Raw genomic sequence first — 57,671 nt, 5'->3', positions numbered from 1 at the left:
AGCCCTGGGTTGGGCGCTCCTCTATTTTTGGTTTTTTTCCAGTTTACTCCAGGTCATTATTTGTTTAACCGGTTATAGCGGAACTAATGGGTTACGCGACTCGTTACTATTCAGTTCGCTGTGGTTGATCCCGGTATTCTTATTTCCAAACCGTATCCGCGCGATCGCTGCCATTATTGGCGTCATGCTATGGGCGGCCTCGCTGGCGGCTCTGAGCTATTACGTCATTTACGGACAAGAGTTTTCGCAAAGCGTTCTGTACGTAATGTTTGAAACCAATGCGAACGAAGCCAGCGAATATCTGAGCCAATATTTCAGCCTGAAAATTGTCCTTATCGCTCTGGCCTATACGGCTGTGGCTATTCTGCTGTGGACGCGTTTGCGCCCTGTGCATATTCCATCGCCCTGGCGTTATCTGGTGTCTTTCGCGCTGTTATACGGTTTGATTCTGCACCCAATGGCGGTTAATACGTTCATCAAACATAAACCGTTTGAAAAAACGTTAGATGGTCTCGCCTCACGTATGGAGCCTGCGGCCCCGTGGCAGATCATCTCTGGTTATTATCAATATCGTCAGCAGTTGACCTCGTTGAATAGCCTGCTGAATGAGAACAATGCCCTGCCGCCGCTGGCCAACTTCAAAGATAACTCCGGCGATGCTCCACGTACGCTGGTGCTGGTGATTGGGGAGTCAACGCAGCGTGGCCGCATGAGCCTGTATGGCTACCCGCGCGAAACGACGCCAGAACTGGATGCGTTGCATAAATCCGATCCTAACTTCACCGTGTTCAATAATGTCGTGACCTCACGTCCGTACACCATTGAAATCCTGCAGCAGGCGCTGACTTTCGCCAACGAGAAGAACCCGGACCTGTATCTGACTCAGCCGTCCCTGATGAACATGATGAAACAGGCCGGTTATAAAACCTTCTGGATAACCAACCAGCAGACGATGACTGCCCGCAACACCATGTTGACCGTGTTCTCGAAGCAGACGGATAAGCAGTTCTATATGAACCAGCAGCGTACGCAAAGCGCGCGCGAATATGACAGCAACGTGCTGGCGCCATTTAAAGAAGTACTGGCTGACCCGGCACCGAAAAAGTTCATCATCGTGCACCTGCTGGGAACGCATATTAAGTACAAATTCCGCTATCCGGATGGCCAGGGTAAATTCGATAACAATATCGACAATGTTCCCGCTGGCCTGAGTAATGATGAGCTGGAAGCTTACAACGATTACGACAGCGCGAATGCCTACAATGACCATATCATCGCCAGTCTGATCAAAGACTATAAAGCGACCGATCCGAACGGCTTCCTGCTGTACTTCTCCGATCACGGGGAAGAGGTATACGATACGCCTCCGCATAAAACGCAGGGTCGTAATGAAGACAACCCGACGCGCCATATGTATACGGTACCGTTCCTGCTGTGGACCTCTGAAAAATGGCAGGCCGCACACCCCCGCGACTTCTCACAGGATGTGGATCGTAAGTACAGCAGCTCTGAGCTTATCCACACCTGGTCTGATTTAGCGGGATTCACCTACGATGGTTTTGATCCAACTCGCGCCATTACTAACCCGCAGTTCAAAGAGACGACCCGCTGGATTGGCGACCCGTATAAAAAGAATGGCCTGATTGATTACGATACACTGCCTTACGGCGATCAAATCGGTAATCAGTAATCCCACACCGGCCACTCTTTAAGAGTGGCCTTTTTTTATGATGGCGGTTACTGTTCTCCCTGTCTGCTGCCTGCAAGGGATTAACATGTATCACGACGTCAGTCATCTTCTCTCACGCCTGATTAACGGCCCCACGCCGCTGCGCCAGGTGTATTTTGCCAGCACCAATAGCTCAACGCCGGAACTGGCGTATCAGGTCGATTTCCCCCGGCTGGAGATTGTGCTGGAAGGTGAGTTCACCGATAACGGCGTTGCAGGCGCACCCGCGACGTTACTGCCTTGCGATGTGCTGTTCGTTCCAGCTGGCGGCTGGAACTTTCCCCAGTGGCGCACACCAGTGACCACACTCAGCATCCTGTTCGGTAAACAGCAATTGGGTTTCAGCATCGTCCAGTGGGACGGTAAGCAATATCAAAATGTTAACCGCCAGCACGTCGCGCGGCGTGGGCCACGCATTGGCTCTTTCCTGCTGCAAACGCTCAATGAAATGCAGATGCAACCACAGGAGCAGCAAACCGCCAGGTTAATCGTCGCGAGTTTACTCAGCCACTGCCGCGATCTGCTCGGCAGCCAGATCCAGACCGCGTCACGCAGTCAGGCGCTGTTCGAAGCCATTCGCGACTATATTGATGAACGCTACGCTTCGCCGCTCACCCGAGAGTCCGTCGCGCAGGCGTTTTACATTTCTCCCAATTACCTCTCCCATCTGTTTCAAAAAACGGGCGCCATCGGGTTTAACGAATACCTGAACCACACACGTCTGGAACACGCGAAAACGTTACTGAAAGGTTATGAGCTGAAGATTAAAGAAGTGGCGCACACCTGCGGGTTTGTTGACAGCAACTACTTCTGCCGCCTGTTTCGTAAAAATACCGAACGCTCGCCGTCAGAATATCGTCGGCAATATCATAGCCAGTTGACGGATAAAGATTTCCGCCGGTAATAAAGAAGACAAAAATAACATTCACTGGATTTTTGTAATATCAAAAAAGAAATCCATTAACCTCCCTACCAGAATAATCTCACCTGAAACTGATATGTGAAGTAACTCTCACTTTGAGAGACACATTACATTTATCCAGCTTTTGGCAGATTTGTCAGATAGCGAAGCGTGACCAAACACTCTTATCCTGTGCACAGCAAAGCATCCCGGCAACGGGCTGCTAACAGAAAATTAAGAGGGTGTTTTTGTATGGAACTGTACCTAGATACCGCCAACGTCGCGGAAGTCGAACGTCTGGCACGCATCTTCCCTATTGCGGGGGTCACCACCAACCCAAGCATTGTGGCGGCAAGCAAAGAATCCATCTGGGATGTGCTGCCGCGCCTGCAAAACGCCATTGGCGAAGAGGGCATTCTGTTTGCTCAAACCATGAGCCGCGACGCGCAGGGCATGGTGGAGGAAGCCAAACGTCTGAGCAACGCGTTCCCCGGGCTGGTGGTAAAAATCCCGGTGACCTCCGAAGGTCTGGCCGCAATCAAAATGCTGAAAAAAGAGGGTATCACCACGCTGGGAACCGCCGTATACAGTGCTTCTCAGGGGCTGCTGGCTGCGTTGGCGGGGGCTAAATATATCGCACCTTACGTTAACCGTATTGACGCACAGGGCGGCGACGGAATTCGCACGGTACAAGAGCTGCAAACGTTACTGGAACTGCATGCGCCAAACAGCATGGTACTGGCCGCCAGCTTTAAAACCCCGCGTCAGGCGCTGGATTGCTTACTGGCAGGATGCGAAGCAATCACCCTGCCATTAGACGTAGCGCAACAAATGCTCAATACCCCTGCGGTAGAGTCAGCAATAGAGAAGTTTGAGCAGGAATGGAACAACGCATTTGGTCACATCAACCTGTGAGGGAAATAAAGTATGGATCGCATTATTCAATCACCTGGTAAGTACATCCAGGGTGCTGATGTTATTACCCGTCTTGGCAGCTACCTCAAACCACTGGCAGAGCGCTGGCTGGTCGTTGGGGACAAGTTTGTCTTAGGCTTTGCCCAGGGCGCGCTGGAAAAAAGCTTCCAGGATGCCGGACTGGCGCTGGAAATTGCACCGTTTGGCGGCGAATGTTCACAAAACGAAATCGACCGTCTGCGCGGCGTGGCGGAGAAAGCGCAGTGTGGCGCCGTACTTGGTATTGGCGGCGGTAAAACGCTGGATACCGCCAAAGCGCTGGCGCACTTTATGGGCGTGCCTGTCGCCATTGCACCAACTATTGCCTCCACCGATGCGCCGTGCAGCGCGCTGTCCGTCATTTACACCGATGCGGGTGAGTTCGATCGCTATTTGCTGCTGCCGAACAACCCGGACAGGGTGATTGTTGATACCAAAATTGTCGCGGGCGCACCGGCACGTTTGTTAGCCGCAGGCATCGGCGATGCGCTGGCGACCTGGTTCGAAGCGCGTGCCTGTTCACGCAGCGGCGCAACTACCATGGCGGGCGGTCAGTGCACCCAGGCGGCGCTGGCACTGGCTGAGCTGTGCTTTAATACACTGATAGAAGAAGGTGAAAAAGCGATGCTGGCAGCCGAGCAGCACGTGGTTACGCCTGCGCTGGATCGCGTTATTGAAGCCAATACCTATCTGAGCGGTGTCGGTTTCGAAAGCGGTGGTCTGGCAGCGGCTCACGCCATTCATAACGGTCTGACGGCAATCCCGGATGCGCATCACTACTATCACGGCGAGAAAGTAGCTTTCGGTACGCTGACGCAGCTCGTGCTGGAAAACGCGCCGGTTGATGAAATTGAAACCGTTGCGGCACTGTGTCATTCCGTTGGACTGCCAATTACCCTGGCGCAACTGGACATCAAACAGGATATCCCGGCGAAAATGCGCATTGTGGCTGAAGCAGCCTGCGCCGAAGGCGAAACCATCCACAACATGCCTGGCGGCGCAACGCCGGACCAGGTGTATGCTGCCCTGCTGGTGGCTGACCAGTACGGTCAACGTTACCTGCAAGAGTGGGAATAAGCTGCAAATAGAAAATCCCCGCAAAGGCGGGGATTTTTTTATTCATGCCATACCGGACCCGCGCAAGCGACATCCGGCATCGTCTGTTACAGCAGGTCGAAACGATCCAGGTTCATCACTTTTACCCATGCGGCAACGAAATCTCTCACGAACTTCTCGTGGGCATCGCTGCAGGCATAAACTTCAGCCACTGCGCGCAGTACAGAGTTAGAACCAAACACCAGATCGGCGCGGGTTGCGGTGTATTTTACTTCACCGCTCAGACGGTCACGACCTTCAAACAGCTCTTGTGACTCATCAACCGCCTTCCACTCATGACGCATATCCAGCAAATTGACGAAGAAGTCAGTGCTGAGTATGCCTGGACGATCGGTAAAGACACCGTGCTGGCTGCCATCGAAGTTGGTGCCCAGTACGCGCATACCACCCACCAGCACGGTCATTTCCGGTGCGGTTAGCGTCAGTTGCTGCGCTTTATCGATCAGCAGCGACTCGGTGGTCGACACGTCAGGACGAGCGCGGTAGTTACGGAAACCATCGGCAATCGGCTCGAGCAGTTCGAACATCTCAATATCCGTTTGATCCTGACGCGCATCCACGCGGCCCGGCGCAAAAGGTACCTTGATGCTGACACCGGCAGCGCTAGCCGCTTGCTCTATACCAACAACCCCGGCCAGCACGATAATATCGGCTAACGAAGCGGTATGGGCAGACTTATAAATACCTTCCAGCACAGGCAGAACGCGTGCCGCGGTGGCATTCACATCCCAGCCGCGCTGTGGATCCAGCGCCAGACGTGCGCCGTTAGCGCCGCCACGTTTATCCCCACCGCGGAAAGTCGATGCCGAAGCCCACGCCACCGATACCAGTTCGCCCACGGACAACCCGGAAGCAGCGATGGTCGCCTTCAATTTCAGGATATCTTCTTCACTTGGGTTGAAGAACGCATGCGGCAGCGGGTCTTGCCAAATCAGATCTTCTTTTGGCACTTCCGGTCCGATGTAACGCGCTTTTGGCCCCATATCACGGTGCGTCAGTTTAAACCACGCACGGGCAAACGCTTCGTTAAACGCCTGCGGATCGTTCAGGAAACGTCGGGAGATCTTTTCAAACTCAGGATCGAAACGCAGCGTCAGGTCGGTAACCAACATTGTCGGCTTACGTTTTTTCGACGGATCAAACGGATCGGGAATAATTTCTGGCGCGTCAACCGCTTCAAACTGAATCGCACCTGCTGGGCTGCGAGTTTGCACCCACTCGTATTTGAACAGGTTCTCGAAGAAATAGTTGCTCCATTGGGTAGGCGTCTGCGTCCACACAACCTCCAGACCGGAAGTAATTGCGTCTGCGCCCGCGCCGCTACCATAGCTGCTGGCCCAGCCCAGGCCCTGCGCTTCAATCGGCGCGGATTCTGGGTCGGCCCCAACGTGCGATGCCGGTGCTGCGCCGTGGGTTTTGCCCAACGTATGGCCGCCGCCAATCAGCGCCACGGTTTCTTCGTCGTTCATCCCCATGTTACCGAAGGTCGCGCGAATAGCCGCTGCCGCAGAAAGCGGTTCGCCGCTATGGTCCGGCCCTTCCGGGTTCACATAGATAAGGCCCATTTCTGTTGCGCCCAGCGGCGCTTTTGCCAGCTCTTCCGGATGACGGTGGGTCAGCCAGGCTTTTTCATCACCCCAGTTTACATCGAGGTCCGGTTCCCAGACATCTTCACGACCGGCGCCAAAGCCGAAGGTGCGAAAGCCTGAGTTTTCCAGCGCCACGTTACCCGCGAGGATAAACAGGTCGGCCCAGGAAATTTTCTGACCATATTTCTGCTTGATTGGCCACAGCAGACGACGCGCTTTATCCAGGCTGACGTTGTCTGGCCAGGAGTTCAGTGGTGCAAAACGCTGCTGTCCGCGACCCGCGCCACCGCGTCCATCGATGGAGCGATAGGTCCCAGCACCATGCCATGCCATGCGGATAAACAAACCGGCATAAGAGCCCCAGTCAGCAGGCCACCACGGTTGAGATTCGGACAGAAGGGCTCTGAGATCCCCTTTCAGGGCAGAGTAATCAAGCTTGCTAAATTCTTTGCGGTAGTCGAAGTCCTCACCCAGCGGGTTCGAACGATTGGAATGTTGGTTTAAAAGATCAACGCGGAGTTGATTAGGCCACCAGTCGCGGTTATTTCTTCCTGCACCCGCGCTGTGATCCGGCCCGCCCTGATGGAAAGGACACTTACCGGCAGTTGATGCGTTCTGGCTATCGTCGGACATGCTCATCTATATGCTCCCTTTACAGTGTTCTGACTACGATATACACCACCAGAGATAAGATATAGTCGAAAAAACCCACAGATTCGATAGCTAATTCCTTTTATATTTAAAGTTACAGAGATGTAGATCAAAGTGATCAACAAAAAACCCTCCGAAGAGGGCTGACGTACTGATTATGCTGGTCTTACTCCCAGCGTGTGACAAATTGCGTAGCTCATTTCAGCGCGATTAAGGGTATAGAAATGAAAATCTTTCACCCCTTCGCGACTGAGAATTTTCACCATGTCCATGGCGATGTTTGCCCCCACCAGCTTGCGGGTTTCCGCATCGTCATCAAGGCCATCAAACATGGTCGACATCCACGCCGGAATGCGGACGTTGGTCATGTCGGCAAATTTTTTCGCCTGTTTAAAGTTAGATACCGGCAGGATACCCGGAATAATTTCCACATCGATCCCCGCAGACACGCAGCGATCGCGAAAACGCAGATAGCTTTCTACATCGAAGAAAAATTGGGTGATCGCGCGGTTCGCACCGGCATCAACCTTACGCTTCAGGTTCAGCAGATCGGCCTGAGCGCTCTTCGCTTCCGGGTGCACTTCCGGGTAAGCCGCAACGGAGATATCAAAGTCCGCAACCTCTTTCAGCAAAGTCACCAGGTCAGAGGCATACATATCTGGTTTACCGCTTCCCGGCGGCAGATCACCGCGCAGGGCAACAATATGACGAATACCGTTATTCCAGTAGTCCTGAGCAATGGTGCGCAGCTCATCGCGGGTCGCATCAATACAGGTCAGGTGCGGAGCCGCTTCAAGACCCGTGCGATCCTTAATACCTTTAATAATGCTGTGCGTACGATCGCGTTCACCAGAGTTTGCACCGTAAGTGACTGAAACAAACTTCGGCTTCAGGCTGCTCAGGCGATCGATGGAGTTCCACAGGGTTTGCTCCATTTCACTGGTGCGCGGCGGGAAAAACTCAAACGAAACGTTAATCTGACCCTGTACTTCCGCCAGGCTCTGATTCAGGGCTTCCCGCTGGTTGGCGTGAAAAAAGCTCATACCTTACCTCATCAATCTTTTGTCGTTATATGTTGTGTTGTGAACTGCTATACGTTTAGACGTCTAGATGTAAAAATGACGGAAAAGCACGCTGGCGTCAACACAAAAATCATCGTTAAAGGTGAGGAATACTCAGCCAATGTGAAAAAAATTCACATCAGCCTGAAATGATGAGGGATTGCGTCACGACCGTCTGCAGCCATCCTAATTTTGTTACGTTCTCAGGCAGCATCAGCAACCCCATGCTAATACGCAATTCTGTATCGGTAAGCGGAAGGAAGATCACGCCCTGACGCTGGATCGCGCAAAAGGAGGCTGGAATCAGGCTCAGACCGTCACCCTGCGCGATCCGCGCCAGCAATACGTCATGTTCAAGTGGCTCTTCAATACAGGCAGGCAAGTAACCCGCACGACGAAAAATATGTCGGGCGTAATCAAAGAAGGCAGGGTTACGTTCGCGTTTGAACCAGAACAGCGGTCGGTGGCTCAGCGCGGTTAATGTGAGTGACGACAGCGCCGCCTCTGGCCAGAGCGCGGGTAAAGCGGCGATCATCGATTCTTGCCAGCCAAGCGGCGTGACGCTAAGCCCCGAAGTTTCAAGCGGTAGTGCCACCAGCGCGGCATCCAGTTTTCCCCGCCGCACCTGGCGGGCCAGTTCCGGCGAACCATGCCGGACAATATGTAGCTTCTGTACGCGCATATTAAGCTGCGACTCAAGCACCGCAAAAACGCCCTGCTCAAACGCCGTACTTAGTCCTAAGCGCAGAGATTGCTCCCCCGTTTTCGCTAACTGACTCAGCGTCGCCCAGGTTTTATCCTGTAGCGCCAATAGCGGGCGTACGATTTCAAGTACGCGTTGCCCGTCCTCCGTCAGCGTAAGCCCCCGGGTATGACGGACAAAAAGCGTCACCCCCAGGCGTTCTTCAAGCTGGCGAATGTGGCGACTCAGCGGCGGCTGCGACATAAACAAGCGCTGCGCCGCCCGGCTCATATTGTTCTCTTCCGCTACTACGGAAAAGTAACGCAGCAGGCGAATGTCCAGAGAGTGCAAAGACGATGTTGTCATACCGAAAAGGTATCACGGAAACGGTATTATCCCAATCATTCCGCACGCTCTATCCTCACGCCACAGACCACACGAAAGAGGAAGAAATGATGCCTTCAGAACGCTTTATTACCGGTCAGGAGATGTTGCAAAAAGTGGATGGTAAAGGGGGCGATGCGGTCGTCGAAAGTCTGCAGGATATTGCGCCAGACTTCGCCCAGTACCTGATTGAATTTCCTTTTGGCGACATCTATTCAAGGCCGGGGCTGGATTTACGCAGTAGAGAAATCGCTACCGTCGCGGCATTAACGGCTCTGGGCAACGCTGCACCGCAGTTGAAAGTGCATATTGGCGCCGCATTACACGTGGGTTTAACGCAGGATGAGATCGTTGAAGTGATAATGCAGATGGCCGTCTATGCTGGCTTCCCTGCGGCACTCAACGGTTTGTTCGCTGCAAAAGAGGTGTTTGCCTCCTACAGAGGTTAAAACAAAGGCCAGCGGAATATCTGCTGGCCTGACCTCACTACGGTTTCACATCTTCCACACGCATGCCTTTGAGTTGCTCATCCGTCAGCGTATTTCCCGCTTTGAAATAATCAACGACCGCATTAGAGACATAGTAACCGCCGGATGTGTTACGCGCTTTACCTTCAGTAAATGTCGTGAAACCATCACCACCGTCCGCCAGGAAGCTATTGGTGGCAATGTGATAAACCGTGGCATCCTCAATCGGTTTGCCGTTTAACGTCAATACGCTAACCCGCTGACCAACCGGTTTACTGCTGTCATACTTCATCTCCAGCCCTTTGGACACCTGCAATACACCGTTGCTTAAACCCGCGCCGTGCTCCATCAGGTTACGTAACTGCTTCCCGGTGAGATCCATGGTTGCCAGCTCATTCGGGAACGGGAAGGTGCTAATGACTGCGCCCATGGAGATGGCCCCTGCAGGGATTTCATTCCGAATGCCGCCCGAGTTCGTAAGCGCTAACTGGGTATCTTTACCCGCCGCAGCCAGCAACGCATCTGCCGCCAGATTTCCCAGCGAAGAAGATTCACCGTAAGCACGCGTCAGCTCAACCGGCGAGTTGGCAACCGTCTGCTGCACCACTTTATCGAGCTTTTTATTCCAGCCATCAATGACCTGTTTCGTTTGCGGGTCTGGCTGCCATTCATCAGCAAAAATGGTCTTCAGCTCGAAGTTCTTCACGGTAAATTGATGCGGTTTTTGCTGGTAATCCAGCACCAGTTTACCCACATCAATGCCGCCGCTATCAGTAGACAGAATCAGGGTGTTACCTACTTTAATCGGCTCCGGCGTGCCCACATGCGCATGACCGGTGATCAGGATGTCCAGCCCCTGCACCTGGCCTGCGGTCTGGATGTCTTTATCCAGCGCACGGCGTACATCGGTGCCCCCCAGACTGGACTGACGCGCTGGCGTGCCTTCATGGATCAGCGCCACGGTGAGATCGACTTTGCCTTTCAGCTCATCGATATAGCGTTGCAACCACTTCACTTCATCCCGCGCCTCAATCCCGACACGTGTCGCAGCGGAAACCGTATCATCAAAAGCAAACACGCCGTGCAGACCGATCACGCCAATCTTCACGCCATCTTTTTCAATAATGGTGTAAGGCTTATCCCAGAACATTTTGCTGCTGTTCTGGTAAAAGATGTTGCCCTGCACGATCGGAAACTTCGCCTGGCTCAGCTGCAGCAGCGTATTGTCCCAACCGTGATCGAATTCATGATTACCCATGGTGACAGCGTCAAAATTCATGGTGTTCATGATATCGATAATCGCCTTCCCCTTAGTCAGGCTGCTGATATATGGCCCGGTAAAATAGTCGCCAGCATCCAAAAACCAGGTGGCGCTATTTTTCGCTTTCTCCTGTTTTACCATTGTCGTGATATTGGCCCAACCGCCAATATCACGTGTGCCATTGGCAATCCAGGGCACTTTATAAGGTTCGACATGGGCATGAAGATCGTTGGTATAAATAATCGTGACATCTTTGGCACTCGCCCAGAGCGGCAAAGAGACCAGAACACCGACAGCAAGCATTTTTAACTTCATAATCAATCCCTTTCAGTCATATAAAGAATCGCTACGTTACGTTCTGAAAGGTTTTTTTATGTGAGAAGACTCACATCCATCGGTGATAGTTGCGGGCCAAAACCAACGACCATTAAAAATCGTTGGTAACAGGATGACATCACTGTTCACTATCAATTGCTGAAGGGCATGTGGGAGCTTTTCCCCACTGTTTAACGATAAACAATTGCGCAACTGGTTATCGATATTTTTGGCAACAAGGCAACACGCGTAAAATGGTGTGTCTGTTAACAGAGGGGGGGATTAATACAACATCCAGTCAATACCAAATGGCGAAGCTTACACATCTTACCGGCCTACATTACACACGAACCGTAGGCCGGATAAGCGCAGCGCCACCCGGCAACAAAAACTACAGCAGCTGCGCCAGACGGTTGATGTCTGACTGAATAGCTCCGGCGGTAACGTCACGACCTGCGCCCGGTCCACGGATCACCAGCGGGTTATCGCGATACCAGCGGCTTTCAATAGCGAAGACGTTATCGCACGGCAGCAGCGCCGCCAGCGGGTGTTCAGGACGTACCGCTTCTACGCCAACGCGTGCTTTACCGTTAGCATCAAAACGCGCCACATAGCGCAGCACCAGCCCCATTTCACGCGCCGCTTCCAGGCGTTGCACCATTTGCTCGTTCAGCTCGTCGCCATTTTCAAAGAAATGGTCAATAGAGCCTTCTTCACAGTGTGCAGGCACCAGCGACTCTACGCGTACCTGATCCGGTTCGATGTCGTAACCCGCTTCACGCGCCAGAATCACCAGTTTACGCATCACATCTTTACCTGAAAGATCCACGCGCGGGTCAGGTTCAGTCAGACCCTGTTGCCACGCCTGATCCACCAGATCGGTGAATGGGACCGTGCCATCAAATTGCAGGAACAACCACGACAACGTGCCGGAGAAGATCCCGCTGATCGACAGAATGGTATCCCCGCTATCAATCAGATCGCGTACGGTATGATTGATCGGCAAGCCCGCGCCTACGGTAGCGTTATACAGCCAGTGGCGACCGGTCTTTTCAAAGGCGTCATGGATCTGACGGTAATTATTACTGTTGCTCGCCCCTGCCAGTTTATTGGCGCTGATGACGTGGAAGCCATGGCTGGCGAAATCCAGATACTGATCCGCTAACTGCTCGCTGGCTGTAACGTCCAGCACCACTAAATCATCATACGGGTGGGCGCGCATCCACAGGAACAAAGACTCTTCATCCTGTTCTACCGCCTCGTCATCAAAGAAGGCTAACGCGCGACTGGCATCCAGCCCTTCATAATTCAGCAGGCTACGACGGCTATCAACCACACCCGCCAGTACGAATTCTAATCCGGTACGCGCCGAGAGCGTGCTCTGCTCACGAGCAAACAGCTCCAGCCAGCGCGAGCCAATGTTGCCTTTGCCGAACAGCACCAGACCAATGCGTTTTTCCGCGCGGAAGATAGACTGATGCAGACCCTGAATCAGGCTCTCCGTCGGGCCGGTGCGCAGTACCGCGACCAGGCTGATGCCCTCTTCCGACTGCCAGGTGAATTCGACCGGCTGACCTTTCAACTGTTGCCAGAAACGATGGCAGTGCAGCGGGTTACGGGTGACGCCCGCCCCGACCATCGCCACCAACGCCAACCCCTGGCGCAGACGCAGCTCGCCCGGCAGGCCAGCTTCATCCAGAATTTTCAGTGCGCCGTCAGCGACTTCTGAGGTGTAGCAAAATTGCAGCAGTTGGCGGTCAGGATGCACACCCACCGCCAGCGGACGCACCTGAGTGCGTTTTAAAATCTGATCAATCTCTTTGTAGGCCAGTTTAAAGTCCTGGCTGGCAGGTACCTGGAACTCAATCAGGCACACGTCGTCATGGCTGGTCACAATACGCGCCCCGGTACCAGAAGCCAGGACGCGTTCAATACGCGTTGAACCTTGCTCCGGCGTATAGCTACAACGCAACTGGAGATCGATATCACTGCCGGAAACCGGCTGTAGGGTACGGGCATGGAGAACCGGCGCCGCCAGACGCGCCAATTCGCTGGCTTCATCCAGACGCAGCAGCGGCAGCAGACAGGCATCTTTTACTTTACGCGGATCCGCGCTGTATACCCCGGCAACATCACTCCAGATAGTTACGCGGGAAACGCCCGCCAGCGCGCCAACCTGCGTCGCCGAGTAGTCGGAGCCGTTACGTCCCAGCAGCACCGTTTCGCCGCCGTTGCTGCGGCTAATAAAGCCGGTAACGACCAGACGTTTACCCGGATGCTGCGCCAGCAGTTGCTGTAGCAGTGGGTAAGAAAGACCTTCATCTACCTGCGGCTGAGCGCCGCGCTCAGCACGTAAAAAATCGCGCGCATCCAGCCAGGCTGACTCCAGCCCCTGTTGGTTAAGGACGGCCGACATCAAACGCGCCGACCACACCTCGCCATGCCCGACGACTTCGGCATAGACAGCATCGTTCACACCGCTGTCGAGTAACCCGGCCAGGCGTTCCAGATCGTGAATAAACGCGCCGATCAGTCCATCCGCCACCTCGGGAGGTAACAAACCGCTGATAAGCTCACTTTGATAGCGACGTAACGCCTGTTGAACCTGATGCGCAGAAAGACGATCGGTCTGGCTTAACTTCAGCCAACTAATCAACTGGTTAGTGGTACTGCCTGCGGCTGAAACAACCATCATGTCATCAGGCTGCGAGTATTCCGCCATAATGCCTGCGACACGCAGATAACATTTCACATCAGCCAGACTACTACCACCAAATTTGTGCAGTTGACGACCCTTCGCCCCTGCCTGCGCAATCACACTCATGTTTACCCCTTGTTTGCAGCCCGGAAGCCATTTTCCAGGTCGGCAATTAAATCTTCGCCATCTTCAATACCGGTGGAGATACGCAGCAGCGTTTCCGAAATTCCGGCAGCAGCACGCGCTTCTGGCGCCATACCCGCGTGAGTCATGGTTGCAGCGTGGGAGATCAGACTTTCAACGCCCCCTAACGATTCCGCCAGCGTAAACAATGACAACCCACTGAGGAAGCGGCGCAGCGTTTGCTCATCGCCATCCAGCTCAAAACTCAACATCGCGCCAAAGCCTTTTTGCTGACGCGCGGCAATCTCATGGCCCTGATTATCCGGCAATGACGGGTGATACAATTTTTTCACCAACGGCTGAGTTTGCAGATAATCCACAATCGCCTGAGCATTACGTTGCGCCACCTCCATGCGAGGTGACAGAGTACGCAGGCCGCGCAACAGCAGATAACTATCAAACGCGCCGCCGGTCACACCAATATTATTCGCCCACCATGCCAGTTCAGTGACCGTTTCCGGATCTTTTGCTATCACTACACCGGCCACCACGTCGGAGTGACCATTTAAATATTTCGTGCATGAATGCAACACCAGATCGGCGCCTAATGCCAGAGGATTTTGCAGGGCCGGGCTTAAAAAAGTGTTGTCGACAACGCTGACCGCGCCAGCTTCACGCGCCAGCTGGCAGATTTTCGCAATATCCACCACGCGCAGCAGCGGGTTGCTTGGGCTTTCTACCAGCACCAGCTTCGGTTTTTCCGCCAGTGCCGCTTGCAACGCCTGCTCATCGCCTTGATCGACAAACAGGACGCGATAACAGCCACGCTTTGCCAGGCTGTCAAACAGACGATAGCTCCCACCGTAGCAGTCGTGCGGTGCGACCAGCAGATCGCCTGGCTTGAGGAATACCGTGGTCACCAGATGAATCGCCGACATGCCGGTATTGGTCAGTACAGCCCCCGCACCACCTTCCAGTTCCGCCAGTGCACGCTGAACGACATCACGCGTTGGGTTGCCGCGGCGCGAATAGTCATGGGCGCGAGGCTCATTAAAACCGGTAAAGTTATAGGTGCTGGAGAGGTGAATCGGCGGGACAACGCAACCGTACTGTTCGTCGTCATTTAATCCGCTACGCACTGCGATGGTGGCCTGTTTACGCGTCATATTGAGGAGATCCTGGCTGAGTCGGTGAAAAGTCAGACACCAGAGTAATCATAGTTGTGATAGCCGTCAATACATCTGGACATCTAAACTTCTTTGCGTATAGATTGAGCAAACTGGAAATAGCCGTTAAAATTATATGCATTAGCGTACATCTGCGTCGGCTTACTTCGTGTCAGGGCCACGCCACTACGATAAACTACGCGCAATTATGGTCTGGGCTCAGGTTCTGGCCTCAATATTAATGACAAAGAGGATTAGGTATCTCATGGCTGAATGGAGCGGCGAATATATCAGCCCATACGCTGAGCACGGTAAGAAGAGTGAGCAAGTCAAAAAAATTACGGTTTCCATTCCTCTGAAGGTGTTAAAAATCCTTACCGATGAACGCACGCGTCGTCAGGTTAACAACCTGCGTCACGCCACTAACAGCGAACTGCTGTGTGAAGCGTTTTTGCATGCTTTTACCGGGCAACCCTTACCCAACGATGACGACCTGCGTAAAGAGCGCAGCGATGAAATCCCGGAAGAAGCAAAGGTAATCATGCGTGAACTGGGTATCAACCCGGAAACGTGGGAATACTGATTGTTGAAGACAGATGAGAAAAGGCGGGATCACTCCCGCCGCTTCTCACTATGTTACTTACTGATACCATTGAGCTTATTCAAAGTCTCTTCCATTTTTAGCGTTTCTTTACGGTTCAACGGATAGAAATAAATCAGAATGACCGCCGCCAAAAACAAACATAAAGCCGGTAAGAGATTCGCCATCGTATAGATGTTTTCCTGAACGATGCTGGTTTGCACCGCGCCGCCCGTTGACGAAGATTGATATCCAATGATGGCCAGCATAAAGCCGCCAATAGCCCCTGCGCACGCCTGACCAACTTTACGGGCAAAGAAGTTCACGCCATAGACGGTTCCATCTTCACGATCGCCGGTGACATACTGATGATAATCACAAACATCAGTCATAAACGCCCAAATCATCAGATTGAATAATCCGGCCCCCAGCGTTGCCAGGAACAGGAACACCAAATAGACCTTCGCGTCGGTAATGTGGGTGAAGTACATCAGCAGATACATGGCTACCGCAAAGAGCAACGCGCCGACGCTGGCTTCTTTCTTACCAAAGCGTCTTGTGAGCCAGGATGCCGATGGCGCCAGCAAAACCAGAGAGCCAAAGGTGAAAAGCAAGGCAACGGACATAGCCTCTTTGTTATGAAAATAGTCGTTAAACAGGTAAGTCATGTTGGTACCAGACAACCCCTGATTAATCACGATCAGCAGATCCACAACCACTAAAACAATCAGCGCCTTATTGCGTAACAGCCCCTTTAGCAGCACAGAAACAGGCATGCTCTCTTTTCTTTCCACCCGCACGCGTTCCGTCGTTAACTGACAGGTCAACGTTAAAAAGATAAAGCCCAGCACTGAACAACCAATAGCAATCCAGAAGAAATGCTGCCCGGAAATCACCTGGCTTCCGTCCACCAGGGTGGTGTACATCAGGATTGGAATAAAAAAGCCGGTTGTCCCGCCGCCGATGGCAGACCCAACGCTGCGCCAGGTTGACAGCGATACGCGATCCTCCGGGTTCGAGCTAATAGCTGCAGACATGGCGCCATACGGAATACTCACCGTCGATAACAGCGAACCGTAAATAAAATAGGAACAGCAGATGTAGATAATTTTCGCCGTATAAGAAAAATCATGCACAAACGGCAGGAACAGGACGACCGCAATGATGCAGAACGGATACTTCATCCGCCGCACCCATGGATTAAAACGCCCATGAACCGTCAGTTTAGAGGTATCACATAAGCGCCCTACGCCAACGTCGACAAACGCATCAAAGAGTTTGGTCACAAAATAGAGTGAACCAACAATGACGCCGGAAATACCAAGGACGTTGGTGTAATAAATCATTAAAAAACTATTTACCAGTCCAAGAATAAAACAGGTTCCGAGGTCGCCACATAAATAACCGAATTTATCTCTTAACCCGAAAGGTCTGACGGTAATATTTTGATTACTTCCGATCATAGTTCCATCATTAGACATGATGTTAACTCCTTAGACACATTATTCACGCAAGTTATGCGTATATACCGATGCTCAATGTAATAAATCGATAAGAAGCGTATTGATGGTCAGAAGTTATAACCGAGACCAACGCGATAACGGGTCTGACGATCGTCCGTGGTGGTAGTGTTATAGCCCGAGGAAACGTTACCAACCTCAACAAATGGAACCCATGAGCCTATTTTATACGCCACCCGGAAGTTATATTCGTAATCGTCTTTTCGGTTGTTATATAAATCTTCGCTATCGGCAATTTTATAAATGCCATTTAGCTCAAACATCCAGTCATTGATGTTGTAACCGAGCCATGCTTCCGGACGATAGACCATGCGGTCATCTTTGCCGTCGGAGTTTCTGCGCATGTACTCCTGGCGATAGCGGAACGCGGTCCACCAGTTGTCATTGATATTATACTGTACGCGAATATAAGGCTTATATATCGCGATATTATCGCCCGTTTCGATCGCAATGCCCGGCTGCCAGATAAGACCTTGCCAGGTGAACTGGTAGCTTGCCGTATACTCATTGCCATTACTTTCCATATTATTCCACGCATCATTAGATTGCGTATCTTCGGAACGTGAAATGGCTTCCACTGCCACACCAAAACCCGTAGCAAAACGGTGAGACATATAAACACGGTCGTAATTGCGACCATCGTCATAATATTCATGTCGATAATCAACATAACCCGCATGCGCGGCCGCAGAGAATAATGGAATCAGTAATAACGCGGATTTAAATTTCATGACCATCCCTCTTCACACTATATCAAGGAAATTGTCCATCTCGTCCCATCAATAAATGAGGGAACGATGAAGGAATAAGAATAATTTTATATTTCCACGAAAGTGTATTTTAGAAAGAAGGAAGAAACCTTTGGTATTTTGCCAAAAACTGGCATAAGTGGCAAAAATCAGAAGATGAAAAGGATTCAGATCACCAGTTGAAACATTTTATCGTAAAAATAAAAACACTGTTTTATTTATTAAAGAAAAGACATCATTCAATACATCAATACGAATTTCAGTCTGCATGCACAGAAACAAAAAAAGCGCCATAAGGCGCTTTTTTCTGACAGCTGAAACTTACTTGCTGCCTGGGATGCTGAAACGCTTGTTGAAGCGATCAACACGGCCACCGGTAGCAACATCACGCTGCTTGCCAGTATAGAACGGGTGGCACTTGCTGCACACGTCGAGGTTCAGATCGTGACCGACAGTAGAGCGGATTTTAATGACGTTACCGCAAGAGCAGTTTGCAGTAATTTCTTCGTATTTCGGGTGAATATCTTTTTTCATGGGAAAACCTCGGTTTAAGGCCGCGTCGCTCTTCCAGCCCTAACGCCAGACACCACGCGATGTTAATTATTCCCCGTCACCTTTCACACTGCTGATGCGTTGCCTGCGTTCACTCACTCTGGTCACATAGTTCACTATGCTCCCAGAGATTCGCTCACTTGCCGCCTTCCAGCCGCGCGAAACTCTCGGGTAATGGTCAGTATTTGACGCAATCAATTTGCATCAAAGGCGGCGAATCATACAGAAATTAACCTGCTCATGCAAACTGATCCGCATTCTACCCTTCACTAATGTGTATACTAACCCGCCAGATTTCAAGTCAGGATGATTCAATGCCCGTTGCGCACGTTGCCTTACCCGTTCCGCTTCCTCGTACCTTTGACTACCTCCTGCCGGAAGGCATGAGCGCCAAAGCCGGGTGTCGTGTACGCGTGCCCTTTGGCAAGCAACAGGAGCGCGTGGGTATCGTTCTGTCCGTCAGCGAGCACAGCGAACTGCCGCGGAGCGAATTGAAAGCCGTTCTCGAAGTGCTGGACAGCGAACCGGTTTATTCGACCTCCGTCTGGCGTCTGCTGTTGTGGGCGGCTGATTATTACCATCATCCTATTGGCGACGTGCTGTTTCATGCCCTGCCAATTTTACTGCGCCAGGGGCGCCCGGCGACAAACGCGCCCATGTGGTACTGGTTTGCCACTGAAGAAGGTCAGGTTACCGATCTCAACAGCCTGAAGCGCTCTCCCAAGCAGCAGCAGGCGCTGGCTGCGCTACGCCAGGGAAAAATCTGGCGCGACCAGGTGGCTGAACTGGAATTTAATGACGCCGCATTACAGGCGCTGCGGAAAAAAGGGCTGTGCGAGCTGGCGAGCGAAACGCCTGGCTTTAGTGACTGGCGAACAAACTACGCGGTTTCCGGTGAGCGTCTGCGACTGAACACCGAGCAGGCCACCGCCGTCGGGGCGATTCACAGCGCATCGGACAGTTTTAGCGCATGGCTATTAGCGGGCGTGACGGGCTCAGGCAAAACAGAGGTCTATCTAAGCGTCCTGGAAAATGTTCTCGCCCAGGGCAAACAGGCGCTGGTGATGGTGCCGGAGATTGGCCTGACGCCGCAAACTATTGCTCGTTTTCGCGAACGCTTCCATGCGCCGGTCGAAGTCCTGCACTCTGGCTTGAACGACAGCGAACGCCTTTCAGCCTGGCTGAAAGCCAAAAATGGCGAAGCGGCGATAGTTATCGGCACGCGCTCGTCGCTGTTTACGCCGTTTAAAAATCTTGGCGTAATTGTCATCGACGAAGAGCACGACAGCTCTTATAAACAGCAGGAAGGCTGGCGCTATCATGCGCGCGACCTGGCGGTTTACCGTGCCCACAGCGAGCAGATCCCGATTATTCTCGGCTCAGCCACCCCAGCGCTGGAAACGCTGTGTAATGTGCGGCAGAACAAATATCGTATGCTGCGCCTGACGCGACGCGCCGGAAATGCGCGCCCTGCCACTCAGCACGTGCTGGATCTCAAAGGTCAGCAGGTGCAGGCCGGACTCGCCCCTGCGCTTATCACCCGTATGCGTCAGCACCTGCAGGCGGATAACCAGGTGATCCTGTTTTTGAACCGCCGGGGTTTTGCGCCTGCGCTGCTGTGCCACGACTGCGGCTGGATTGCCGAATGTCCGCGTTGCGATCACTACTACACGCTACATCAGGCACAGCACCATTTACGCTGTCACCACTGCGACAGCCAGCGCCCGATACCGCGTCAGTGTCCTTCCTGCGGCTCGACGCATATGGTTCCGGTTGGACTCGGCACCGAACAGCTTGAGCAGGCTCTGGCGCCTTTTTTCCCCGGCGTGCCAATCTCACGCATCGATCGCGACACCACCAGCCGTAAAGGGTCGCTGGAGCAGCATCTGGCGGAAGTGCATCGCGGCGGCGCGCGAATTCTGATCGGTACGCAAATGCTGGCCAAAGGCCACCACTTCCCGGACGTCACCCTGGTGGCGCTGCTGGACGTCGACGGCGCGCTATTCTCTGCAGATTTCCGGTCAGCAGAACGCTTCGCCCAGCTCTACACCCAGGTTTCCGGGCGAGCAGGACGCGCCGGGAAACAAGGCGAAGTCGTGCTGCAAACGCACCATCCTGAACATCCGCTGCTGCAAACCTTGCTGTATAAAGGTTATGACGCATTTGCCGAGCAGGCGCTGGCCGAGCGACAAACGCTCCAGCTTCCCCCCTGGACCAGCCATGTGATCGTGCGGGCAGAAGATCACAACAACCAGCATGCGCCAATGTTCTTACAACAGTTGCGAAATCTGATTCAGGCCAGTCCGCTGGCCGATGACAAGCTCTGGGTGCTCGGCCCGGTTCCCGCCCTGGCGCCCAAACGCGGCGGTCGCTATCGCTGGCAAATTTTATTGCAGCACCCGTCGCGAATTCGCCTGCAACATATCATCAGCGGCACGCTGGCGCTGATCAATACGTTACCCGATGCACGTAAGGTTAAATGGGTGCTGGATGTCGATCCCATCGAGGGATAATGCCTCATGATGCGAGGCGGATCGTAAAATTAAACATCCATCACACTTTTTATGAAAATTCTGTAACCGCTTCCATTAACTATCTGATAAAAATGTTTCAGATGAAGGTTACCCAGGGACGAGTCTGTGCCAGCAGCCCTCTGGCGAGGAGAAAGAGTGAAACCGAATAAGCAGGTTGCCGCCGCTACGATGAAAGATGTTGCTCTGAAGGCGAAAGTCTCAACGGCAACCGTATCCCGCGCATTAATGAACCCGGACAAAGTCTCACAGTCAACCCGTAACAAAGTTGAGCAGGCCGCGCTGGAAGTGGGATATTTACCCCAATCAATGGGACGCAACGTTAAGCGTAATGAATCACGTACCATTCTGGTGATTGTGCCGGATATCTGCGATCCGTTTTTTAGCGAGGTGATTCGCGGCATAGAAGTGACCGCCGCAGAACAGGGATATCTGGTGCTGATCGGCGATTGCGCGCACCAGAATCAGCAGGAAAAGACCTTCCTAAACCTCATTATCACCAAGCAGATCGATGGCATGGTGCTGCTCAGTTCGCGCCTGCCGTTTGATGCCAGCGTGGAAGAGCAGCGCAACCTGCCGCCGATGGTCATGTCCAATGAGTTCGCGCCAGAACTGGAACTCCCCACCGTGCACATTGATAACCTCACCGCCGCCTTCAACGCGATGAACTATCTGCTGGAACTGGGACATAAACGCATTGGCTGTATCGCCGGCCCAGAGGACATGCCGCTGTGCCATTACCGTCTGCAAGGTTACGTTCAGGCATTGCGCCGCAGCGGAATTACGGTCGATCCACATTTTATCGCGCGCGGCGACTTTACCTATGAAGCGGGAGCCAATGCGCTGAAGCAGCTCCTTGAGCTACCGCAACCACCTACCGCGGTCTTTTGCCACAGCGATGTCATGGCGCTGGGCGCCCTCTCTTACGCCAAACGTCAGGGTCTGAAGGTACCTGACGATTTATCCATCATTGGCTTTGATAACATTTCGCTCACGGAATTTTGTGATCCACCCCTGACAACCGTTGCACAGCCGCGTTTCGATATCGGACGCGAAGCTATGCTGTTACTGCTCGATCAATTACAAGGGCAGAGCGTCAGCAGTGGCTCACGTTTACTCGACTGCGAGCTTATTATTCGGGGTACTACCCGGGCACTGACGTAAAGTAAAGTGCTTTCGGACTCCCCTGTCTGGTCAAAGGCCCGCCGCTTAAGTAACATGGCGGGCTGACGAACGAATAAATACAGCGAAACGATAGTGGCACAACGAGATTATGTACGTCGCGGCCAACCGGCACCTTCGCGGCGCAAGAAGAGCACATCACGGAAAAAACAACGCAATACGCCTGCGGTATCGCCCGCTATGGTTGCTATTGCTGCAGCCGTACTCGTGACCTTTATCGGTGGTCTGTACTTCATTACGCATCACAAGAAAGAAGAGTCCGAAACGCTGCAAAACCAGAAAGTCACCGGTAATGGCATTCCACCAAAACCGGAAGAGCGCTGGCGATACATCAAAGAGCTGGAAAGCCGTCAGCCTGGCGTACGTGCGCCTACCGAACCGTCTGCAGGCGGCGAGGTGCTGAACGCCGACCAGCTAACCAATGAGCAACGCCAGTTGTTGGCTCAAATGCAGGCTGATATGCGCCAACAGCCAACGCAGCTCAACGAAGTACCGTGGAACGAACAAACGCCTGAACAGCGCCAGCAAACGCTGCAGCGTCAGCGTCAGGTGCAACAGCAGCAGTGGAACAACACCCAGCAGCAGGCTCAACAGCCACGCCAACGGGCAGCAGAACAGCCGTACCAGCAGCCGCAAACGCGTACTGCGCAAGCCGCCCCGGTACAGCAGCCGAAAGCGCAGCCAAAACCGGCAACCCAACAGCCGTATCAGGATCTGCTGCAAACGCCGGCGCATACCGCCGCTGCTCAGCCAAAAACACAGCCGGCCGCGCCAATAACCAATGAAACGCAGCCGCCAAAACAGACGGCGGAGAAAAAAGATGAACGCCGTTGGATGGTACAGTGCGGCTCATTTAAAGGTGCTGAGCAGGCAGAAACGGTGCGTGCGCAGCTGGCCTTTGAAGGCTTCAACTCACGTATTACCACCAATAACGGCTGGAATCGCGTGGTCATTGGTCCGGTCAAAGGCAAAGAGAATGCCGACAACACCATCAGCCGCCTGAAGGTTGCTGGTCACACAAACTGCATTCGACTCGCCACTGGGGGTTGAAACCCCCAAAATCCCCCCCATCTATACTTGCATTACGCCCCGCACACTGCGCGGGGCCTGTATTTTGCATTTGTAACCAAGGGGTCTGCTCGTGACAACAATAGTAAGCGTACGCCGTAACGGCCATGTGGTAATCGCCGGTGATGGTCAGGCCACACTGGGTAACACCGTAATGAAAGGCAACGTGAAGAAAGTCCGCCGTTTGTATAACGACAAAGTCATCGCGGGCTTTGCGGGCGGTACTGCGGATGCATTCACGCTGTTTGAACTGTTCGAACGCAAGCTGGAAATGCATCAGGGTCACCTGGTGAAAGCTGCCGTTGAACTGGCAAAAGACTGGCGTACTGACCGTATGCTGCGCAAACTCGAAGCGCTGCTGGCCGTCGCAGATGAAACGGCATCGCTCATCATCACCGGTAACGGCGACGTCATCCAGCCAGAAAACGATCTGATTGCCATCGGCTCCGGCGGCCCTTACGCCCAGGCTGCTGCACGCGCTCTGCTGGAAAACACCGAGCTTGGCGCACGCGAGATTGCTGAGAAAGCGTTGGATATTGCAGGGGATATCTGCATTTATACCAACCACTTCCATACTATCGAAGAATTGAACTCCAAAGCGTAAGGATCCCCCATGTCTGAAATGACCCCACGCGAAATTGTCAGCGAACTGAACAAACACATCATCGGCCAGGATAACGCTAAGCGTTCCGTGGCGATTGCCCTGCGTAACCGCTGGCGCCGTATGCAGCTTAACGAAGAGCTGCGCCATGAAGTGACGCCGAAAAACATTCTGATGATTGGCCCGACCGGCGTTGGTAAAACCGAAATCGCCCGTCGTCTGGCAAAACTGGCCAATGCGCCGTTCATCAAAGTTGAAGCGACAAAATTCACCGAAGTTGGCTATGTTGGTAAGGAAGTTGACTCCATCATCCGCGATCTGACCGATGCAGCCATCAAAATGGTCCGCGTTCAGGCAATCGAGAAAAACCGCTTCCGTGCCGAAGAGATGGCGGAAGAGCGCATTCTCGACGTGCTGATCCCACCGGCTAAAAATAACTGGGGACAGTCTGAGCAGCCGCAGGAGCCTTCTGCAGCGCGTCAGGCGTTCCGTAAAAAACTGCGTGAAGGCCAGTTGGATGACAAAGAGATCGAAATCGATCTCGCGGCCGCACCGATGGGCGTTGAAATTATGGCGCCTCCGGGAATGGAAGAGATGACCAGCCAGCTGCAGTCCATGTTCCAGAACCTGGGCGGTCAGAAGCAAAAACCACGTAAGCTGAAAATCAAAGACGCGATGAAGCTGCTGATTGAAGAAGAAGCAGCCAAACTGGTAAACCCGGAAGAGCTGAAACAGGAAGCTATCGACGCCGTTGAGCAGCACGGGATCGTGTTTATCGATGAAATCGACAAAATCTGTAAGCGCGGCGAATCCTCCGGCCCGGACGTGTCCCGTGAAGGCGTACAGCGCGACCTGCTGCCGCTGGTTGAAGGCTGCACGGTCTCTACCAAGCACGGTATGGTGAAAACAGATCACATTCTGTTTATCGCTTCTGGCGCATTCCAGGTCGCGAAACCGTCTGACCTGATCCCGGAACTGCAGGGTCGTCTGCCGATTCGTGTCGAGCTGCAGGCGCTGACCACCAGCGATTTTGAGCGTATCCTTACCGAACCGAATGCCTCCATCACCGTTCAGTACAAAGCGCTGATGGCGACCGAAGGTGTGGACATCAACTTCACCGAATCGGGCATTAAACGCATTGCCGAAGCGGCCTGGCAGGTCAACGAAACCACCGAAAACATCGGTGCGCGTCGTCTGCATACCGTTCTTGAGCGTCTGATGGAAGATATTTCCTATGATGCGAGCGATTTAAACGGCCAAAGCATCACAATTGATGCCGATTATGTGAGCAAACATCTGGATGCGCTGGTCGCAGATGAAGATCTGAGCCGTTTTATCCTATAATCGCGTTCAATGCATTTTCATCACTGTTGATGGGGCTGATAAAGCCCCATTTTTATTGGCGCTAAATATGACTGAACAACAACAAATTAGCCGCTCACAAGCCTGGCTGGAAAGTTTACGACCTAAGACCTTACCGCTCGCCTTCGCGGCGATCATCGTCGGTACGGCATTAGCATGGTGGCAAGGATACTTCGATCCGCTGGTTGCTCTGCTGGCATTGATTACGGCAGGACTGCTGCAAATTCTGTCCAATCTCGCTAACGACTATGGCGATGCCGTCAAAGGCAGCGACAAGCCCGACCGCATTGGACCACTGCGCGGGATGCAAAAAGGGGTTATCACCCAACAGCAGATGAAGCGCGCGCTGATCGTCACCGTGGTGTTGATCTGTCTGTCCGGTCTGGCCCTGGTTGCTGTGGCCTGTCACACGCTGGCGGATTTTGTCGGCTTCCTGGTGCTTGGAGGCCTGTCGATTATCGCCGCGATCACTTATACCGTGGGCAATCGCCCTTATGGATACATCGGCCTCGGCGATATTTCCGTGCTGGTATTCTTCGGCTGGCTCAGCGTGATGGGGAGCTGGTATCTGCAGGCGCATACGTTGATTCCGGCGCTGATTCTGCCTGCCACCGCCTGCGGCCTGCTGGCAACCGCCGTGCTCAACGTCAACAACCTGCGCGATATCAACAGCGACAGGGAGAACGGCAAGAATACGTTGGTCGTGCGTTTAGGCGCCGTCAATGCCCGCCGCTACCATGCCTGCCTGCTGATGGGGACACTGGTCTGCCTGGCGCTGTTTAACCTGTTTTCGCTGCAAAGTCTGTGGGGATGGCTGTTTATTCTCGCCGCTCCGCTGCTAATCAAACAGGCACGTTACGTGATGCGCGAGATGGATCCTGCGGCAATGCGCCCAATGCTGGAACGCACCGTAAAAGCAGCGCTATTAACTAACTTACTGTTTGTTGTCGGGATTTTCTTAAGTCAGTGGTCTCTTTAACTGACAAATATCAATTAACAATTTCAGTTTTTAGAATCGCATAACGCCTCGCAACCCTTACAAATAGAGGGGCGCGAGGTTTTTCCATGTTTTTTATATTTTCCGGAGATACCTCGGGGATACCAACGAACGGTAAACACCGTGACCTATAAGTACTAAAATCAGCGTTTCCCAGCTTACTTAACCGATTACGGGGTCTGACGCTCAACCGTACGATCTCGTACGATTGCTCCCCAAACCAGGGGCCTTAACGCGAGAAGCGGCGTAACCGCAGTTTGTGACAATTTCGGATATTTCCCGCATTTTTTAACACGGAAAAATTTACTTTAAGGCGTATTAAGGTGTTTTACCAATGGATGATGTCTCCAATGATAAGGGAAATGAACGATATAGACCGGGGCGGGTTACGGCTGTTAACGCTTGGTGAGATTAACTTGGCCCGTACCCTCTACGCTTTCACCCTCCGCTATAACGAAGTCTGGATCCACCGCAGCAGCTATCTACCTTTCAACCTCCAAAAGAACAACTACGCCATGACGCCCAACGGCGAATTGTACTTTCAGGAAGGTACTTATGAGCCTGACTTTTCACAGCCGCATGTTAATAACGATCGCGTTGGTGGGCAGCATCTTTTTTTACATGAAATGATGCACGTCTGGCAGCATCAGCGCGGGATGATGGTAAGGATACGGGGCCTGTTCTCTTGGGCAGTTGATTACTATTACACCTTGGATAAGGCTATACTCTTGGATTACGGATTAGAGCAGCAGGCTGCAATGGTGGCTGATTATTGGCTACTTAAAACGCATGGATTCGGCAACCGCTCTGATTTGTATCGCCTCAAGGATTACGATCCATCTGAGCCTGTCCTTAGCCTCATATCCCGCTATGAGAAAGTATTAGGGAGGTTCCCGCATTGAAACACTACTTTCTCATTCCTGCCTTTTTTGCGCTGGCTGGGTGTGGCGCTGGCGACAGCGTTCCCCCATGGCGTAGTTTCCCTATTATAAATAATTCGCTTTGCTTCTCTGTTAATAAATCGGACGTTCTGAGCCGATACGGCGTTTATTCTGAGCAGGGGAATGAATACAAGACATTGGCGGAAAATTCGCATGTAGCTCTCTCCTATCCTGAAACGTGCTTAAAAATACCGATAACGCCGGGCTATATCTATGCGGCTTCATACACGTTGAACGGAAAGAATTACCGTTACAACTTTTTTATCGACAGAAACGGGCAAATATTAAGCACAAAATAAGGAGATCTATAAATGTCATTACCAGCTTATATGTATATTTATGATGAAAATGGACAACTGATCAAAGGCAGTTGCATGGCGCTGGGCCGTGAGAGTGCAATTGAAATCATGAACAGCAGTTACGGTGTGTACCAAAACACATGCCGCAACACTGGTAAGCTGATGGGTTCGCGCGAACACAACGCTTTTACCCTGCACAAAGAGATTGATAAGACCTCGCCATATTTTGCGGTTGCAGTCTGCCAAAGTAAGCGGCTGCAAAAGGCAGTAATCCACTATTACGACATCAACGAGGCGGGTGTCGAATACGAGATTTACCGAATTACGCTTAACAACATCGTAATCATGTCCGTCAATGCTGCTCATGCTTATATGCCGGGTTCCCACACTCCGGGCATGATGGAAAATATCGCCATCACCTACTCAGGCATTGAGTGGTTTTATATCGAAGGGAATATCAAATACGACGATGACTGGAGCCGCCTGGTTGGTTACAACCAGCAGCAGAGGTAATTCTAATTGGCTGGCAGATCTGCTGAAATAAAGACCACTTAGCAGACTGCCTGCAATACTCGTCGCTATTCCCGAACACGCTTACTTGCAATACGAGCGTACCTGGTCATCAAATCAACGTAAATCAAACCAATAATGCAAAAACTTTATAAGATTAAAATCATAAGGTTACGTTCTTAGCGTACATTTCCGTACGGTTGGGCTTCAACCCCCATCAACACATCAGTTTTATAGCCTGCTATAGCCCATTGTCTTACGGTATCAAGGGCCGTGAGCCAGTTGCCTAAATCATTATTTCTGATATTAGTTGTTCTCCGTGTATTTCCATTCCAAAGCATTTTTATACTTAAAATGGTTGTGGGCGGATCCGGTAACAATCTCCCGCCATCTTTATCACGGTAGCTATCATATGCATAGCGATAGACAGCACGCAGAACACGGGCCCATAAATCAGCCTGGGCTTTACTGCCTTTTTCTTCACGCCTGAACGGGCCACCAAACCATATGCCCGCTCTCTGGCCTGCTCAATAGTCATATCCGGGAACTTGCCCAACGTCACACGGTAAAATTTTCCGTCGCGCTTTCGGGACACACTAAAACTTTTGCTGCAACTAGACGTAACGCGCAGACGCAACCCATTAACGACACTATCAGCATATTCAAGGCGTTTGCCGGCATCAGGAACGGGGAGTTCCATCAGCACGGCTTTGGTGAATCTGATCGTTCTCATAGGGCTTTCTTTTATGTTCCAGCAATCTACCGGAGATACCTCGGGGATACTTTACAGAGGGAAATCCGGGTAATTGTAGGTCATTATCGGCTGTTTTAAAAATCAGTAATCACCTGTTTTTCAATGAAAAATACGAATAGCTATTGATCTGGACACTAATTAACAATTGATGATTTTGCCAACAGTACACATAGCGCGATATACTAAAAATTCTCGCAGCAACTGAACGTTAAGCCTATGAAATACGATACATCCGAGCTTTGTGACATCTATCAGGAAGATGTCAACGTCGTGGAACCGCTGTTCTCTAACTTTGGAGGACGGGCGTCGTTTGGCGGACAAATCATCACGGTAAAATGTTTCGAGGACAACGGGTTGCTGTACGATCTGCTCGAACAAAACGGCCGTGGTCGTGTTCTGCTGGTCGATGGCGGCGGTTCTGTCCGTCGTGCACTGGTCGATGCCGAACTGGCAAGACTGGCCGTACAGAATGAATGGGAAGGTCTGGTCATCTACGGCTCAGTCCGCCAGGTAGACGATCTGGGAGAACTGGATATCGGCATTCAGGCGATTGCCGCCATTCCGGTAGGTGCTGCAGGTGAAGGGATTGGGGAAAGCGATGTGCGCGTCAACTTTGGCGGCGTGACGTTCTTCTCCGGCGATCACCTGTACGCCGACAACACCGGGATAATCCTCTCCGAAGACCCGCTCGATATCGAGTAAAGAAAATACCGCAAGTCGGTGTGATGCCAGTCGGTAAACAACTGACTGGCTTTTTTTTGCCGCTCCCCCTTTCGATTCCCCCATCCTGCACATTGACGAAGAAAAAACTCTCTCTATACCTAATGATGAATCTCATCACTCTCATCACGAGGTCATCATGCATATCGATCTGACAGGTAAAAAAGCGCTGGTCACAGGGGCCAGTCGAGGGTTAGGGCGCGCCATCGCACTGTCGCTGGCGAAAGCCGGTGCTGATGTTGTTATAACCTATGAAAAATCTGCGGAGAAAGCCCAGGCCGTTGCCGATGAAATTACAGCGCTTGGCCGCCATGGTGAGGCCATTCAGGCAAACAGTGCTGACGCTCAGGCAATTCAGAACGCCGTAAACCGCACGGTACAGTCACTTGGAGGACTGGATATTCTGGTCAACAACGCTGGGATCGCGCGCGGCGGCCCGCTGGAGTCGATGTCACTGGAAGACATCGACGCATTGATTAACGTGAATATCCGTGGCGTGGTGGTAGCCATACAGGCCGCGTTGCCACATCTCCCTGAAGGTGGGCGAATTATCAATATTGGCAGTTGCCTTGCCAACCGCGTCGCCCAACCGGGGATTGCTGTTTACGCGATGACTAAATCAGCGCTCAACTCGCTAACCCGTGGCCTGGCTCGCGATCTCGGCCCACGGGGTATTACCGTTAACCTTGTCCATCCTGGCCCAACTGACAGTGATATGAACCCAGCAGATGGCGAGCAGGCAGAATCCCAACGGCAGCTTATTGCTACAGGGCATTATGGAACACCGGAGGATGTTGCAGCGGCGGTGACGTTTCTGGCAAGCCCAGCGGCTGGGCAGATTTCCGGCACCGGTCTGGACGTAGATGGGGGTTTGAATGCCTGAAACGAACGTTGTATTGCGGTAAGCTATTGTATTGCCGGATGACAGCTTGCGCCTTATCCGGCCTACAAACTCGTACTCTAAATCCTCTAAAGATTTCGCGTCAGGGCAAGGCGGCAAGTAAGTGAATCCCCAGGAGCATAGGCCACTATGTGACTGGGGTGAATGCACGCAGCCAACGCCGCCATAACGTGAAATATGACGAGGATTAGACTTCTTCCATACGACCCAGCAGGGCATGCAGACGATCCTGCCAGCCGTTCTGCTGTTCTTTCAGGTTGTTGTTCTCACGCTCCAGCTCTTCACGCTGCTGCTGTGCAGACTGAACTTCCTGCGACAGTGAGTTGTTTTTTTCTTTCAGCTCTTCGATTTCCATCTGCAACAGCGTGATGGTATCAATCGCCTGCTGTACTTTTGCTTCCAGTTTCTCAAACACTTCTAATGACATCGTCATACCTCTCCTGAATTGCAAGGCGTTGATGGATAAAAATCCTCGTCCCGATAACCGGCGACGCCTTAATAAAAACGAGCGCACTCTACTTAACACCGATTGTATGAAGCCGCGTCATCCCTGTCCAGCGGCATCCCGCGCAGATTGCGGTTTGCAACACTTTTAGTCTTTCTCCTGGTGACATTACTGTCATAACTCTTAAGTGTTAACAGGTTGTTCAGTGAAATGATTCAGCTCACACTATTTTTGTATAACAAATACCGCGCAATGGCGCGAAAACGCTCATTTTGTTGATGGAGTACACACATTTTAATTTCGATATTTCTCGTTTTTGCGCGTTAACGATAAATTAACAGTGTGCCTACCGGCTCCGGGGATGTCAGTGACCTTCTCGCAAACAATAAACATTAAACTCTCTTCAGGATCCGATTATGAGTCAAACCTCAACCTTAAAAGGCCAGTGCATTGCTGAATTCCTCGGTACCGGGTTGTTGATTTTCTTCGGTGTGGGCTGTGTCGCTGCACTCAAAGTAGCTGGGGCTACTTTTGGTCAGTGGGAAATCAGTGTCATCTGGGGTCTGGGGGTAGCAATGGCTATCTATCTGACCGCAGGCGTTTCTGGTGCACATCTGAATCCAGCGGTAACCATCGCACTCTGGCTGTTCGCCTGTTTTGATAAACGCAAAGTTGTCCCTTTTATTATTTCGCAAATTGCCGGCGCCTTTTGCGCAGCGGCATTGGTTTACGGGCTTTATTACAATCTTTTCCTCGATTTCGAACAAACTAACCATATCGTGCGCGGCAGTACCGAGAGCCTGGGTCTGGCAGGTACTTTCTCCACCTACCCGAATCCGCATATCAATTTTGTGCAGGCCTTCGCGGTTGAAATGGTCATTACCGCTATTCTAATGGGGCTGATTCTGGCTCTGACCGACGATGGTAACGGTGTGCCTCGTGGTCCGCTGGCACCGCTGCTGATCGGTTTGTTGATTGCCGTTATTGGCGCTTCCATGGGGCCGCTGACAGGTTTTGCCATGAACCCGGCACGTGACTTCGGACCGAAACTCTTCGCCTGGATGGCCGGATGGGGTGAGATTGCCTTCACGGGTGGTCGCGATATCCCTTACTTCCTGGTCCCGGTGTTTGGCCCGATTACCGGCGCGATTTTAGGCGCATGGGCATATCGCAAACTGATTGGTCGTCATTTACCGTGCGATGTCTGCGCGATTGAAGAAAAAGACGTTGCGACCAACACTCAACAAAAAGCTTCGCAGTAATGTGACTACGGGACAAAAAAATTATGACTGAAAAAAAATATATCGTTGCGCTCGACCAGGGCACCACCAGCTCCCGCGCGGTCGTAATGGACCACGATGCGAATATCGTTGCCGTTTCACAGCGCGAATTCGAGCAAATCTACCCGAAAGCAGGTTGGGTAGAACACGACCCAATGGAAATTTGGGCGACCCAAAGCTCAACGCTGGTAGAAGTTCTGGCGAAAGCCGATATCAGTTCCGATGAGATTGCAGCGATCGGTATTACCAACCAGCGTGAAACCACCATCGTCTGGGAGCGTGAAACCGGTAAACCAATCTATAACGCTATTGTGTGGCAGTGTCGTCGTACCGCGGATATCTGCGAAAAGCTCAAGCGCGACGGTATGGAAGAGTACATCCGCAATAACACCGGTCTGGTCATTGACCCGTACTTCTCCGGCACCAAAGTGAAATGGATCCTCGACCACGTAGAAGGCTCGCGTGAGCGCGCTCGTCGCGGTGAACTGCTGTTCGGTACCGTAGACACCTGGCTTATCTGGAAAATGACGCAGGGACGCGTACACGTAACGGATTACACCAACGCCTCGCGTACCATGCTGTTCAACATCCACTCTCTGGACTGGGATGACACGATGCTGGATGCGCTGGATATTCCGCGAGCCATGCTGCCAGAAGTACGTCGTTCTTCTGAAGTGTACGGCCAGACCAACATCGGTGGTAAGGGCGGCACGCGTATTCCTATCTCCGGTATTGCCGGTGACCAGCAGGCGGCACTGTTTGGCCAGCTGTGCGTGAAGGAAGGGATGGCGAAAAACACTTACGGTACCGGCTGCTTCATGCTGATGAACACCGGCGAGAAAGCCGTTAAGTCCGAAAACGGACTGCTGACCACCATCGCCTGCGGACCGACCGGGGAAGTGAACTACGCGCTGGAAGGTGCGGTATTTATGGCTGGCGCCTCCATCCAGTGGCTGCGTGATGAAATGAAACTCATCAGCGATGCATTCGACTCCGAATATTTCGCTACCAAAGTGAAAGATACCAACGGCGTGTACGTCGTTCCGGCATTCACCGGCCTTGGCGCACCGTACTGGGACCCGTATGCACGCGGCGCCATCTTCGGTCTGACCCGTGGCGTAAACTCCAACCACATCATCCGCGCCACGCTTGAGTCTATCGCTTACCAGACCCGTGACGTACTGGAAGCGATGCAGGCTGACTCCGGCATTCGTCTGCACGCCCTGCGCGTCGATGGCGGTGCGGTCGCCAACAACTTCCTGATGCAGTTCCAGTCGGATATTCTCGGCACGCGCGTTGAGCGTCCGGAAGTCCGCGAAGTCACCGCATTGGGTGCGGCATACCTCGCCGGTCTGGCTGTTGGCTTCTGGCAAAATCTGGATGAGCTGCAGGAGAAAGCGGTTATCGAGCGTGAATTCCGCCCTGGCATTGAAACCACCGAACGTAATTTCCGCTACAGCGGCTGGAAAAAAGCGGTCAAACGCGCCATGGCGTGGGAAGATCACGACGAGTAATACGTCATTGCCGGATGGCGACTGTGTCTTATCCGGCAATATCTTCGTGCGGGGGCAACCCCGCACACACATCAATAATCGCCCACCCTCCCCTGTGCTACACTTCGCGCCATTCCTTTCTGCTACGAGTTTGCAATGAGACGAGAACTTGCCATTGAATTTTCACGCGTGACCGAAGCGGCCGCGCTGGCTGGCTATAAATGGCTGGGCCGCGGCGATAAAAATACCGCTGACGGCGCGGCGGTAAACGCCATGCGTATTATGCTCAATCAGGTCAACATTGACGGCACCATCGTGATTGGCGAAGGTGAGATTGATGAAGCGCCGATGCTGTTCATCGGCGAGAAAGTCGGAACCGGTCACGGTGATGCAGTCGACATCGCCGTCGATCCTATCGAGGGCACGCGCATGACGGCCATGGGCCAGGCGAATGCGCTGGCGGTGCTGGCGGTGGGCGATAAAGGCTGTTTCCTGAACGCGCCGGACATGTACATGGAAAAGCTGATTGTCGGCCCTGGCGCAAAAGGGTCCATCGATCTGAACCTGTCGCTGGAAACCAATCTGCGAAACATTGCAGCCGCGATGAACAAACCGCTGAGTGATCTGACCGTCACCATTCTGGCAAAACCACGTCATGACGAAGTTATTGCAGAGATGACGAAACTGGGCGTGCGCGTCTTCGCTATTCCTGACGGCGACGTTGCGGCCTCGATTCTGACCTGCATGCCAGACAGTGAAGTTGATGTGCTGTACGGCATTGGCGGCGCACCGGAAGGCGTGGTTTCCGCAGCCGTGATCCGCGCGCTGGACGGCGACATGCAGGGCCGTCTGCTGGCGCGTCACGACGTCAAAGGCGACAGCGAAGAGAACCGTCGTATTGGCGAGCAGGAACTGGCCCGCTGTACCGCTATGGGCATCGAAGCAGGCAAAGCGCTGCGTCTGGATGAAATGGCACGCAGCGACAATGTCATTTTCTCCGCCACCGGCATCACCAAAGGCGATCTGCTGGAAGGGATTAGCCGTAAAGGCAATATCGCGACCACCGAAACGCTGCTGATCCGCGGCAAATCGCGCACGATCCGCCGCATTCAGTCGATTCACTACCTCGATCGCAAAGATCCCGATGTGCAGGCGCACATCCTGTAATTGATTTGATCAATAGAGCCTTCCAGCCCATCCGGGCTGGAAATCTTTCCTCCAACGAACGAAGATAAGGCAATCAAAGCAGACAGGAGAAAACCATGGCAGATTGGGTAACAGGCAAAGTCACAAAGGTGCAGAACTGGACCGATGCCCTGTTTAGTTTGACCGTGCGAGCTCCGGTTCTTCCTTTCACTGCTGGTCAGTTCACCAAGCTTGGCCTTGAGATCGACGGCGAGCGCGTCCAGCGCGCCTATTCCTACGTCAATGCGCCTGACAACCCCGACTTAGAATTTTATCTGGTGACGGTTCCCGACGGTAAACTCAGCCCCCGCCTGGCGGCGCTAAAACCTGGCGATGAAGTCCAGGTGGTGAGTGAAGCCGCTGGCTTCTTCGTGCTGGATGAGGTCCCTGATTGCGAAACGCTATGGATGCTGGCAACCGGCACGGCTATCGGCCCGTATTTGTCGATTCTGCAGTTAGGCAGAGACCTGGATCGCTTTAAAAATCTGGTGCTGGTCCACGCCGCGCGCTATGCCGCCGATTTGAGCTACCTGCCGTTGATGCAGGCGCTGGTAAAGCGCTATGAAGGTAAATTACGCATCCAGACGGTTGTCAGCCGGGAGACAGCTGCAGATTCGCTGACCGGGCGCGTACCGGCGCTGATTGAAAACGGTGAACTGGAAAAAGCGGTAGGGCTGCCAATGGATAAAGAAACCAGCCATGTGATGCTGTGCGGAAATCCACAAATGGTACGCGATACGCAGCAACTGCTGAAAGAAACCCGGCAGATGACCAAACATCTGCGCCGTCGACCGGGCCATATGACTGCTGAGCACTACTGGTAAGAGCGTTTTACTTGCCCGGTAAGCGCCCCCGGGCATTTTGCCGAATGGCGACGCTAACGCGCCTTAACCGGCCTACGAGTCAGCTCTGTACTTCACGTCCTGCGTATCTTTACCATATTTATTTTCGTCCTGGGTGCCAACGAACGCGCCCAGATCGATGAGCATGCCGACCAGAATCAGCGTCGGAACAAAGCGGCCAACTGCCCATTGCCAGACGCCGGGCAACATCGCCCAATTTCCGGCAAGCAGCATCCAGGCCAGAATCATCAACAGCGCCCACGCCCCGGAACGTCCCCGATCGTGCAGGCGTTTTACCGTCACTGCCGCCGTCGGCCACAGCAGACACACCAGACAAAATGCCGCGGTCTGAATATCGAGTAATTGCTTGCTCGCCAGCGAGAACAGAACCAACATACCGACAATCCACAGACCTATCCAAATCCAGAAATCACGGCGCCCGAGGCGCCCTTTAAATGAGAATAACCACTGCTGTATGGTCATGTAAGTTCCTTTATTATTACCTTCCAGAACAGTTTACCCTTTTGACAAGCTCGACGGTTACCGTTTTAATCGTGAGCAGTGAGAATGAAAGGTACGATTGATGAAGCAAGGATTTACACTGTTTTTATTATTGTTTTCAGCCTTAACCGCAAGCACTGCGGCACTGGCGGAAGCGCCATCGACGGCAACCACGGCCCCCTATTTACTGGCGGGTGCGCCGACTTTTGACCTGTCGATTAGCCAGTTTCGCGAAAACTTTAATACGCAGAATCCGAAGCTTATCCTGAATGAGTTCCGCGCCATCGACAGCAGTCGCGATCGGGCAAATCTCACCCGCGCGGCCAGCAAAATCAATGAAAACCTGTATGCGTCCTCCGCCCTTGAGCGCGGCACCTTAAAAATCAAAAGTATGCAAATAACCTGGTTGCCGATTCAGGGACCAGACCAAAAGGCGGCCAAAGCGAAAGCGCTGGAATATATGAGCGCCGTCATCCGCACCGTCGCGCCGCTGCTGACGAAAGAACAGAGCCAGAAAAAGCTGCAAAAACTGCTCGCAGCGGGCAAAGGTAAGCACTATTACGCCGAAACTGAAGGCGCAATTCGCTATGTTGTTGCAGATAACGGGGAAAAGGGGCTGACCTTCGCTGTTGAACCGATTAAGCTGGCACTATCAGAAAGTCTTGAGAAGGCGAATTCCCCCTAAATTATTCACGTTTCAGGAAGGCGGCGACGCAACGAATCCCCTGGAGCTTACATCAGTAAGTGACAGGGGTGAGAGAGTACAGCCAACGCACCTGCAACGTGCAGAATGACGGGGAAATGATAAAAAGCAAAGCCTTTCAGGGGATGAATCTCTATACTGTTTCACAGACCATGCTGCCCTGACGGGCGGCCATATTCCTTAATTCGCTGACAAGCGTGGAGAAACGAAATGCGACATCCTTTAGTGATGGGTAACTGGAAACTGAACGGCAGCCGCCACATGGTAAACGAACTGGTTGCTAATCTGCGTAAAGAACTGGCTGGCGTTGCTGGCTGTGCAGTAGCGATTGCTCCGCCGGAAATGTATATCGACCTGGCGAAACACGCCGCTGCCGGTAGCCACATCATTCTGGGCGCGCAGAACGTTGACCTGAACCTGTCTGGCGCATTCACCGGTGAAACAAGCGCGGAAATGCTGAAAGATATCGGCGCGCAGTACATCATCATCGGTCACTCTGAACGTCGTACTTACCACAAAGAGTCTGACGAGCTGATCGCTAAAAAATTCGCCATTCTGAAAGAACAGGGTCTGACTCCGGTTCTGTGCATCGGTGAAACCGAAGCAGAAAACGAAGCGGGCAAAACTGAAGAAGTCTGCGCACGTCAGATCGACGCCGTTCTGAAAACTCAGGGCGCGGCAGCATTCGAAGGCGTCGTCATCGCTTACGAACCAGTATGGGCTATCGGTACCGGTAAATCTGCAACTCCTGCTCAGGCTCAGGCTGTTCACAAATTCATTCGTGATCACATTGCTAAAGCTGACGCGAAAATCGCTGAACAAGTTATCATCCAGTACGGCGGTTCCGTGAACGCAGCTAACGCTGCTGAGCTGTTCGCTCAGCCGGACATCGACGGCGCGCTGGTTGGCGGTGCTTCTCTGAAAGCAGATGCCTTCGCGGTCATCGTTAAAGCAGCAGAAGCCGCTAAACAGGCTTAAGTTGTATGACGGGAGGAGCACTCCTCCCGTCGCATCAGGTCTACCAGTATCCCAGCCAGTGCCACCAAAAGGCGCCGGTTACCCCCCAAATGGTCAGGTTGACCACGCTCATTACCAGCCCCGTTTTCCACCACTCCGCCAGCGTGACATAGCCTGAACCAAAGATGATAGGCGCAGTACCCGTGCCATAGTGCGTGAGCGACATCATCAGCGAGGAGGAGAAGCCGAGCATCAACCCAAGTAGCGCCGGCGGCGCCCCCAGGCCTAATCCTGCGGCGAAGAATGCAGCGAACATCGCCGTAATATGTGCAGTTGTACTGGCGAAAAAGTAGTGCGAGTAGACGTAAAGCAGGATCAGCAGTAGCGTCGCAATACTCCAGTGCACACCCAGATGGTCGATTGCGCTACCCACGCTGGTTGCCAGCCACCCCACCAACCCCAACTTGCTGAGAAAATCCGCCATCATCACCAGCGCGGCGAACCAGACTATGGTATCCCATGCTCCACGGCACTTAAGAATGTCATCCCAGCTTAATACGCCCGTCATCAACAGAATCGACAAACCAATTAACGCGGCGCTGGTAGGATTTACACTCCAGCTACTGCCCATCAACATTGCGGGAACGCCCGCCCACAGGCAAAGCAGCAAAATGAAGACGGCCAGGGTAATTTTCTCTGCCAGTGAAAGCGGACCTAGCGCCTCCAGTTTTTGTCGTGCGAACTGAGGCGCATTTGGCGTGCGTGTGACGGCTGGCGGGTAGAGCCACCAGATAACAATCGGCATGACGACCAGTGAGACCACCGCGGGAAGCAGCGCGGCGATAGCCCACATTCCCCAGGTCATATTCAGCACCCCATCCGTTCCCTTCGTTAAAAAGCTAACGATTAAGGGGTTAGGCGCGGTCGCGGTGATGAACATTGCCGAGCTGATGGGGTTAATGTTGTAATTCACCAGCGCCAAATAGCGGCCCGTTGAGCCATTCTCGTTGTTGCCCGGTTGCGATCCGAGGCTTTCCGCAATCGCCCGCATTACCGGATGGATAATGCCGCCGCCACGCGCGGTATTGCTTGGCGTTACGGGTGCGATCAGCGTTTCCGCAAGGGTTAATGCCCACGCAATACCCAGCGTTCTTTTACCAAACAGCGCAATAAACCCGTAGCCAATACGCGCGCCCAACCCGGTCTTTAACAGGCTTTGCGACAGCATGATGGATAAACCAATCAGCCAAATCAGTTGATTAGAGAAGCCACTCAAGGCATCGTTCAGCGCGGCCGAGGGTTTACCGGGGTTAGTGACGCCGGTCATCGCCACCAGCATAATCGCCACTACCGCAATGGCGCCAATGGGCATGGCTTTACCGATAATCGCTGCGATCGTACCAATGAACAACGCCAGCAGATGCCACGCTTGCGGAGTGACATCAGGCGGACACGGGATAACAAACCAGATGGTAAGCGTGATCGCGAGCGAAATGATGGCAGGCCAACAGCGGATAGGGGTCAAACTGTCCATGAATCAATCCTTGAGTTTCCAGTGCACAAATCTGCGCCCCGGTATTAACCGCCATCAGCCCAAATAAAACAATTCATCATCTCACAAAACAAAAAATTAACATTTATATACAGTTATAATTTATCCAGCATACTGAACCAGAGATAATCCAACGGCAGAAGCAACAGATACGTTGCTGCCGCCAGCGAAATGCACAGCAACATCCCCGCCCTCGCAGGCACTTTCCCAAGCGCCATCGCCACCACAATCGGCGAAGCCTGATACGGCAGCAGCGGTGTGGAATATCCCAATACCTGAATCATAATCACCGACAGCAGCGGAAACCCCGTCGCATCGGCAAAACTTTGTGCCAGCGTGGTATACAACGCCGGAACACCGTTCGCTGTCATAATAAAATTGAGCGCGGTGGTAATGCCTGTCAGCGCGAGAAAGCTGGTAAACGGTTTTTCCGCATCCAGCGGCATCACCTGTAACAGCGCCTCGCCCACAGCGCTGCCAATGCCGGTCTGGGTGACGGTGATCGCCAGACCCAGAATACCCGCTACGTAAATACAGGTGCGAATATTTACCCCAGTGGAAAACTCATCGCCATTGATAAAACCAACCCGTGGTAGCAGTGTGATAACCGCCGCCGCCAGCCCGGTCCACGCAGGACCAATACCATGCCAGCTTTCGCTAACCCACAGCAGCAGCACCACGGCCAGCATCCAGGCCAGGCGTTTTTCATCCCGACTCATTGGCTCCAGCGGTGTGAGATCGCGCGGCGCATGGGGCTTACCAGGGAACAGCCAGCAGATAAGCACGATAAGCACCGCCCCCTTAAGCCAGCCCAGAACTGGCGTATGCAGCAGCAAATAGGGAAGATAATTGAGGTGGATGCCGTAAGAGCCTTCCGCCGCGCCGCTCATCACCAGATTCGGTACGTTAGCGGGTAAAATCGTCGCGGAAAGCTGGAACGTGCCAAACCCAACGGCCAGCGCCAGACCATACCAGGCGCGCGTACCGTCGTTAATCCCGGCCCGCTTCGCCATCGCCGCGACAATCGGCATCAGCAGCGCAATGCGGCCCATGTTGGATGGCATCACAAACGCCAGCGCGTAACTCAGCAACACCACGCTCGCCACCATTAACGGCCAGGAGTCGGTCAACCGCGATGACAGCGCCCTCGCCGCCCTGTCCGCCAGCCCCGTTTTACGAATCGCGATACCCAGCACAAATCCACTGAAGACCAGCCAGAACGCCGACGACGCGAAGCCGCCAAAAATCACATCCGCAGGCGCGATTTTGGCAACCATCGCTACGGCAAAGAACAGCAGCGCCGTTATAAACTCCGGCAGCAGCGACGTGGCCCAGAGCAGGATGGTGATGCCAACCACCAGAGAGGGGATAAATAGAGGGTGTGTAAGCCAGAGCGACATGCCTGTCTCCTGTTGTTTTTTTCAACAAGAATACGGGGACAAGCATGCGGAGTAAACGCCAGATTAGGTGGGGTTAACGCAGAATATCACACTGATGATCCTGAATTTCCTCAGCGGAGGCGAGATTGAGCGCTAGCAGATTGCGCTGGGTCGCCAGCAGGACAAAAGACTCATCGCTCTGACGCACCATCGCTAACGCATAGCTGCCCATATGCTCACGCGCATCCGGCACCTCTTCTGCCAGCATCATAAATGGGCTGCGTTGCGCCAGTTCATTTTCCGTAACGCGGCGCGCCAGATATTCATGACCGCGCAGCCCGCCAGGTAAAGGCAGCCAGCGGGTGCTGATTTTCGCCAGATTGTCATCCAGCTGTTGTCTGACGTCAGTTCGCAGGCAGGAGATATGAATGTGCAGGTGATTTTGCGTACGCCCGCTACGCGAGTTAATGGTCAGCGATACCGCTTTGTCAGGGATTTCGTGGCCGTATTTCTGGCTCATAAAGCTGCGCGCCTGCCAGGCCAGCCAGAAAAAGTTCGGCGTGCCTGATTTCAACAGTAGCGGGCTTTCCGTACCGTTGATGCGGTAAGTGGGCATCAACAGATATTGCAGTGGACCGTTACGGTCTTTGAACACCGCATATCCGGCATCCGGCTTCACTTCTGTGCACGGCGCGGGATCCTGCTGCTGCAACTGGTGCGGCAGGCATTGCTGAAGAACAATCTGGCGTAATGCGTCCGGGTTGCCGGTGAATTTCCAGTACCCGATACCTGCAGCGGCGGCGACCACAATCACCGCCAGTAAAAGATAGCCTGCTTTTTTCATTACGCGTTTCCTGTATCCCATTGAAGGGCAAGAGTAACGCAAAACCATGACAAATAAAAAACCCGGTCGCATTAAGCCACCGGGTCGGTAAATCACAGATTTATTTATCGTTTGCTGATCTGGTCGAACGTACCGCCGTTAGAGAAGTGCTCTTTCTGCGCTTTCGTCCAGCCGCCAAACTCTTCGTCGATGGTGAACAGCTTCAGCTTCGGAAATGCGTTTTCGTATTTCTTCGCAACGTTAGCATCACGTGGACGATAGTAGTTTTTCGCTGCAATTTCCTGGCCTTCCGGGGAGTAGAGATACTTCAGGTAAGCCTCTGCCACCACTTTGGTGTCTTTCTTTTCCACGACTTTGTCGACCACGGAAACGGTCGGCTCCGCGAGGATAGATTCACTCGGCGTCACTATCTCGAATTTGTCTTTACCCAGCTCGTTCGTTGCCAGTAGCGCTTCGTTTTCCCAGGCGATCAGTACATCACCGATACCGCGTTCAACGAAGGTATTGGTTGAGCCACGCGCACCGGAATCCAGTACTTCAACGTTCTTATACAGGGCTTTCACGAAGTCTTGTGCCTTGGCCTGATCGTTGTTGTTGTGGTGCAAGGCATAGCCCCATGCCGCCAGATAGTTCCAGCGTGCGCCACCGGAGCTTTTCGGATTCGGCGTAATGACCGACACGCCAGGTTTGATCAAATCGTTCCAGTCATGAATTTGTTTAGGATTGCCTTTGCGGACCAGGAACACGATGGTGGAGGTATACGGCGCGGAGTTATCCGGCAGGCGCTTGATCCAGTTTTTATCAATTCGACCACGTTCAGCAATGGCATCTACGTCGTAAGCCAGTGCCAGCGTCACGACATCGGCTTCAATGCCGTTGATGACGGAGGTCGCCTGTTTACCCGAACCACCGTGTGACTGGCGGATCACGACGTTGTCACCCGTCTCCTGCTTCCAGTGCGCGCTGAAGGCCTTATTGTACTGCTCGTACAGTTCACGCGTTGGATCGTACGATACGTTAAGTAACTGAATATCCTTTGCCAGAACGCTGGTCGATGCCAGCAATAATGTTAACCCTACGCCCCATTTGTTCATCGCCCAGCTCTCTTATGTGGTGTTGTGATGAGCAAAGCGTGCCAGAAAGCGATCCAAACATTAAAGAATAAAAAAAGATTTGCTATAACTTCAAGGAATAAATCTGAGGGATTGCCGGATGGCGGCTAGCGCCTAATCCGGCCTACACGTTTCTGCAACCTGTAGGCCTGATAAGCGAAGCGCCATCAGGCGCGCAAAAAATACAATCAGTACAGTTTTTTCGCGCAATCCAGCCAGTCACCTTTGAAAGGACGCTTCATGTTTTCGATAGCGTCGATGATGTCATGGTGAACCAGTTTTTCGTTCTGAATACCTACGCAACGGCCACCGTGACCTTCGAGCAGCAGTTCAATGGCATACGCGCCCATACGGGACGCCAGAATACGGTCATAAGGAACCGGAGAACCACCACGCTGGATGTGACCCAGTACGGTTGAACGCGTTTCACGGCCGGTTTCTTTCTCGATGTAATGCGCCAGTTCGTCAACGTCACACATGTGTTCAGTGATCGCTACAATCGCGTGTTTTTTACCTTTCGCGATACCGGCTTTGATTTCAGCAACCAGATCGTCACGGCTGAATTCTACTTCCGGAACCACCACGAACTCACAACCGCCGGCAATCGCTGCCGCCAGGGTCAGATCGCCACAGTAGCGGCCCATCACTTCAACGATGGAAATACGCTGGTGAGAAGAAGAGGTATCGCGCAGACGGTCAATTGCTTCAACTACGGTACCCAGAGCGGTGAAGTAACCGATGGTGTAGTCGGTACCTTTGATATCGTTGTCGATAGTGCCCGGCAGACCGATGCATGGGAAGCCCATTTCAGTCAGGCGTTTTGCCCCCATGTATGAACCGTCACCACCGATAACAACCAGCGCGTCAATGCCACGCTTTTTCAGGTTTTCGATAGCCACCGCACGCACGTTTTCGTCGCGGAATTCCGGGAAGCGAGCAGAACCGAGGAACGTACCACCACGGTTGATCATGTCGGACACGCTGTAGCGGTCAAGTTGAACCATACGGTCTTCATACAAACCCAGGTAGCCATCATGGATCCCCATGACTTCCAGCCCTTCCGTCAACGCTGCACGTACAACACCACGGATTGCTGCGTTCATGCCCGGCGCATCACCGCCGCTTGTCAACACACCGATTTTCTTAATCATGACTACCTCTGAACTTTGGAATGCAAAATGAAATCTGCTGCCGGAAGTCGATTCCGCATATCGAAACGATCCAACGAATATGCAGATAGTATAACAATCACTTCCTGCTGAATTGATTCAGGTCAGGCCAAATGGTGGTAATTTATACACAAAATGCTGGCCCGGTTCACTTTTTTTACAACGAATTATGAAAGATCAAACATCTTGCCTTCCTTGGGTACGACCGAACAAGGATCCTGATGAATGATGACATCCGATCCCGGGAAACGCCGTAAAATTGCCTGCTCAACCTGTTCAGCCACTAAATGCGCCTGAACGAGCGGCAGATTATCTTCCATTTCCAAATGAATCTGAATAAAGCGGGTCGGCCCTGACTGCCGCGTGCGAAGATCGTGAGCGCCGCTGACTCCGGGCCATGACGTCACAATATCAATAATTTCCTGACGTTCTTCATCGGGTAAAGCACGATCCAATAAAGACTGTACCGCCTCATACCCCATGCGTAATGCGCTATATAAAATATAGATGCCAATCCCGAGCGCAAACAAGGCATCTGCGCGATGCCAGCCGTACCATGCCAGCCCAAGCGCCACGAGAATCGCACCGTTCATCATAACATCAGACTGATAATGAAGCATATCCGCCCTGACGGCCTGACTTTGCGTGCGTTTTACTACCCAGCGCTGAAACGAGACCAGAATGATTGTACACACCAACGCAATGATGGTGACAATCACCCCGACGCCAGGATCTTTCATCGGCGTAGGTTGGATGAGATGCTGAATCCCGGTCAGGAATAAAAACAGCGCCGAACCGGAAATAAACATGCTTTGCGCCAGCGCCGCCAGCGATTCCGCTTTTCCGTGTCCGAACGTATGCTCATCATCTGCGGGCTGCAGCGAATAGCGCACCACCAACAGGTTGGTTAACGAGGCCGCGATGTCCACCAGAGAATCCACCAGCGCTGCCAGAATACTGACCGATCCGGTGTACCACCACGCAAAAATTTTGATCAAAAGTAACAGCGATGCCATCACGGTCGCCGCGATTGCCGCCCGGCTAACCAGCCGCCCATAGGTTTGATTCATAAACACTCCTGCCAGGATATGCCGCTAGTATAACGGATGAAGTAAAACAGTCAGGCAATAACCGAGTGACAAATTTTGGGCAAAAAAAACCCCCACATCATGTGGGGGAAGACAGGGATGGTGTCTATGGCAAGGAAAACAGGGTTACTACTGGGAACGTGAGTTGCTACTACTCAATAAATTCAACGATGAGCTTTTTTTCCAGTGCGCTACGTCGCGCAGTTGCTCCATTCGTTGTTCATGTTTCTCATTTAAAACCGCTTGCTGCTCGGGCGTTAACAGGCGATACATCTGGTTGCGGACCTTGGCTATTTCAACCTGGCGGGCAACCTGTTCTTGCGCCATTCTTTCTGCCTGAGCGCGCACAGCGCTTTCATCAAATTTCTCTGCGGTGACAAGGCGATGCATTGTCTCCATTTCGCTAACATTAACAGGAGGCTGTTCGTGTCTTGCCTGCTGCATTAAATCTCGCATCTGTTGACGTTGATGTTCGGTTAAACTGATACCGTCAAACATGTGGCTCTGAACGCTGCGTTGCGCGGAGCCTTCACCCAGGTGCCAGTGATCGCCTGTGACGACTTCAGCTGCATGGCTTAAAGTACTGAATGCCAGCGTTGAGGCCATGACGGCAGCGGTAACTTTGCCCATCACTTGCTCCCAAAATCTTTTCTGTCGCGATTCAACGAGAGACAGTTTACGATTCGGGCTGCAAACATGCGTCAGGGGGTGTAAAACAACGTAAAGTCATAGATTAGCGACGCCTGATGACGTAATTTCTGCCTCGGAGGTACGTAAACAATGAATAAAATCCTGTTAGTTGATGATGACCGAGAGCTGACTTCCCTGTTAAAGGAGTTGCTCGAAATGGAAGGTTTCGATGTGCTGGTTGCCCATGATGGGGAACAGGCGCTCGAGCTTCTGGATGACAGCATCGATTTACTTTTGCTCGACGTCATGATGCCAAAGAAAAACGGCATCGATACGCTGAAAGCACTTCGTCAGACACACCAGACACCCGTAATCATGCTGACCGCTCGCGGCAGCGAATTGGATCGCGTACTTGGCCTTGAGCTGGGCGCGGACGACTATTTACCCAAACCGTTTAACGACCGTGAACTGGTCGCGCGCATCCGCGCTATTCTGCGTCGCTCACACTGGAGCGAACAGCAGCAGAACAGCGACAACGGTTCGCCGACGCTGGAAGTGGATGCGTTAAGCCTTAATCCGGGTCGCCAGGAAGCCAGCTTTGACGGGCAAACCCTGGAGTTAACCGGCACCGAATTCACCCTGCTCTATTTGCTGGCACAGCATCTCGGCCAGGTGGTTTCGCGTGAACACCTGAGCCAGGAAGTGCTGGGCAAACGCCTGACGCCTTTCGATCGCGCGATCGACATGCATATCTCGAACCTGCGTCGTAAGCTGCCAGAGCGTAAAGACGGACACCCGTGGTTTAAAACCCTGCGCGGTCGCGGCTACCTGATGGTCTCCGCTTCATGATAGGGAGCTTAACCGCACGCATCTTTGCCATCTTCTGGTTGACGCTGGCACTGGTGTTGATGTTGGTACTGATGTTACCCAAGCTCGATTCACGCCAGATGACCGAGCTACTGGACAGCGAGCAGCGCCAGGGGTTGATGATTGAGCAACACGTTGAAGCTGAACTGGCGAACGACCCACCCAACGATTTGATGTGGTGGCGTCGCTTGTTTCGGGCGATAGACAAGTGGGCGCCGCCAGGACAGCGGTTATTGCTTGTTACGACGGAAGGACGCGTGATCGGCGCAGAACGCAACGAAATGCAGATCATTCGTAACTTTATTGGTCAGGCCGATAACGCCGACCATCCGCAAAAGAAAAAATACGGTCGCGTTGAGATGGTCGGGCCTTTCTCCGTCAGAGACGGTGAAGATAACTACCAGCTGTATCTCATTCGACCAGCCAGCAGCTCACAATCTGACTTTATCAACCTGCTGTTTGACCGACCGCTGTTGTTGCTGATCGTCACCATGTTAGTCAGCTCTCCGCTATTGCTCTGGCTTGCCTGGAGTCTGGCGAAACCAGCGCGTAAGTTGAAAAACGCGGCGGATGAAGTGGCCCAGGGCAACCTGCGTCAGCATCCGGAGCTGGAAGCCGGTCCGCAGGAGTTTCTGGCGGCAGGCGCCAGCTTTAACCAGATGGTGACGGCGCTGGAGCGAATGATGACCACGCAGCAGCGCCTGCTGTCGGACATCTCTCACGAGTTGAGAACGCCACTGACGCGTCTGCAGCTGGGTACCGCGCTGCTGCGCCGTCGCAGCGGTGAAAGTAAAGAGCTGGAGCGTATTGAAACAGAAGCGCATCGGCTGGACAGCATGATCAACGACCTGCTGGTGATGTCGCGTAATCAGCAGAAAAACGCGCTGGTCAGTGAAACGGTGAAAGCCAATCAGCTGTGGGGCGAAGTGCTGGATAACGCCGCCTTTGAAGCCGAGCAGATGGGTAAATCGCTCACGGTGAATTTCCCGCCGGGTCCCTGGCCGCTATACGGCAACCCAAATGCGCTGGAAAGCGCGCTGGAAAACATTGTGCGCAATGCCCTGCGTTATTCACACACGAAGATTGAAGTTGGCTTCGCGGTGGATATCGACGGGATTACCATCACTGTAGATGACGATGGCCCGGGCGTTAGCCCTGAAGACCGGGAACAGATTTTCCGTCCGTTCTATCGTACCGATGAGGCGCGCGATCGCGAGTCTGGCGGAACAGGTCTGGGTCTGGCGATTGTTGAAACCGCAATCCAGCAGCATCGTGGCTGGGTGAAGGCCGAAGACAGCCCACTGGGTGGTTTACGGCTGGTGATTTGGTTGCCGCTGTACAAACGCGCTTAACAGGCTTCCCCGGTAACCTCGTGCCGGGGAAGCTCTCACTTTATGCTGTTGCCGCTGCAGCTGCTAGCTTTTGCTTTTTAATCCGCTTCACCAGAATTGTCGAACAGATAAAGCCCATTAAGCTGAACGCAATCATCACGCTAAAGACGTAGTTGTAGCCCGTGATGCCGCTATTGGTATCCAGTAAGTAGCCGTATAACGTGTATGCAAACATAGCGGGCATATAACCGATGATACAGCCAAATGCCATTGCCGAACCGGCATACTCACGTGGGGTACCAATTTCATCCATCGGCGCGAAGAAAATGGCGCGCTGGGAGAAGATAATCGCCCCAAATCCTAATGTTGCTACCATACCGATGTATACGTTCATTGTTTGATGCGGTAACTGCATGAAAACAAGCATCGCAACGGCGGAGATCAAAAACGTCCACTTCAGGTATACCGTCGGCGATTTGGCAACTTTATCCGCCAGCAGCCCACCAATCGGTCCTCCCACCATTTTCAACGCATACTGGTTGATGATGCCGTACGCCCCGACGAGCGCTACCGGCAGCATGTAGATATCTTTTAAGAACGGGATGAAGTAAGTCAGCCCGCAGTATGCGGCGTAAACAAAGAAAATCCCTAAAGAAGCCAGCCAGACGTTAGGGCAGGACAACACATGTTTGATTCCCTTTAAAACTTCCATATTGGCGCTGGTTTTCTCGCCGCCTTTCACTTTGTCATCATCGACAATAAAGTACGTCACAATGCCCGCCGCCAGCGTAATGACCGTATAAAACAACAGACCCGCCTGCATCCCCGCCTTACCTTCACCAAACTGGACGAAGACAAACAGAGCGCCAGATGCGACGATGACATCCACCACGCCGCGTCCGGCTTCTAAAAAGCCAAACATGCGTCCTTGTTCTTCTTTTGTGCCCAGCAGACGCACGGCTTTCAGCAATACCGGCCAGTAAACCACATCGGCAAAGAATGCCATTGCGGCAAAGCAAATGAGATAACCAGTAAATGACGGCAGCGTTGCCAGATATAAGCCGCAAAGTCCTACGCCGATGAGACCGAATGGTAATAATATTTTCTTGGAATAACGGTCAGCGATATAAAGCGAAAGAAAAAGCCCGGTTGTCTGAACAATAGTATAAACCGTAAAACTCAGGCCAATTTGCGTATTAGTTAAACCCCAGTCGCTTTGCATTGGCACATAGAAAACATCCTTCATACTTGAAAGTTTAAATATTGTGCCGCCGCCTAAAATCAAAAAACAGAGCCTTGCCCATTTATTCATGAACATGAGTAAACCCTCATTGCTTGTTGAGAGAAATATTTAGATTAATTTATATAATTAATAAAACTGTAGAGTTATTTTCATAACTCTTTTCGCATTTAGTAAAATTATGAAAGTTATTGATTACCTATAAATTTATTACACAAGTCACGAATGTATTTTATTTGAGCCAGAGCATGTTCTTTTTCCTGCGCCAATCGCGCATCAATCATGTCAGCGTCGGGTAGCGGCGTATAACTTGCATCGCGCCATGGGATCCAGGGATTATCACCTTCATCATCAAAACGAAATGCGGGTGCATAATATTCAACTTCTTCTTCCAGACCAAAAGCATGTACTTGTGGTTTATCTTCTCCCAAGAGTAATAATGCTTTGAGCATCTCTTCCATGGGTAAATCACCGTATCCTGAACGACAAGCCTCATGCCCCCAGCCTTTACCTTCTTTAATAATCTTTGCGTCTTTAATATGTACCTGAGTGATCAAAGGAGACATGACCTCTAACGCAGAAAGCGGCTGCTCATTGGCATTAATCATGTTGCCAAAATCAAAAAGAATAGAGAGATTCTTCATTCCACTATTATTAACCAGCGTCACCAGCTCATGACCCTGTAGATCTTCATGCTGTTCAATGGTAAAGCTCAGGCCACAATCATCATACTGAGACAACCACGCAAGATCATTGGCAATCTTCGCCATAACGTCGTTGAGATGCCCTTCATAGCGCGGGTAGAAACGAACTGACGTTGCGCCAGTTGCCACAGCAATACGAATTGCATCCGTTAATGTCGCCTGGTCCGATGCGCTGGTTTCGATATGCACATCCAGGTTATATTTTTTAGCCTGTTCTTTAAAATTGTGTAACTGCCGATCGTTTATTTTCTGCAGTGACTGGGATTCACCATCCTCAACATGTATTTTCACACCCTTTAATTGCTGCTGATGCGCAATATCCAGAAGATCGCCAGGGAGGACTCTCTCATAGCGCATATTCAGATGAAAGGCATAAGCATGTAGGTACAGTGGTATATTTCTCGCACGTTCAGCAAGAAGTTTCTGGTTACATTTTCCCATAGTTTTCTCATTCATCACGAATAACAAGTTCCACTGATTCAAGTCGCCAGTATTCAAAATCAACCTGAACCACTTTTTTATCTCGGGTAGCCCGATGTTTTTCTACTAAAATTCCATACGTATTAGGCGCAACGCCCAGTTCTTTGCACGCCACTTCTGGCATATTGACCGGTTTAAAAATCATTTCTTTGATATTTAAAATATGACCAAACGCATCTTCCCAGACGCTGGAAAAAGATTGATTGCCCAGTTTGTTTATGAATCCTGGTGCAACATCAGCATCAATGTAGGACTCATGGTAAAACACTTTATGTGAATCAAGACCACACCAGCCGGTAACTAAATAGCGCTCACCGGTGGAGAGAAAAACATCATCAACATGATGCGGGACCGTCTCAATGGTTTCTTTGGTTAAATAATCCCAAAAAGGTTTACGCCCCTGAGCACAGGCTTCGGCATTGAAACTGGAAAGTGATTTGGGGTTATAAATAAATCGTTTCGATGAAATAAACCAACCACTGCGGTTCTTGCGGAAAATACGCGCATCGATCTCAAGCTCAATCAGAACCTGACGTAAGGTCATGCGCTTCGCATCCAGCAGCTCGCATAACTCTCTTTCCGAGGGCAATTTGGATCCTGCTGGCAAATTATTTTCGTTTAACCAGCTTTCAAAGCGCTCTCTGAGCACATCAACATTGTTTTTCTTTTTCATCTCGCCCATCTGGTTTAAACCAATTTGAAGCTAAGATATTTGAGTGCCGGAAATACTCAAGTTTTTTTTCAACGCAGAGTTTCTTTTTGTGGACCAGGTATCAAGAATGGGCAGAAAGCGTGTTGTGACAGGCAGGTTTTTACCCGCTTCAGTACGCAGAGATAACGAGCATGAGAGAGTAAATCAGGTGTTGCCACCTGATTTAATTGCAAGATAGAGGTGGGTTTATTTTCCCCACAAACGGCGGGAATTGTCTTCGATCTTGCCGCTTAAACGACGTTTTTGCATCGTTCTGGTCCAACTTTTGGATAACCCGGCAGCCGACAGTAAACGATGATATTGCGAGTCATCAAACGGCATATGCCAGGCAATGGCAATCGCCTCCCGTACGCTGACGTCGCTGACGCGTGATGCCAGGATCAACGGCGCGTCTGCCGACACCTGACCGGGAGCGATGACGCTGCACAGCCAGCCCGTCTTGCCCGCATCCTGCATCTGGCTGGCCATGTCGCTGATGCCAAAATGGAAATTCAGCTTAAAGCACGGCGAGCGCGGCTGCGTGACCTGAATCAGCGCATCTCCCCACTGGAAAATGTCGCCAATAAAGACATTCTCTTCCGTTAGCCCCTCAGTAGAGAGATTCTCGCCAAACGCGGGGGCGACAAATAGCTCCGCCTGCTCCGGAAACTCTTGTCTCCAGTGCTGATAGTGTTCACGCGGATAATGGCACAGCGCGCGATCCGGCCCGCCGTGAATTTTTGTTTCCGCCTGCTCATCACCCGTCAACCCCAGTTCGGTCAGCATCAACTCACCGTCAACCTGGACTTTAGCAATCGCGCTGGGACGGCTTCCCGTGTAGTCCCGAACCTTGCCAGTAAAAACATCGACCGGATATCGCATCTGTTCCCTCTCCCGATAAATTTCCCCCATTACACCACATTTATTTTACCCCAGTCGCTCAAAATGAGAGCACGGTTCACATGAAAGTTAGGGACACATGCTATCAATGTAAGCTGGTTTTGAAACATCATTTCAAATAAGGAGTCGACAACGTGACTGGTCAATCGCAATTTGCGGGCGTCTGGTGTCCTTCCATTACGCCAATGGACAATGACGGCAGGATCGATCTTAACGGTCTGAGCCAACATCTCAAACGCCTAACCGAGGCCAAAATCGACGTGATTTTGCTGATGGGCAGCATCGGGGAATTTGCCTCCTTTACGCTCGAAGAAAGGCTAGTGCTGATCCGCGAAGCCCGCGCCATGAGCTCGCTGAAGATGGTCGCCAACGTCTCATCCACCTGCCAGAATGATGTGCTGTTGATGGCGCAGGAAGCGTATCGCGCCGGTTACGACGCTGTGATGATCCTCCCACCTTACTACTATGGGCAAACGGCAAAACAGCTGCTGAGCTACTTCCGTCAGTTGGGACAGAAACTCAGCGGTAAATGGTTTGCCTATAACTTTCCGGCACGTACCGGCTGCGATTTAACCCCCGAACTGGTTGCCACCCTCGTCGATGAATTTCCCAACTTCGCAGGCATTAAAGATACCGTCGACTGTCAGTCCCATACCCGCAGTATGATTCAGACTACCCGCGCCGTGCGTGAGGATTTTGCCGTGCTGTCCGGCTATGACGAATACTACATTCCTAACCTGCTGGCAGGCGGTGCGGGGATTATTTCAGGATTAAACAACGTCATGCCGGAACTGTTTGTCAGCGCGCGGGAAGCGTTTAAGCAGGGCGACCTGGCAGCGCTTCGCGATATTCAGGACCAAATTGGCACCTACATGTCCATCTACGCCATTGGCGAAGATTTTATCACCACCATCAAAACCGTGGTATCGCGTAAGTTTGGCTATTGCACCGGCGTGTCACGTAATGCTGGCGGAGAGTTGAACGAGAGCGAATGTCGGACAATCGATGAAGTATTTATCGTAGAAGGTTAACTCGTTAAGCCGGATGGCGCAGACCATCCGGCTTAAGAGATTTATTTCACGGTACCACGAATATCAATTTCCGCCGCCCTGGCTTTAACTCTTTTCGACCAGATAGACGTGATAATCGGCACCAAAATGGAGGTCACAATCACTGACGTGGCAACGAGGGAAGTCGCTGCTGGCGCCATCGGTTTAAATGCCGGAACCATTTCCGCAATCAGCACCGGCGTGGCGACCGCCGCACCCGCTGAGCTGGAGGCCGCAATCCCCGCCGTACCATCACCGCCACCAATCAGTTTATCGGCGATAATCAAGGGAATACCGGTGATGATAATCACCGCGACACCCAGCAGAATACCCAGTACTCCGGTTTGCGCAATCACGCTTAAATCAATGGTGTTACCCAATGCGAAAGCAAAGAAAGGGATCAGCGTCTGCACCGCTTTGCTGAAGAACTCGCGCAACTCGGGGTCCAGATTCCCCAACGCAAAGCCAATCAGAAACGGTAATACAGCCCCCACAAACACGTGCGGTTCAAACGACGCGATCCCGGCGGTTCCCAAAATCACCATCGTCATCAGCGGGCCAGACTCCAGCGACATCAGGACAAACGCTCCGGCCTCTTCTTTGGTGCCGTACTGCTGCATAATCGAGGCATACAGCCCGCCGTTGGTCATATCCATAGCGGCCACCAGCGCCAGCGTAGACAGCCCGGCGAAGAATCCGACCTCCACACCATGTTCCGGCAGAATACGTGAAGCAATCGCCGCGACCACCCATGCCACCAGAATCTTGGTGATGACCAACGTGCCTGATTTACGTAGCACGGTGCCGGTAGCGCTTAGCTTAATCGACGCCCCCATGCAAAAGAACCAGACTGCCAGGATAGGTACCGTACCGGTGATCATACCGTTGGTAAAGGAGCCGAAATATTTCCCGGCGCCGGGGGAAAAGGTGTGACACAACGCGCCCAGGAAAAGCGGCACCAGCATCATACCGCCTGGGATTTTCTCTATCGTTCGTTTGATCTGCATTTCCATCACCTGTAGACATAAAAATGGGGCAATTTTTATGGGCGATTGCATCTTGCTTTTGAGATGCGCCCGTCTTGATGGAAAGAAGATAGACATTCATAGAGACTATAAAAGTGATCCCACTCGCATAATAAAACCTTGTTTCAATTTAAGTGGATCATCGTTTTTATATTGAGTTTGATCACAAAAAAACCCCCACAAGCATCGCCTGTAGGGGTTTCGTTAATGCGTAGAACTTATTTTTTCGCTGCGAAACGCGCGGCAGCTTCGTCCCAGTTCACCACGTTCCAGAACTCTTTGATGTAGTCCGGGCGACGGTTCTGGAATTTCAGGTAGTAAGCGTGTTCCCAAACGTCCAGGCCCACGATCGGGAAGCCGGAAGCGCCAGAGATAGCTTCACCCATCAGCGGAGAATCCTGGTTAGCGGTGGAAACAACAGCCAGCTTGTCACCTTTCAGAACCAGCCACGCCCAGCCGGAGCCAAAACGGGTTGCCGCAGCTTTTTCAAATTCAGCTTTGAAGTTGTCGACGGAACCGAAGTCACGTTCGATAGCCGCTTTCAGATCGCCCTGCAGCGTAGTACCGGTTTTCAGACCTTTCCAGAACAGGCTGTGGTTAGCGTGGCCGCCCGCGTTATTGCGCAGAACAGTTTTCTTGTCTGCTGGCAGTTGATCCAGTTTAGCGATCAGTTCTTCAGCAGACAGGCTAGCGAATTCAGGCAGGCTCTCCAGCGCAGCGTTCGCGTTGTTTACGTAAGCCTGGTGGTGTTTGGTATGGTGGATTTCCATCGTCTGCTTATCGAAGTGCGGTTCAAGGGCATCATAAGCGTACGGCAGGGATGGCAGTGTATAACTCATAATCATCTCCAGTATTGTCGGGCGGCCAGTGTTAACGCCGCGTAAGCAGTTGGGTCATTATAGTTAATTAAATGATATTGAAAATGATTATCAATGCCGTACTCTTTACAGGGTTATTATGCGGTAAAAGTGTGAGCATCATTAGGAAAATCAGGCGAATTTTGCCAACCTGGGTAGAAAACAGGCAGCGACATGAAGGACATGGGAGATAAAGCACGAGATAGTTTGCGAATTATCTCACAAGGAAATCTTGCTATGTCTGTCAATATCGCCCTTTTCGGTATCGGTCTCGACACATACTGGCCCCAGTTTACAGGCCTGGAATCACGTCTTCAGGGCTACCTGCAAACAATTGATGAGCGTCTGACGGCGCAACAAGCCACCGTCATTAATGGCGGCCTGATTGATAACGTCAATAAAGCCGATGCCCTTATCAAACGGTTGCAGCAACAACCAGTCGATGCAGTCTGCCTTTACATCAGCACCTACGCGCTCAGCTCAACGGTGCTACCCCTTGTGCAGAGTATCAATAAACCGGTCATTATTCTGGCCCTACAGCCAGAGCCAGGGCTGCCCTATTCAACTATCCGTCAAATCCCCGATCGGGGCGGGCGAACTGGAGAGTGGCTGGCGCACTGTCAGGCCTGCAGCGCCCCCGAACTGGCAAACGTGTTTAACCGTGCGAATATCCGCTTTCAATTGATCGTTGGTGCATTACAGGGCGATGAGTACGTCTGGCAACAAACTTCGCAGTGGCTGCAAGCCCTTAACGCTCGTCAAATGCTGGCAAGTTGTCAGGTCGGCGTCCTCGGACACTATTATGACGGCATGGTGGACGTTTACAGCAATATGACGAATTTGTCCGCCAAAATGGGCGTCCGCTTTAAGCCACTGGAGATGTGTGAGCTGGCGGAATACCGCGAGCAGGTCAGCGAAGCAGACTTCAACGCCAAACAACAGGAAATGCACCGTGTGCTTCAGTTGGATGCGGCATGCGAACCTGCAGAGCTTGGCCGGGCAATCACCACTGCCTGCGCCATGGATAAACTGATTGCCCAGAATAAACTCGGTGCACTCGCTTATTACTATGAAGGTCGTAACGGTAACGCTTACGAGAACATCATCACCTCAATTATTCTCGGCAACACGCTGCTCACCCACCGTGGTATTCCCGTAGCGGGAGAATATGAAATCAAAAATGTGCTGGCGATGAAAATTCAGCAACTTCTGGGCGCTGGCGGATCATTTTCAGAACCCTATGGTATTGAATTTACCGATGATGTTGTTTTATGGGGACATGATGGTCCGGCACACCCGTTGATGGCGGATGGTCCGGTAAATCTGGTGCCGTTGCCGGTTTATCATGGCAAACCCGGTAAAGGTGTGTCTATTCAGATGACCGTGAAAGCTGGCCCGGTAACCTTTCTTTCGGTAATTGAAGATGCTGAAAATGGGGTGCGTTTACAGTATGCCGAAGGTGAAGCGGTGGCAGGTGAAGTCCTGGATATCGGCAACACCAACAGCCGCTATCGCTTCCCATTATCGGCTCGCGAGTTCACCACGCAGTGGTGCATGGGCGGCCCCGCTCATCATTGCAGCATTGGCCTGGGGCATCATGGTGAGGTGCTGGAAAAACTCGCCTGGCTACTGGGTATTCAGGCAGTAAGAATCTGCTAATCCTCGATATTTCCGCCCTTCTCAAAAAAAGAGGGGCGGAGCCGCATTTGTGATCAACATCCCTTTCATCCCCTGAATTTTGCCAGCATTACTCATCACGCGGCAGCATGCTGAAGGTTAATTCATTGCTCACTCTTTAGACTTTTGAACATCAAAACGGGTGATTTTCATCCTGCCAAATCGATAATTCAAAAGGAAACAGAATGGGTAACGCAATTACGATGGGGATAATATGGCATCTTATCGGTGCCGCTAGTGCCGCTTGTTTCTATGCCCCCTTTAAAAAGGTACAACACTGGTCCTGGGAAACCATGTGGTCCATCGGTGGTTTTGTTTCATGGCTGATCCTTCCCTGGCTCGTCAGCGCGATCCTGCTGCCGGACTTCTGGACCTATTACAGTTCATTCAGCGCGTCCACACTGCTGCCGGTATTTTTGTTCGGTGCCATGTGGGGGATTGGTAACATCAACTATGGTCTGACCATGCGTTACCTCGGGATGTCGATGGGGATCGGGATCGCTATCGGTATTACGCTGATTGTTGGCACCTTAATGACGCCAATCATTGCCGGTAAATTTGACGTGCTCATCGGCACACCTGGTGGGCGTATGACCCTGCTCGGTGTGCTGGTCGCCCTGATCGGTGTGGCGATTGTTACCCGCGCCGGACAGTTAAAAGAGCGCAAGATGGGCATCAAAGCCGAAGAGTTCAATTTGAAAAAAGGTCTGATACTGGCGGTGATGTGCGGCTTTTTCTCCGCAGGGATGTCCTTTGCGATGGATGCGGCTAAACCCATGCACGAAGCCGCTGCTGCGCTCGGTATCGATCCGCTGTATGTCGCCCTGCCCAGCTACGTCGTCATCATGGGCGGCGGCGCGGTGATCAATCTGGGATACTGCTTCATTCGTCTGGCAAAAATGAAAAACCTGTCAGTAAAAGCCGACTTCTCGTTAGCCAAACCGCTGATTATCAGCAACATCCTGTTCTCGGCGCTTGCTGGTCTGATGTGGTATCTCCAGTTCTTCTTTTACGCCTGGGGCCATGCCAAAATTCCGGCGCAATATGACTACATGAGCTGGATGCTGCACATGAGCTTCTACGTCCTGTGCGGTGGCATCGTGGGCCTGATCATGAAAGAGTGGAGCAATGCAGGACGCCGTCCGGTCAGCGTGCTAAGCCTTGGCTGCGTGGTGATCATTGTCGCGGCAAACATTGTGGGTCTGGGAATGGCCAGCTAATTGTTTTGAGTGCTGAGATGACGCCACTGGCTCGGCGTCATCCCGGTTTCGCGCGTGAACACCACCGAAAAGTAGTTACTGTCCTC

54 protein-coding genes (2 of these 54 cut by a window edge) are annotated in these 57,671 nt (G+C 52.3%); 28 read left to right on the top strand and 26 right to left on the bottom strand.

Annotated elements, in window-relative coordinates; all coding sequences use genetic code 11:
* The 4 genes from OGV80_RS02755 to gldA form a co-directional block, all read left to right on the top strand.
* Positions 1 to 1,690, top strand: partial view of a phosphoethanolamine transferase CptA gene (locus OGV80_RS02755; protein WP_043018944.1) — the 3' portion only. 44 nt of this gene lie to the left of the window's left edge; the window shows 1,690 of its 1,734 coding nt (coding positions 45-1,734); its start codon lies off the left edge, out of view; its stop codon occupies positions 1,688 to 1,690.
* Positions 1,691 to 1,775: 85 nt separating this feature from the next.
* Positions 1,776 to 2,633, top strand: a complete 858-nt coding sequence (locus OGV80_RS02750; RefSeq protein ID WP_213733667.1) for a helix-turn-helix transcriptional regulator — start codon at positions 1,776 to 1,778, stop codon at positions 2,631 to 2,633.
* Between the two features lie 249 nt (positions 2,634 to 2,882).
* Positions 2,883 to 3,545: a fructose-6-phosphate aldolase gene (gene fsa, locus OGV80_RS02745; RefSeq protein WP_286513546.1), complete on the top strand. Its 663-nt coding sequence runs from the start codon at positions 2,883 to 2,885 to the stop codon at positions 3,543 to 3,545.
* Between the two features lie 12 nt (positions 3,546 to 3,557).
* Entirely contained in the window at positions 3,558 to 4,661 is a 1,104-nt protein-coding gene (gene gldA / locus OGV80_RS02740; RefSeq protein ID WP_087052906.1) for a bifunctional L-1,2-propanediol dehydrogenase/glycerol dehydrogenase, read from the top strand.
* Between the two features lie 86 nt (positions 4,662 to 4,747).
* Here the strand turns inward: gldA and katG are convergent, their stop codons facing one another.
* From katG to OGV80_RS02725, 3 genes are all read right to left on the bottom strand, one after another.
* Entirely contained in the window at positions 4,748 to 6,928 is a 2,181-nt protein-coding gene (katG, locus tag OGV80_RS02735; protein ID WP_286513542.1) for a catalase/peroxidase HPI, read from the bottom strand.
* A 167-nt stretch (positions 6,929 to 7,095) separates the two neighbouring features.
* Positions 7,096 to 7,983 carry a methylenetetrahydrofolate reductase gene (metF, locus tag OGV80_RS02730; RefSeq protein WP_043018935.1) on the bottom strand — a complete coding sequence of 296 codons (888 nt, stop codon included), beginning with the start codon at positions 7,981 to 7,983 and terminating at the stop codon, positions 7,096 to 7,098.
* Positions 7,984 to 8,140: 157 nt separating this feature from the next.
* Positions 8,141 to 9,049, bottom strand: coding sequence for a LysR family transcriptional regulator (locus tag OGV80_RS02725; RefSeq protein WP_286513540.1), 909 nt, complete (start codon positions 9,047 to 9,049; stop codon positions 8,141 to 8,143).
* Positions 9,050 to 9,138: 89 nt separating this feature from the next.
* Here OGV80_RS02725 and OGV80_RS02720 point away from each other — a divergent pair, with 89 nt between their 5' ends.
* Positions 9,139 to 9,516, top strand: coding sequence for a carboxymuconolactone decarboxylase family protein (locus OGV80_RS02720; RefSeq protein ID WP_075145390.1), 378 nt, complete (start codon positions 9,139 to 9,141; stop codon positions 9,514 to 9,516).
* Between the two features lie 37 nt (positions 9,517 to 9,553).
* Here OGV80_RS02720 and OGV80_RS02715 read toward each other — a convergent pair whose 3' ends face one another.
* From OGV80_RS02715 to metB, 3 genes are all read right to left on the bottom strand, one after another.
* A complete protein-coding gene (locus OGV80_RS02715) occupies positions 9,554 to 11,110 on the bottom strand; it encodes a bifunctional metallophosphatase/5'-nucleotidase (protein WP_043018932.1) in 1,557 nt (518 codons plus the stop codon).
* A 391-nt stretch (positions 11,111 to 11,501) separates the two neighbouring features.
* A complete protein-coding gene (gene metL, locus OGV80_RS02710; protein ID WP_075145392.1) occupies positions 11,502 to 13,934 on the bottom strand; it encodes a bifunctional aspartate kinase/homoserine dehydrogenase II in 2,433 nt (810 codons plus the stop codon).
* Between the two features lie 2 nt (positions 13,935 to 13,936).
* Positions 13,937 to 15,097 carry a cystathionine gamma-synthase gene (metB, locus tag OGV80_RS02705; RefSeq protein ID WP_047407401.1) on the bottom strand — a complete coding sequence of 387 codons (1,161 nt, stop codon included), beginning with the start codon at positions 15,095 to 15,097 and terminating at the stop codon, positions 13,937 to 13,939.
* Between the two features lie 265 nt (positions 15,098 to 15,362).
* On the opposite strand from metB, the gene metJ reads away from it, so the two are divergent.
* The gene (metJ, locus tag OGV80_RS02700) at positions 15,363 to 15,680 is read left to right on the top strand and encodes a met regulon transcriptional regulator MetJ (protein ID WP_003825168.1); all 318 of its coding nucleotides are present in this window, start codon (positions 15,363 to 15,365) and stop codon (positions 15,678 to 15,680) included.
* 53 nt (positions 15,681 to 15,733) lie between these two features.
* Here the strand turns inward: metJ and OGV80_RS02695 are convergent, their stop codons facing one another.
* The 3 genes from OGV80_RS02695 to rpmE all read right to left on the bottom strand — a co-directional run bounded on the left by OGV80_RS02695 (position 15,734) and on the right by rpmE (position 18,480).
* On the bottom strand, positions 15,734 to 17,158 hold the full coding sequence (locus OGV80_RS02695; protein WP_047407403.1) for an MFS transporter: 1,425 nt from the start codon (positions 17,156 to 17,158) through the stop codon (positions 15,734 to 15,736).
* Between the two features lie 89 nt (positions 17,159 to 17,247).
* Complete coding sequence (locus OGV80_RS02690; protein WP_286513535.1) at positions 17,248 to 17,928, bottom strand: oligogalacturonate-specific porin KdgM family protein; 681 nt, start codon at positions 17,926 to 17,928, stop codon at positions 17,248 to 17,250.
* A gap of 339 nt (positions 17,929 to 18,267) precedes the next feature.
* Positions 18,268 to 18,480 (bottom strand): 50S ribosomal protein L31, encoded by a 213-nt coding sequence (rpmE, locus tag OGV80_RS02685; RefSeq protein WP_003028810.1) that lies wholly within the window; start codon positions 18,478 to 18,480, stop codon positions 18,268 to 18,270.
* A gap of 332 nt (positions 18,481 to 18,812) precedes the next feature.
* Between rpmE and priA the strand changes: the two genes are divergently transcribed.
* The 9 genes from priA to OGV80_RS02645 all read left to right on the top strand — a co-directional run bounded on the left by priA (position 18,813) and on the right by OGV80_RS02645 (position 27,992).
* Positions 18,813 to 21,011 (top strand): primosomal protein N', encoded by a 2,199-nt coding sequence (gene priA, locus OGV80_RS02680; RefSeq protein ID WP_043018928.1) that lies wholly within the window; start codon positions 18,813 to 18,815, stop codon positions 21,009 to 21,011.
* A 156-nt stretch (positions 21,012 to 21,167) separates the two neighbouring features.
* Entirely contained in the window at positions 21,168 to 22,193 is a 1,026-nt protein-coding gene (gene cytR, locus OGV80_RS02675; protein WP_003825179.1) for a DNA-binding transcriptional regulator CytR, read from the top strand.
* A gap of 93 nt (positions 22,194 to 22,286) precedes the next feature.
* Entirely contained in the window at positions 22,287 to 23,261 is a 975-nt protein-coding gene (ftsN, locus tag OGV80_RS02670; protein WP_072033900.1) for a cell division protein FtsN, read from the top strand.
* A 91-nt stretch (positions 23,262 to 23,352) separates the two neighbouring features.
* Positions 23,353 to 23,883 carry an ATP-dependent protease subunit HslV gene (hslV, locus tag OGV80_RS02665; protein ID WP_003028805.1) on the top strand — a complete coding sequence of 177 codons (531 nt, stop codon included), beginning with the start codon at positions 23,353 to 23,355 and terminating at the stop codon, positions 23,881 to 23,883.
* Between the two features lie 9 nt (positions 23,884 to 23,892).
* A complete protein-coding gene (gene hslU / locus OGV80_RS02660; protein ID WP_038636017.1) occupies positions 23,893 to 25,224 on the top strand; it encodes an ATP-dependent protease ATPase subunit HslU in 1,332 nt (443 codons plus the stop codon).
* A gap of 67 nt (positions 25,225 to 25,291) precedes the next feature.
* Positions 25,292 to 26,221 (top strand): 1,4-dihydroxy-2-naphthoate polyprenyltransferase, encoded by a 930-nt coding sequence (menA, locus tag OGV80_RS02655; RefSeq protein ID WP_003825185.1) that lies wholly within the window; start codon positions 25,292 to 25,294, stop codon positions 26,219 to 26,221.
* Positions 26,222 to 26,589: 368 nt separating this feature from the next.
* The gene (locus OGV80_RS02650) at positions 26,590 to 27,141 is read left to right on the top strand and encodes an eCIS core domain-containing protein (protein ID WP_087052902.1); all 552 of its coding nucleotides are present in this window, start codon (positions 26,590 to 26,592) and stop codon (positions 27,139 to 27,141) included.
* Complete coding sequence (locus OGV80_RS24395; protein ID WP_220137863.1) at positions 27,138 to 27,479, top strand: putative T6SS immunity periplasmic lipoprotein; 342 nt, start codon at positions 27,138 to 27,140, stop codon at positions 27,477 to 27,479. Before OGV80_RS02650 ends, OGV80_RS24395 begins: the two co-directional genes overlap by 4 nt.
* Positions 27,480 to 27,491: 12 nt before the next feature.
* The gene (locus tag OGV80_RS02645; protein WP_087050701.1) at positions 27,492 to 27,992 is read left to right on the top strand and encodes an Hcp family type VI secretion system effector; all 501 of its coding nucleotides are present in this window, start codon (positions 27,492 to 27,494) and stop codon (positions 27,990 to 27,992) included.
* 346 nt (positions 27,993 to 28,338) lie between these two features.
* Here OGV80_RS02645 and OGV80_RS02640 read toward each other — a convergent pair whose 3' ends face one another.
* Positions 28,339 to 28,722 (bottom strand): integrase arm-type DNA-binding domain-containing protein, encoded by a 384-nt coding sequence (locus tag OGV80_RS02640; protein WP_087050702.1) that lies wholly within the window; start codon positions 28,720 to 28,722, stop codon positions 28,339 to 28,341.
* Between the two features lie 237 nt (positions 28,723 to 28,959).
* Between OGV80_RS02640 and rraA the strand changes: the two genes are divergently transcribed.
* On the top strand, positions 28,960 to 29,445 hold the full coding sequence (gene rraA / locus OGV80_RS02635; protein ID WP_043018926.1) for a ribonuclease E activity regulator RraA: 486 nt from the start codon (positions 28,960 to 28,962) through the stop codon (positions 29,443 to 29,445).
* Positions 29,446 to 29,602: 157 nt separating this feature from the next.
* Positions 29,603 to 30,346, top strand: coding sequence for an SDR family NAD(P)-dependent oxidoreductase (locus OGV80_RS02630; protein WP_043018925.1), 744 nt, complete (start codon positions 29,603 to 29,605; stop codon positions 30,344 to 30,346).
* Between the two features lie 205 nt (positions 30,347 to 30,551).
* Here OGV80_RS02630 and zapB read toward each other — a convergent pair whose 3' ends face one another.
* Entirely contained in the window at positions 30,552 to 30,797 is a 246-nt protein-coding gene (gene zapB, locus OGV80_RS02625; protein ID WP_019077914.1) for a septal ring assembly protein ZapB, read from the bottom strand.
* Between the two features lie 428 nt (positions 30,798 to 31,225).
* On the opposite strand from zapB, the gene OGV80_RS02620 reads away from it, so the two are divergent.
* The 4 genes from OGV80_RS02620 (at position 31,226) to fpr (ending at position 35,591) form a co-directional block, all read left to right on the top strand.
* Positions 31,226 to 32,071, top strand: a complete 846-nt coding sequence (locus OGV80_RS02620) for an MIP/aquaporin family protein (RefSeq protein ID WP_043018924.1) — start codon at positions 31,226 to 31,228, stop codon at positions 32,069 to 32,071.
* A gap of 23 nt (positions 32,072 to 32,094) precedes the next feature.
* Complete coding sequence (glpK, locus tag OGV80_RS02615) at positions 32,095 to 33,603, top strand: glycerol kinase GlpK (RefSeq protein ID WP_043018923.1); 1,509 nt, start codon at positions 32,095 to 32,097, stop codon at positions 33,601 to 33,603.
* Positions 33,604 to 33,738: 135 nt separating this feature from the next.
* Positions 33,739 to 34,749, top strand: a complete 1,011-nt coding sequence (glpX, locus tag OGV80_RS02610; RefSeq protein ID WP_043018922.1) for a class II fructose-bisphosphatase — start codon at positions 33,739 to 33,741, stop codon at positions 34,747 to 34,749.
* A 95-nt stretch (positions 34,750 to 34,844) separates the two neighbouring features.
* Complete coding sequence (fpr, locus tag OGV80_RS02605) at positions 34,845 to 35,591, top strand: ferredoxin--NADP(+) reductase (RefSeq protein ID WP_087052901.1); 747 nt, start codon at positions 34,845 to 34,847, stop codon at positions 35,589 to 35,591.
* 72 nt (positions 35,592 to 35,663) lie between these two features.
* Here the strand turns inward: fpr and OGV80_RS02600 are convergent, their stop codons facing one another.
* Positions 35,664 to 36,092 (bottom strand): DUF805 domain-containing protein, encoded by a 429-nt coding sequence (locus OGV80_RS02600; protein WP_043018920.1) that lies wholly within the window; start codon positions 36,090 to 36,092, stop codon positions 35,664 to 35,666.
* A 100-nt stretch (positions 36,093 to 36,192) separates the two neighbouring features.
* On the opposite strand from OGV80_RS02600, the gene OGV80_RS02595 reads away from it, so the two are divergent.
* Entirely contained in the window at positions 36,193 to 36,795 is a 603-nt protein-coding gene (locus tag OGV80_RS02595; RefSeq protein ID WP_043018919.1) for a YiiQ family protein, read from the top strand.
* A 228-nt stretch (positions 36,796 to 37,023) separates the two neighbouring features.
* On the top strand, positions 37,024 to 37,791 hold the full coding sequence (gene tpiA / locus OGV80_RS02590) for a triose-phosphate isomerase (protein WP_043018918.1): 768 nt from the start codon (positions 37,024 to 37,026) through the stop codon (positions 37,789 to 37,791).
* Positions 37,792 to 37,831: 40 nt separating this feature from the next.
* Here the strand turns inward: tpiA and OGV80_RS02585 are convergent, their stop codons facing one another.
* From OGV80_RS02585 to cpxP, 7 genes are all read right to left on the bottom strand, one after another.
* Positions 37,832 to 39,304: a DASS family sodium-coupled anion symporter gene (locus OGV80_RS02585; RefSeq protein WP_213732167.1), complete on the bottom strand. Its 1,473-nt coding sequence runs from the start codon at positions 39,302 to 39,304 to the stop codon at positions 37,832 to 37,834.
* Positions 39,305 to 39,417: 113 nt separating this feature from the next.
* Positions 39,418 to 40,722 (bottom strand): SLC13 family permease, encoded by a 1,305-nt coding sequence (locus tag OGV80_RS02580; RefSeq protein WP_043018916.1) that lies wholly within the window; start codon positions 40,720 to 40,722, stop codon positions 39,418 to 39,420.
* A gap of 73 nt (positions 40,723 to 40,795) precedes the next feature.
* Positions 40,796 to 41,545: a CDP-diacylglycerol diphosphatase gene (locus OGV80_RS02575; RefSeq protein ID WP_200008489.1), complete on the bottom strand. Its 750-nt coding sequence runs from the start codon at positions 41,543 to 41,545 to the stop codon at positions 40,796 to 40,798.
* A gap of 104 nt (positions 41,546 to 41,649) precedes the next feature.
* The gene (sbp, locus tag OGV80_RS02570) at positions 41,650 to 42,639 is read right to left on the bottom strand and encodes a sulfate/thiosulfate ABC transporter substrate-binding protein Sbp (protein ID WP_043018914.1); all 990 of its coding nucleotides are present in this window, start codon (positions 42,637 to 42,639) and stop codon (positions 41,650 to 41,652) included.
* Positions 42,640 to 42,845: 206 nt separating this feature from the next.
* Positions 42,846 to 43,808: a 6-phosphofructokinase gene (gene pfkA, locus OGV80_RS02565; protein ID WP_006686196.1), complete on the bottom strand. Its 963-nt coding sequence runs from the start codon at positions 43,806 to 43,808 to the stop codon at positions 42,846 to 42,848.
* A 185-nt stretch (positions 43,809 to 43,993) separates the two neighbouring features.
* Positions 43,994 to 44,896 (bottom strand): CDF family cation-efflux transporter FieF, encoded by a 903-nt coding sequence (gene fieF / locus OGV80_RS02560; RefSeq protein WP_043018912.1) that lies wholly within the window; start codon positions 44,894 to 44,896, stop codon positions 43,994 to 43,996.
* A gap of 147 nt (positions 44,897 to 45,043) precedes the next feature.
* Positions 45,044 to 45,544, bottom strand: coding sequence for a cell-envelope stress modulator CpxP (cpxP, locus tag OGV80_RS02555; RefSeq protein WP_043018911.1), 501 nt, complete (start codon positions 45,542 to 45,544; stop codon positions 45,044 to 45,046).
* 150 nt (positions 45,545 to 45,694) lie between these two features.
* Between cpxP and cpxR the strand changes: the two genes are divergently transcribed.
* Both cpxR and cpxA read left to right on the top strand, forming a co-directional pair.
* On the top strand, positions 45,695 to 46,393 hold the full coding sequence (gene cpxR, locus OGV80_RS02550) for an envelope stress response regulator transcription factor CpxR (protein WP_005121756.1): 699 nt from the start codon (positions 45,695 to 45,697) through the stop codon (positions 46,391 to 46,393).
* Entirely contained in the window at positions 46,390 to 47,763 is a 1,374-nt protein-coding gene (cpxA, locus tag OGV80_RS02545) for an envelope stress sensor histidine kinase CpxA (RefSeq protein WP_003028758.1), read from the top strand. Before cpxR ends, cpxA begins: the two co-directional genes overlap by 4 nt.
* 40 nt (positions 47,764 to 47,803) lie before the next feature.
* Here cpxA and OGV80_RS02540 read toward each other — a convergent pair whose 3' ends face one another.
* The 4 genes from OGV80_RS02540 to yiiM all read right to left on the bottom strand — a co-directional run bounded on the left by OGV80_RS02540 (position 47,804) and on the right by yiiM (position 51,739).
* Positions 47,804 to 49,054: an MFS transporter gene (locus OGV80_RS02540; RefSeq protein ID WP_087050728.1), complete on the bottom strand. Its 1,251-nt coding sequence runs from the start codon at positions 49,052 to 49,054 to the stop codon at positions 47,804 to 47,806.
* 116 nt (positions 49,055 to 49,170) lie between these two features.
* The gene (locus tag OGV80_RS02535) at positions 49,171 to 50,127 is read right to left on the bottom strand and encodes a sugar phosphate isomerase/epimerase family protein (RefSeq protein ID WP_286513552.1); all 957 of its coding nucleotides are present in this window, start codon (positions 50,125 to 50,127) and stop codon (positions 49,171 to 49,173) included.
* Positions 50,128 to 50,134: 7 nt separating this feature from the next.
* A complete protein-coding gene (locus OGV80_RS02530; RefSeq protein WP_047407429.1) occupies positions 50,135 to 50,839 on the bottom strand; it encodes a GntR family transcriptional regulator in 705 nt (234 codons plus the stop codon).
* Positions 50,840 to 51,064: 225 nt separating this feature from the next.
* Positions 51,065 to 51,739 carry a 6-hydroxyaminopurine reductase gene (gene yiiM, locus OGV80_RS02525; protein ID WP_043018908.1) on the bottom strand — a complete coding sequence of 225 codons (675 nt, stop codon included), beginning with the start codon at positions 51,737 to 51,739 and terminating at the stop codon, positions 51,065 to 51,067.
* 152 nt (positions 51,740 to 51,891) lie between these two features.
* Between yiiM and OGV80_RS02520 the strand changes: the two genes are divergently transcribed.
* Positions 51,892 to 52,788: a dihydrodipicolinate synthase family protein gene (locus tag OGV80_RS02520; RefSeq protein ID WP_286513523.1), complete on the top strand. Its 897-nt coding sequence runs from the start codon at positions 51,892 to 51,894 to the stop codon at positions 52,786 to 52,788.
* 41 nt (positions 52,789 to 52,829) lie between these two features.
* On the opposite strand, the gene kdgT is transcribed toward OGV80_RS02520, so the two are convergent.
* Positions 52,830 to 53,813, bottom strand: a complete 984-nt coding sequence (gene kdgT / locus OGV80_RS02515; RefSeq protein WP_043018906.1) for a 2-keto-3-deoxygluconate transporter — start codon at positions 53,811 to 53,813, stop codon at positions 52,830 to 52,832.
* Positions 53,814 to 54,049: 236 nt separating this feature from the next.
* Positions 54,050 to 54,670, bottom strand: a complete 621-nt coding sequence (sodA, locus tag OGV80_RS02510) for a superoxide dismutase [Mn] (protein WP_043018905.1) — start codon at positions 54,668 to 54,670, stop codon at positions 54,050 to 54,052.
* Between the two features lie 255 nt (positions 54,671 to 54,925).
* Here sodA and OGV80_RS02505 point away from each other — a divergent pair, with 255 nt between their 5' ends.
* Complete coding sequence (locus OGV80_RS02505; RefSeq protein WP_213733660.1) at positions 54,926 to 56,347, top strand: L-fucose/L-arabinose isomerase family protein; 1,422 nt, start codon at positions 54,926 to 54,928, stop codon at positions 56,345 to 56,347.
* A gap of 203 nt (positions 56,348 to 56,550) precedes the next feature.
* Positions 56,551 to 57,585 carry an L-rhamnose/proton symporter RhaT gene (gene rhaT / locus OGV80_RS02500; protein ID WP_003028737.1) on the top strand — a complete coding sequence of 345 codons (1,035 nt, stop codon included), beginning with the start codon at positions 56,551 to 56,553 and terminating at the stop codon, positions 57,583 to 57,585.
* Here rhaT and rhaR read toward each other — a convergent pair.
* Positions 57,582 to 57,671 carry the final stretch of an HTH-type transcriptional activator RhaR gene (gene rhaR, locus OGV80_RS02495; protein WP_286513521.1) on the bottom strand. The gene runs 759 nt beyond the window's last position, so only the last 90 of its 849 coding nucleotides appear in the window; its start codon lies off the right edge, out of view — the gene reads right to left on this strand; its stop codon occupies positions 57,582 to 57,584. The genes rhaT and rhaR overlap by 4 nt on opposite strands.

It is taken from the genome of Citrobacter sp. Ce119, assembly GCF_030334525.1.
GTDB classification, from domain to species: Bacteria; Pseudomonadota; Gammaproteobacteria; order Enterobacterales; family Enterobacteriaceae; genus Citrobacter; species Citrobacter europaeus.
The sequence above is the reverse complement of the archived record's forward strand: the minus strand, read 5'-3'. Positions and strand labels throughout refer to the sequence as shown.

Bases quoted from the DNA above. Each gene is read 5' to 3' on its own strand.
- hslU (WP_038636017.1), top strand. From the start codon at position 23,893: ATGTCTGAAATGACCCCACGCGAAATTGTCAGCGAACTGAACAAACAC.
- OGV80_RS02725 (WP_286513540.1), bottom strand. From the start codon at position 9,049: ATGACAACATCGTCTTTGCACTCTCTGGACATTCGCCTGCTGCGTTAC.
- OGV80_RS02505 (WP_213733660.1), top strand. From the start codon at position 54,926: ATGTCTGTCAATATCGCCCTTTTCGGTATCGGTCTCGACACATACTGG.
- glpX (WP_043018922.1), top strand. From the start codon at position 33,739: ATGAGACGAGAACTTGCCATTGAATTTTCACGCGTGACCGAAGCGGCC.
- OGV80_RS02585 (WP_213732167.1), bottom strand. From the start codon at position 39,304: ATGGACAGTTTGACCCCTATCCGCTGTTGGCCTGCCATCATTTCGCTC.
- metF (WP_043018935.1), bottom strand. From the start codon at position 7,983: ATGAGCTTTTTTCACGCCAACCAGCGGGAAGCCCTGAATCAGAGCCTG.
- OGV80_RS02620 (WP_043018924.1), top strand. From the start codon at position 31,226: ATGAGTCAAACCTCAACCTTAAAAGGCCAGTGCATTGCTGAATTCCTC.
- OGV80_RS02650 (WP_087052902.1), top strand. From the start codon at position 26,590: ATGATAAGGGAAATGAACGATATAGACCGGGGCGGGTTACGGCTGTTA.
- metL (WP_075145392.1), bottom strand. From the start codon at position 13,934: ATGAGTGTGATTGCGCAGGCAGGGGCGAAGGGTCGTCAACTGCACAAA.
- fieF (WP_043018912.1), bottom strand. From the start codon at position 44,896: ATGAATCAAACCTATGGGCGGCTGGTTAGCCGGGCGGCAATCGCGGCG.
- OGV80_RS02690 (WP_286513535.1), bottom strand. From the start codon at position 17,928: ATGAAATTTAAATCCGCGTTATTACTGATTCCATTATTCTCTGCGGCC.
- OGV80_RS02640 (WP_087050702.1), bottom strand. From the start codon at position 28,722: ATGAGAACGATCAGATTCACCAAAGCCGTGCTGATGGAACTCCCCGTT.
- metJ (WP_003825168.1), top strand. From the start codon at position 15,363: ATGGCTGAATGGAGCGGCGAATATATCAGCCCATACGCTGAGCACGGT.
- rhaT (WP_003028737.1), top strand. From the start codon at position 56,551: ATGGGTAACGCAATTACGATGGGGATAATATGGCATCTTATCGGTGCC.
- metB (WP_047407401.1), bottom strand. From the start codon at position 15,097: ATGACGCGTAAACAGGCCACCATCGCAGTGCGTAGCGGATTAAATGAC.
- gldA (WP_087052906.1), top strand. From the start codon at position 3,558: ATGGATCGCATTATTCAATCACCTGGTAAGTACATCCAGGGTGCTGAT.
- fsa (WP_286513546.1), top strand. From the start codon at position 2,883: ATGGAACTGTACCTAGATACCGCCAACGTCGCGGAAGTCGAACGTCTG.
- OGV80_RS02540 (WP_087050728.1), bottom strand. From the start codon at position 49,054: ATGAATAAATGGGCAAGGCTCTGTTTTTTGATTTTAGGCGGCGGCACA.
- cpxR (WP_005121756.1), top strand. From the start codon at position 45,695: ATGAATAAAATCCTGTTAGTTGATGATGACCGAGAGCTGACTTCCCTG.
- OGV80_RS02580 (WP_043018916.1), bottom strand. From the start codon at position 40,722: ATGTCGCTCTGGCTTACACACCCTCTATTTATCCCCTCTCTGGTGGTT.
- fpr (WP_087052901.1), top strand. From the start codon at position 34,845: ATGGCAGATTGGGTAACAGGCAAAGTCACAAAGGTGCAGAACTGGACC.
- pfkA (WP_006686196.1), bottom strand. From the start codon at position 43,808: ATGATTAAGAAAATCGGTGTGTTGACAAGCGGCGGTGATGCGCCGGGC.
- OGV80_RS02715 (WP_043018932.1), bottom strand. From the start codon at position 11,110: ATGAAGTTAAAAATGCTTGCTGTCGGTGTTCTGGTCTCTTTGCCGCTC.
- menA (WP_003825185.1), top strand. From the start codon at position 25,292: ATGACTGAACAACAACAAATTAGCCGCTCACAAGCCTGGCTGGAAAGT.
- cpxP (WP_043018911.1), bottom strand. From the start codon at position 45,544: ATGGGCAAAGTTACCGCTGCCGTCATGGCCTCAACGCTGGCATTCAGT.
- OGV80_RS02630 (WP_043018925.1), top strand. From the start codon at position 29,603: ATGCATATCGATCTGACAGGTAAAAAAGCGCTGGTCACAGGGGCCAGT.
- kdgT (WP_043018906.1), bottom strand. From the start codon at position 53,813: ATGCAGATCAAACGAACGATAGAGAAAATCCCAGGCGGTATGATGCTG.
- cpxA (WP_003028758.1), top strand. From the start codon at position 46,390: ATGATAGGGAGCTTAACCGCACGCATCTTTGCCATCTTCTGGTTGACG.
- priA (WP_043018928.1), top strand. From the start codon at position 18,813: ATGCCCGTTGCGCACGTTGCCTTACCCGTTCCGCTTCCTCGTACCTTT.
- sbp (WP_043018914.1), bottom strand. From the start codon at position 42,639: ATGAACAAATGGGGCGTAGGGTTAACATTATTGCTGGCATCGACCAGC.
- OGV80_RS02750 (WP_213733667.1), top strand. From the start codon at position 1,776: ATGTATCACGACGTCAGTCATCTTCTCTCACGCCTGATTAACGGCCCC.
- OGV80_RS02575 (WP_200008489.1), bottom strand. From the start codon at position 41,545: ATGAAAAAAGCAGGCTATCTTTTACTGGCGGTGATTGTGGTCGCCGCC.
- OGV80_RS02645 (WP_087050701.1), top strand. From the start codon at position 27,492: ATGTCATTACCAGCTTATATGTATATTTATGATGAAAATGGACAACTG.
- OGV80_RS02695 (WP_047407403.1), bottom strand. From the start codon at position 17,158: ATGTCTAATGATGGAACTATGATCGGAAGTAATCAAAATATTACCGTC.
- zapB (WP_019077914.1), bottom strand. From the start codon at position 30,797: ATGACGATGTCATTAGAAGTGTTTGAGAAACTGGAAGCAAAAGTACAG.
- tpiA (WP_043018918.1), top strand. From the start codon at position 37,024: ATGCGACATCCTTTAGTGATGGGTAACTGGAAACTGAACGGCAGCCGC.
- OGV80_RS02530 (WP_047407429.1), bottom strand. From the start codon at position 50,839: ATGAAAAAGAAAAACAATGTTGATGTGCTCAGAGAGCGCTTTGAAAGC.
- sodA (WP_043018905.1), bottom strand. From the start codon at position 54,670: ATGAGTTATACACTGCCATCCCTGCCGTACGCTTATGATGCCCTTGAA.
- OGV80_RS02600 (WP_043018920.1), bottom strand. From the start codon at position 36,092: ATGACCATACAGCAGTGGTTATTCTCATTTAAAGGGCGCCTCGGGCGC.
- yiiM (WP_043018908.1), bottom strand. From the start codon at position 51,739: ATGCGATATCCGGTCGATGTTTTTACTGGCAAGGTTCGGGACTACACG.
- katG (WP_286513542.1), bottom strand. From the start codon at position 6,928: ATGAGCATGTCCGACGATAGCCAGAACGCATCAACTGCCGGTAAGTGT.
- OGV80_RS02720 (WP_075145390.1), top strand. From the start codon at position 9,139: ATGCCTTCAGAACGCTTTATTACCGGTCAGGAGATGTTGCAAAAAGTG.
- rraA (WP_043018926.1), top strand. From the start codon at position 28,960: ATGAAATACGATACATCCGAGCTTTGTGACATCTATCAGGAAGATGTC.
- glpK (WP_043018923.1), top strand. From the start codon at position 32,095: ATGACTGAAAAAAAATATATCGTTGCGCTCGACCAGGGCACCACCAGC.
- OGV80_RS02535 (WP_286513552.1), bottom strand. From the start codon at position 50,127: ATGGGAAAATGTAACCAGAAACTTCTTGCTGAACGTGCGAGAAATATA.
- OGV80_RS02595 (WP_043018919.1), top strand. From the start codon at position 36,193: ATGAAGCAAGGATTTACACTGTTTTTATTATTGTTTTCAGCCTTAACC.
- rpmE (WP_003028810.1), bottom strand. From the start codon at position 18,480: ATGAAAAAAGATATTCACCCGAAATACGAAGAAATTACTGCAAACTGC.